This window comes from Paenibacillus sp. A3M_27_13, assembly GCF_024213315.1.
GTDB lineage: Bacteria > Bacillota > Bacilli > Paenibacillales > Paenibacillaceae > Paenibacillus > Paenibacillus polymyxa_B.
In genome coordinates, this window is sequence record NZ_JANAVE010000009.1 from 173,014 (window position 1) to 228,618 (window position 55,605).

51 protein-coding genes, 9 tRNA genes and 1 other RNA gene (1 of these 61 only partly in view) are annotated in these 55,605 nt (G+C 45.7%); 5 read left to right on the plus strand and 56 right to left on the minus strand.

Going from position 1 to position 55,605, the window contains the following annotated elements:
- The 8 genes from NLX82_RS23515 to NLX82_RS23550 all read right to left on the minus strand — a co-directional run.
- Positions 1–697, minus strand: the start of a protein-coding gene (locus NLX82_RS23515; RefSeq protein ID WP_254349143.1) for an alpha-L-arabinofuranosidase C-terminal domain-containing protein. It extends 3,053 nt beyond the left edge of the window; 697 of the gene's 3,750 nt are visible here — the first part of the coding sequence; its start codon is at positions 695–697; the stop codon falls past the left edge of the window.
- Positions 698–955: 258 nt separating this feature from the next.
- Complete coding sequence (locus NLX82_RS23520) at positions 956–1,948, minus strand: SPFH domain-containing protein (protein ID WP_254349144.1); 993 nt, start codon at positions 1,946–1,948, stop codon at positions 956–958.
- A 141-nt stretch (positions 1,949–2,089) separates the two neighbouring features.
- Complete coding sequence (locus tag NLX82_RS23525; protein WP_254349145.1) at positions 2,090–2,884, minus strand: TPM domain-containing protein; 795 nt, start codon at positions 2,882–2,884, stop codon at positions 2,090–2,092.
- On the minus strand, positions 2,881–3,915 hold the full coding sequence (locus NLX82_RS23530) for a TFIIB-type zinc ribbon-containing protein (protein WP_023986506.1): 1,035 nt from the start codon (positions 3,913–3,915) through the stop codon (positions 2,881–2,883). The genes NLX82_RS23525 and NLX82_RS23530 overlap by 4 nt, the downstream gene beginning before the upstream one ends.
- A gap of 26 nt (positions 3,916–3,941) precedes the next feature.
- Positions 3,942–4,601, minus strand: coding sequence for a PspA/IM30 family protein (locus NLX82_RS23535; RefSeq protein ID WP_023986505.1), 660 nt, complete (start codon positions 4,599–4,601; stop codon positions 3,942–3,944).
- A gap of 183 nt (positions 4,602–4,784) precedes the next feature.
- Positions 4,785–5,627, minus strand: a complete 843-nt coding sequence (locus NLX82_RS23540; RefSeq protein ID WP_023986504.1) for an aldo/keto reductase — start codon at positions 5,625–5,627, stop codon at positions 4,785–4,787.
- Between the two features lie 278 nt (positions 5,628–5,905).
- Positions 5,906–8,290: a phosphoketolase family protein gene (locus tag NLX82_RS23545; protein ID WP_053324386.1), complete on the minus strand. Its 2,385-nt coding sequence runs from the start codon at positions 8,288–8,290 to the stop codon at positions 5,906–5,908.
- A 294-nt stretch (positions 8,291–8,584) separates the two neighbouring features.
- A complete protein-coding gene (locus NLX82_RS23550; RefSeq protein ID WP_023986502.1) occupies positions 8,585–9,307 on the minus strand; it encodes a GntR family transcriptional regulator in 723 nt (240 codons plus the stop codon).
- 352 nt (positions 9,308–9,659) lie between these two features.
- On the opposite strand from NLX82_RS23550, the gene NLX82_RS23555 reads away from it, so the two are divergent.
- Positions 9,660–10,811 (plus strand): glycosyltransferase family 2 protein, encoded by a 1,152-nt coding sequence (locus NLX82_RS23555; RefSeq protein WP_071559495.1) that lies wholly within the window; start codon positions 9,660–9,662, stop codon positions 10,809–10,811.
- Between the two features lie 222 nt (positions 10,812–11,033).
- On the opposite strand, the gene NLX82_RS23560 is transcribed toward NLX82_RS23555, so the two are convergent.
- The gene (locus NLX82_RS23560) at positions 11,034–11,591 is read right to left on the minus strand and encodes a PadR family transcriptional regulator (protein WP_023986500.1); all 558 of its coding nucleotides are present in this window, start codon (positions 11,589–11,591) and stop codon (positions 11,034–11,036) included.
- Positions 11,592–11,875: 284 nt separating this feature from the next.
- On the opposite strand from NLX82_RS23560, the gene NLX82_RS23565 reads away from it, so the two are divergent.
- Entirely contained in the window at positions 11,876–12,349 is a 474-nt protein-coding gene (locus tag NLX82_RS23565; protein WP_023986499.1) for a tautomerase family protein, read from the plus strand.
- A gap of 295 nt (positions 12,350–12,644) precedes the next feature.
- On the opposite strand, the gene NLX82_RS23570 is transcribed toward NLX82_RS23565, so the two are convergent.
- Positions 12,645–13,292, minus strand: coding sequence for an NAD(P)H-dependent oxidoreductase (locus NLX82_RS23570; protein WP_023986498.1), 648 nt, complete (start codon positions 13,290–13,292; stop codon positions 12,645–12,647).
- Positions 13,293–13,467: 175 nt separating this feature from the next.
- Between NLX82_RS23570 and NLX82_RS23575 the strand changes: the two genes are divergently transcribed.
- Positions 13,468–13,815, plus strand: a complete 348-nt coding sequence (locus NLX82_RS23575; RefSeq protein WP_034094951.1) for a winged helix-turn-helix transcriptional regulator — start codon at positions 13,468–13,470, stop codon at positions 13,813–13,815.
- A gap of 238 nt (positions 13,816–14,053) precedes the next feature.
- Here NLX82_RS23575 and NLX82_RS23580 read toward each other — a convergent pair whose 3' ends face one another.
- From NLX82_RS23580 to NLX82_RS23640, 13 genes are all read right to left on the minus strand, one after another.
- The gene (locus NLX82_RS23580; protein ID WP_254349146.1) at positions 14,054–15,004 is read right to left on the minus strand and encodes a ring-cleaving dioxygenase; all 951 of its coding nucleotides are present in this window, start codon (positions 15,002–15,004) and stop codon (positions 14,054–14,056) included.
- 73 nt (positions 15,005–15,077) lie between these two features.
- Positions 15,078–15,476, minus strand: a complete 399-nt coding sequence (locus NLX82_RS23585; protein WP_068938381.1) for a DoxX family protein — start codon at positions 15,474–15,476, stop codon at positions 15,078–15,080.
- Positions 15,477–15,543: 67 nt separating this feature from the next.
- Positions 15,544–15,771, minus strand: a complete 228-nt coding sequence (locus NLX82_RS23590) for a DUF896 domain-containing protein (protein ID WP_068938382.1) — start codon at positions 15,769–15,771, stop codon at positions 15,544–15,546.
- A gap of 266 nt (positions 15,772–16,037) precedes the next feature.
- Positions 16,038–16,402, minus strand: a transfer-messenger RNA (tmRNA) gene (gene ssrA, locus NLX82_RS23595).
- Between the two features lie 248 nt (positions 16,403–16,650).
- Complete coding sequence (gene smpB / locus NLX82_RS23600) at positions 16,651–17,130, minus strand: SsrA-binding protein SmpB (protein ID WP_013308270.1); 480 nt, start codon at positions 17,128–17,130, stop codon at positions 16,651–16,653.
- A 279-nt stretch (positions 17,131–17,409) separates the two neighbouring features.
- Positions 17,410–20,031, minus strand: a complete 2,622-nt coding sequence (gene rnr, locus NLX82_RS23605; protein ID WP_023986492.1) for a ribonuclease R — start codon at positions 20,029–20,031, stop codon at positions 17,410–17,412.
- Between the two features lie 188 nt (positions 20,032–20,219).
- On the minus strand, positions 20,220–20,453 hold the full coding sequence (gene secG / locus NLX82_RS23610; RefSeq protein ID WP_013308268.1) for a preprotein translocase subunit SecG: 234 nt from the start codon (positions 20,451–20,453) through the stop codon (positions 20,220–20,222).
- Between the two features lie 339 nt (positions 20,454–20,792).
- Positions 20,793–22,079, minus strand: coding sequence for a phosphopyruvate hydratase (gene eno / locus NLX82_RS23615; RefSeq protein ID WP_013308266.1), 1,287 nt, complete (start codon positions 22,077–22,079; stop codon positions 20,793–20,795).
- 63 nt (positions 22,080–22,142) lie between these two features.
- Positions 22,143–23,687 (minus strand): 2,3-bisphosphoglycerate-independent phosphoglycerate mutase, encoded by a 1,545-nt coding sequence (gene gpmI / locus NLX82_RS23620; protein ID WP_028541876.1) that lies wholly within the window; start codon positions 23,685–23,687, stop codon positions 22,143–22,145.
- A gap of 1 nt (position 23,688) precedes the next feature.
- Positions 23,689–24,441: a triose-phosphate isomerase gene (gene tpiA, locus NLX82_RS23625; RefSeq protein ID WP_023986490.1), complete on the minus strand. Its 753-nt coding sequence runs from the start codon at positions 24,439–24,441 to the stop codon at positions 23,689–23,691.
- A gap of 59 nt (positions 24,442–24,500) precedes the next feature.
- On the minus strand, positions 24,501–25,682 hold the full coding sequence (locus NLX82_RS23630) for a phosphoglycerate kinase (RefSeq protein WP_023986489.1): 1,182 nt from the start codon (positions 25,680–25,682) through the stop codon (positions 24,501–24,503).
- A 120-nt stretch (positions 25,683–25,802) separates the two neighbouring features.
- Positions 25,803–26,813, minus strand: coding sequence for a type I glyceraldehyde-3-phosphate dehydrogenase (gene gap, locus NLX82_RS23635; protein WP_023986488.1), 1,011 nt, complete (start codon positions 26,811–26,813; stop codon positions 25,803–25,805).
- Positions 26,814–26,907: 94 nt separating this feature from the next.
- Positions 26,908–27,945, minus strand: a complete 1,038-nt coding sequence (locus NLX82_RS23640; protein ID WP_023986487.1) for a sugar-binding transcriptional regulator — start codon at positions 27,943–27,945, stop codon at positions 26,908–26,910.
- A gap of 269 nt (positions 27,946–28,214) precedes the next feature.
- Between NLX82_RS23640 and NLX82_RS23645 the strand changes: the two genes are divergently transcribed.
- Together NLX82_RS23645 and clpP are read left to right on the plus strand one after the other, a co-directional pair.
- A tRNA-Arg gene (locus tag NLX82_RS23645) sits at positions 28,215–28,289 on the plus strand.
- 210 nt (positions 28,290–28,499) lie between these two features.
- Positions 28,500–29,096 (plus strand): ATP-dependent Clp endopeptidase proteolytic subunit ClpP, encoded by a 597-nt coding sequence (gene clpP, locus NLX82_RS23650; RefSeq protein WP_013368815.1) that lies wholly within the window; start codon positions 28,500–28,502, stop codon positions 29,094–29,096.
- A gap of 126 nt (positions 29,097–29,222) precedes the next feature.
- On the opposite strand, the gene NLX82_RS23655 is transcribed toward clpP, so the two are convergent.
- From NLX82_RS23655 to NLX82_RS23815, 33 genes are all read right to left on the minus strand, one after another.
- Positions 29,223–30,332 (minus strand): PdaC/SigV domain-containing protein, encoded by a 1,110-nt coding sequence (locus tag NLX82_RS23655; protein ID WP_254349147.1) that lies wholly within the window; start codon positions 30,330–30,332, stop codon positions 29,223–29,225.
- Between the two features lie 239 nt (positions 30,333–30,571).
- Complete coding sequence (locus NLX82_RS23660) at positions 30,572–31,333, minus strand: SIMPL domain-containing protein (protein ID WP_013308258.1); 762 nt, start codon at positions 31,331–31,333, stop codon at positions 30,572–30,574.
- A 273-nt stretch (positions 31,334–31,606) separates the two neighbouring features.
- A complete protein-coding gene (locus NLX82_RS23665; protein WP_013368811.1) occupies positions 31,607–31,876 on the minus strand; it encodes an HPr family phosphocarrier protein in 270 nt (89 codons plus the stop codon).
- Positions 31,877–32,012: 136 nt separating this feature from the next.
- Entirely contained in the window at positions 32,013–32,957 is a 945-nt protein-coding gene (gene whiA / locus NLX82_RS23670; RefSeq protein ID WP_013308256.1) for a DNA-binding protein WhiA, read from the minus strand.
- Positions 32,958–32,962: 5 nt separating this feature from the next.
- Positions 32,963–33,949 (minus strand): gluconeogenesis factor YvcK family protein, encoded by a 987-nt coding sequence (locus NLX82_RS23675; RefSeq protein WP_023986485.1) that lies wholly within the window; start codon positions 33,947–33,949, stop codon positions 32,963–32,965.
- A gap of 12 nt (positions 33,950–33,961) precedes the next feature.
- Positions 33,962–34,861, minus strand: coding sequence for an RNase adapter RapZ (rapZ, locus tag NLX82_RS23680; protein ID WP_013308254.1), 900 nt, complete (start codon positions 34,859–34,861; stop codon positions 33,962–33,964).
- A 72-nt stretch (positions 34,862–34,933) separates the two neighbouring features.
- Positions 34,934–35,884, minus strand: coding sequence for an ROK family glucokinase (locus tag NLX82_RS23685; RefSeq protein WP_023986484.1), 951 nt, complete (start codon positions 35,882–35,884; stop codon positions 34,934–34,936).
- 406 nt (positions 35,885–36,290) lie between these two features.
- On the minus strand, positions 36,291–37,244 hold the full coding sequence (trxB, locus tag NLX82_RS23690) for a thioredoxin-disulfide reductase (protein WP_013308252.1): 954 nt from the start codon (positions 37,242–37,244) through the stop codon (positions 36,291–36,293).
- Positions 37,245–37,283: 39 nt separating this feature from the next.
- Complete coding sequence (locus tag NLX82_RS23695) at positions 37,284–39,053, minus strand: tetratricopeptide repeat protein (protein WP_053324372.1); 1,770 nt, start codon at positions 39,051–39,053, stop codon at positions 37,284–37,286.
- A 237-nt stretch (positions 39,054–39,290) separates the two neighbouring features.
- A complete protein-coding gene (gene hisJ, locus NLX82_RS23700; protein WP_053324371.1) occupies positions 39,291–40,115 on the minus strand; it encodes a histidinol-phosphatase HisJ in 825 nt (274 codons plus the stop codon).
- A gap of 36 nt (positions 40,116–40,151) precedes the next feature.
- A complete protein-coding gene (hisIE, locus tag NLX82_RS23705; RefSeq protein WP_028541874.1) occupies positions 40,152–40,883 on the minus strand; it encodes a bifunctional phosphoribosyl-AMP cyclohydrolase/phosphoribosyl-ATP diphosphatase HisIE in 732 nt (243 codons plus the stop codon).
- Positions 40,880–41,638 carry an imidazole glycerol phosphate synthase subunit HisF gene (gene hisF / locus NLX82_RS23710; protein ID WP_053324370.1) on the minus strand — a complete coding sequence of 253 codons (759 nt, stop codon included), beginning with the start codon at positions 41,636–41,638 and terminating at the stop codon, positions 40,880–40,882. The genes hisIE and hisF overlap by 4 nt, the downstream gene beginning before the upstream one ends.
- 11 nt (positions 41,639–41,649) lie before the next feature.
- Positions 41,650–42,381, minus strand: a complete 732-nt coding sequence (hisA, locus tag NLX82_RS23715) for a 1-(5-phosphoribosyl)-5-[(5-phosphoribosylamino)methylideneamino]imidazole-4-carboxamide isomerase (RefSeq protein WP_023986478.1) — start codon at positions 42,379–42,381, stop codon at positions 41,650–41,652.
- A gap of 95 nt (positions 42,382–42,476) precedes the next feature.
- Positions 42,477–43,106, minus strand: a complete 630-nt coding sequence (hisH, locus tag NLX82_RS23720; protein WP_028541873.1) for an imidazole glycerol phosphate synthase subunit HisH — start codon at positions 43,104–43,106, stop codon at positions 42,477–42,479.
- A gap of 3 nt (positions 43,107–43,109) precedes the next feature.
- The gene (gene hisB / locus NLX82_RS23725) at positions 43,110–43,718 is read right to left on the minus strand and encodes an imidazoleglycerol-phosphate dehydratase HisB (RefSeq protein WP_013308245.1); all 609 of its coding nucleotides are present in this window, start codon (positions 43,716–43,718) and stop codon (positions 43,110–43,112) included.
- Positions 43,702–45,015: a histidinol dehydrogenase gene (gene hisD / locus NLX82_RS23730; protein ID WP_053324369.1), complete on the minus strand. Its 1,314-nt coding sequence runs from the start codon at positions 45,013–45,015 to the stop codon at positions 43,702–43,704. The genes hisB and hisD overlap by 17 nt, the downstream gene beginning before the upstream one ends.
- A 68-nt stretch (positions 45,016–45,083) precedes the next feature.
- On the minus strand, positions 45,084–45,728 hold the full coding sequence (gene hisG / locus NLX82_RS23735; RefSeq protein ID WP_023986475.1) for an ATP phosphoribosyltransferase: 645 nt from the start codon (positions 45,726–45,728) through the stop codon (positions 45,084–45,086).
- A complete protein-coding gene (locus NLX82_RS23740) occupies positions 45,725–46,930 on the minus strand; it encodes an ATP phosphoribosyltransferase regulatory subunit (RefSeq protein WP_028541871.1) in 1,206 nt (401 codons plus the stop codon). Before NLX82_RS23740 ends, hisG begins: the two co-directional genes overlap by 4 nt.
- A 347-nt stretch (positions 46,931–47,277) precedes the next feature.
- Positions 47,278–48,420, minus strand: a complete 1,143-nt coding sequence (locus tag NLX82_RS23745; RefSeq protein WP_075153540.1) for an acyltransferase — start codon at positions 48,418–48,420, stop codon at positions 47,278–47,280.
- Between the two features lie 142 nt (positions 48,421–48,562).
- Positions 48,563–49,060 carry an acyltransferase gene (locus NLX82_RS23750; RefSeq protein WP_028541869.1) on the minus strand — a complete coding sequence of 166 codons (498 nt, stop codon included), beginning with the start codon at positions 49,058–49,060 and terminating at the stop codon, positions 48,563–48,565.
- Positions 49,057–49,710, minus strand: coding sequence for a pyrophosphatase PpaX (gene ppaX / locus NLX82_RS23755; protein ID WP_028541868.1), 654 nt, complete (start codon positions 49,708–49,710; stop codon positions 49,057–49,059). Before ppaX ends, NLX82_RS23750 begins: the two co-directional genes overlap by 4 nt.
- Positions 49,707–50,762 (minus strand): prolipoprotein diacylglyceryl transferase, encoded by a 1,056-nt coding sequence (lgt, locus tag NLX82_RS23760; RefSeq protein WP_023986466.1) that lies wholly within the window; start codon positions 50,760–50,762, stop codon positions 49,707–49,709. The genes ppaX and lgt overlap by 4 nt, the downstream gene beginning before the upstream one ends.
- A 43-nt stretch (positions 50,763–50,805) precedes the next feature.
- On the minus strand, positions 50,806–51,744 hold the full coding sequence (gene hprK, locus NLX82_RS23765) for an HPr(Ser) kinase/phosphatase (protein WP_013308232.1): 939 nt from the start codon (positions 51,742–51,744) through the stop codon (positions 50,806–50,808).
- A 349-nt stretch (positions 51,745–52,093) separates the two neighbouring features.
- A complete protein-coding gene (locus NLX82_RS23770) occupies positions 52,094–53,218 on the minus strand; it encodes an ABC transporter ATP-binding protein (protein ID WP_028541867.1) in 1,125 nt (374 codons plus the stop codon).
- A gap of 102 nt (positions 53,219–53,320) precedes the next feature.
- Positions 53,321–54,463, minus strand: coding sequence for a PucR family transcriptional regulator (locus NLX82_RS23775; protein WP_023986464.1), 1,143 nt, complete (start codon positions 54,461–54,463; stop codon positions 53,321–53,323).
- Between the two features lie 159 nt (positions 54,464–54,622).
- Positions 54,623–54,695 (minus strand) — tRNA-Lys (locus NLX82_RS23780).
- A gap of 7 nt (positions 54,696–54,702) precedes the next feature.
- Positions 54,703–54,788, minus strand: a tRNA-Tyr gene (locus NLX82_RS23785).
- A gap of 9 nt (positions 54,789–54,797) precedes the next feature.
- Positions 54,798–54,870 (minus strand) — tRNA-Phe (locus NLX82_RS23790).
- Positions 54,871–54,948: 78 nt separating this feature from the next.
- Positions 54,949–55,025 (minus strand) — tRNA-Asp (locus tag NLX82_RS23795).
- Positions 55,026–55,048: 23 nt separating this feature from the next.
- A tRNA-Thr gene (locus NLX82_RS23800) sits at positions 55,049–55,124 on the minus strand.
- Positions 55,125–55,128: 4 nt separating this feature from the next.
- Positions 55,129–55,204 (minus strand) — tRNA-Val (locus tag NLX82_RS23805).
- 10 nt (positions 55,205–55,214) lie between these two features.
- Positions 55,215–55,291: transfer RNA gene (locus tag NLX82_RS23810), tRNA-Met, on the minus strand.
- Positions 55,292–55,322: 31 nt separating this feature from the next.
- Positions 55,323–55,414 (minus strand) — tRNA-Ser (locus NLX82_RS23815).
- Between the last annotated feature and the right edge of the window lie 191 nt (positions 55,415–55,605).

Genomic DNA, 55,605 nt, shown 5'->3' on the forward strand with positions numbered 1-55,605 from the left:
CCTCAATGACTTCATCTGCCGACAAGCCTGCTTTATAAATTCTAAAGTCTGAAACGGAGCCGGCAAAGTCTACATCCGCCGCATGCTGGGAGCGACCGATAAAATTGTTGCTGTAGTTGGACGAGTCTGTAAACGTTTCGAACCATTTACGCAGCTTGGCATAGTTACCGCTGGAAGTTTGGCTGATGGAACCATCCGCTACCACTTCACCATTGACATATATCACCGGACCGGCACTGCTTAATGTGCCGCCTTCCGTGCCGATCACAGACAGGGCTATGTGCATCCACTCATCCCTGACAAAGCCTCTTCCCGGGTCTACGGACAAATCCACCTCGGTGAAAAGGGTTCCGCGCAGATTCCGTGTCATGAACATATAGGGTCCTGTATGGGCTTTACCAAAGTCAAAGACACGTTCCCACATATCTGTGAATCTGCCGAAGTTGACCCAAGCAGTAACCGTCACACCGGTGTTATCGCTTACATCTTTGAATAGATCGGAAGGAAGCTGGATATACGATGTACCGTTGGGGCCTCCCTCAAGCGTCAAAGCTGCTCTACCGGTAGCATGGGAAATCGTAGGTGTTACTGTGCCTGAAGCAACCCCATCGTTACCTTGCCCTGAGCTATCTTTGCCGACGTTCTTTGCATCATCAAACTTGTAACGCGCAATGATTTGATCTTGGAATTTGGTCATCTTCGTTGCTCCTATACCCATAGTTTATTAATGTAATAACTAATTAGTTAATATAAATACATACTATATAGCTATAGTACCTTATCCTGAGTACCTTTTTCAATCCAATAAATCGGATTTATGAAGAAAATACTTGAACGAACTACATAAAAAAGCAGCCATCACAGAAGATACTCTGCGATAACTGCCTTTTGGCTTACAGGATTACTTGACCCAGTCGGAACTTTTCTGAAATAAAGAAGTTTGACCGTAGCTATGTTATCCGTTCAATTTTTGTCCACAATTCGGACAGAAGTTAGCTCCTTCGTTTTTTGTACCGCAATTCGGACAAAAATTGGGCTTATTACCGTCTCCAGATGGAGAGGGGGCAGCAGGTGTAGGCTGAGTCTCAGCCGAAGGCTTTGGGTTCGGGTTCAAATTTTTCATCATTTCATTTGCTATATTCATCCCCATCATCATACTCGCCATATCTGAAGCAGCACCGCCGCCTTTTACATTACCCGATGCAATCCCGTCCGTCATCGTCACTTGTTGGTACTTTTGCAGATTACCGATCATTTCATGAGAGGCTGTCTTCGTGATCATATCTTGGATTTCTTGAGGATAATTGAAGCTCATCACATGAAAGCCAGTAATCGTCATACCGTTGTCCATCACTTGCATATCCAGATCTTCTTGAATACCTTTTGAAATGTCAGAAGCATTCGCCTGCAGATTGAACATGTCCTTTCCTTCTCTGCTGATCCACTTCATCAATAACTGATCCAACACCGAAGTAATCCTTATTTTCACATCCTCAACTAGATAACTGTCCTTCACTCCGGCAATCTTATCGATGAGCGTAACATAATCGTTCACTTTAAAATTAAATGTGCCATTGGCACGAATCGGCATACCGCCCGGCAGCTGGGGGGTCGGGATCAGCACTGGATTCTGCGTCCCCCATTTGACCGTAAACTCCTTCGTATTAACGAATAAGACTTCTACCCTCATACCACTGTTAAAACCAAATTTAAACCCTTTTAATGTGGATAGAAATGGAATAATGTCAGAGTCCATGTTATACGACCCTTCATTCTCGAAAATACCCTCTATTTTGCCGTTATTTACAAAAATCGCATCTTGACCGGAGCGGATGATTAATTTACTGCCTTTTTTAATTTCACGGTTGCTCCACTTCCAGAAAATCATATCATCTCTAAATTCTACCCATTCTACAACATTTGCAAATTGATTTCTGAAGAACCCCATACTGTATCCATCCTTTCAGTTTAGGATTTTGCAAAATTCGATTCCAGTCGCTCCAAAGTGCAATATATAGACGAACTAGACCATTTCGATCTATATATTGTTCATTGAAAGTCGCTTATTGGATTTTTACAAAATCCTCAGTTAAAATGATCCTCTGCTGCCGCTATGCGAATGACCGCCGCTGGTAGTTCCGCCACCACCGCCTGAGCTGCTGCTACTGCTGCTCTTTTCAATCTTCCGTTTCGTTGTCGTTGTGTGAAGATACTGATCTCGATACTCCAGAACTCCTGAAGCGTTCGAATCCTCGTAGGTCTGCCGATTTACCGTAACCCGACCGCCAGAATTGGAAACCATCTTGCCCACGATCATCGCCGCCAATCCCAGGGCAACCGCCAAATGAAGCCAGCCTTTAAAAAATATACTGTCTGGATTCACCCCTGGACGGATGGCCAAATATTTGTGCGCACTCAGAATATACTTTTGAAATGCAAGCCCATAGTTGCCGTTCGTCAGGTCCGGGCTAATCTCATGGCGTATTTTAGTAAGCCTGTCGTCATCCAGATACCGTTCTGCCTTATAAAATCCGGCCAAGTACACCTCTCTATTTCTCATATCCATCGTTAAAATGACCGCGTTCCCATGAGATCTGTCATACCCAGGGCCATGGTCATCATAAAAGTCCTGCGTCATTTTCATAACATCCATATTGTCGGGATTGAGAGTAGTATAAATAATAATGTCCGTTTCTCTTTCCGCTCCGTATTGATTAGCCATAGCGTTCAACACATCATACTCTTCCTGATTGAGCAGACCCGCTTCATCATAAATCAATGGCTTCATTTCTGTCGTTGCTGGTTCGCCCTTCATTTCCATAGGAACTGCCAGAAAAGCAGCAAAGAACAACAAGACGGCTATAATCGCTCTATGCTTTTTCAATAAAATCCCCCTCCCATCATCAACCAAGTGATTAACCTCAATGAAAAGAGAGTAATGCCGAAAATGCCTGCAAACCAAGCCGTCACTTTGAACTTGCTAATCGGAGGCTTACCGACTACCTTGCCCGTCTGTCCGTTCATAGCAAACGTATGCTCCAATTGATTATAGTCATAGTGTATGACCCACACCGGGAGCAGGACATAATCCGCTTGTTTTAATGTAGTATCAATTTGCTTTTCCGTATAACTCACGGCCGTATACTCTGACACCGTAGAATGAATATAAGCATCAATATATTCCTTCACTTTTTCTTTAACTCGCGGGAAAAGCTCTTCTTCGTTATAACTGTACTTCTCTGCAATATAACCTGCTAGATATGGCGTTTTAAAGGGTTTTAGCTGATCGTATGGAAAAGGCTCCAATTTATCCATCAGCTCATCGTTCATTTTCTCCGCAGCATCAATTGGAACCTTTACATAATTCAAACGAATTTTCCGATATACATCGAAATGCTTCGTTTCCGTATATTCGTAGTCTCCGCTCGTATAGGTTCTCACTTGGGTACCTTCACCTTGAACCTCAATTTTATTATGTAATTCATATAACCAGAAGGGCACATACATCCCGGTTATTCCCTTGATTCGGTCTGCTATCATGAACCGATTCGGCGTAAGACGGCCATTCTTGCACCATTTTTTGAAAGCAGCTATGGCTTCTTCCTTACTGATTGAAAAAGGAATAACCTGCGCTGGAGCCAGCTTGCCAGTCAGTCGATCCCCGAGAACCACGGCAGAACCACAAAAGCTGCACACCGTTGCACTCGTCTCCACTTCGGTCATAATCACTGCTCCGCAGTTATTACAATGATACTCATGGGCCTCATCTTCTGAAAAAATACGATTTATCAGAGGATCAGGAATAGATTCGATATTGTCCTCTCTTCCGCAACTATGACAGGATAACATCCCTGTCTCACCGTCAAAGACCATGCCGCTGCCGCAGTTTGGGCATTTGTATTCGATAACCGGCATCTGCTCACCTCTTCATGTAGATACTGTTATGATTCCTTATGGTTGATTTTTTCTTTGATCGCAGCCAGTTCATCCTCTGCATTCGTACTCTTCTCGTATTGTGCAAATAAAGCATCCAGGTCGTCCTTCGTTCCTGCCCGAAGCTCGGCTATAGCCATCGCTTCATCATACGCTCTGTTCACCTGTTCTTCCATAACTTCGAAAGCAGAATTCTTGCTGCCCATAGAGTTCAAGGTTTGCTGTGCTTTGGCAACCGCCATCTTCCCTTTAAGTTCAGCGCGCCGCGCTTCTAGTTGTCCCATATCGGACACCAACTTCTCCTGCATTTGTTTCATATTTACGGCGTTTGTCGAAGCTAAATCATAGGACGTTTGTAATTGTTCCAATTTCTCCGCCTGCAAACCTTTTCTCTCCAGAAACTTTCGAGCTTCCTCTTCATTACCAGCTTCCACAGACTTACTGGCATAATGCTGGAGCTTTTTGATTTCGGCTTTGCATTCATCCAGTGCTCTTTTTGCCCTTCTCTCATCAGCCAACACTGAGGCCGTCTCCGCTTTCACCTTGCCTAGATCACTGTTTAAATTCCGCATATAATCGTCAATGGTTCTCTCCGGGTCTCCCACCTTATCCACTAAGGCGTTAACATTCATTTTCATAATATCCCTAAACCTCGACAAAATTCCCATGATGACCTCCTTCGAAAGGACTACATTCCACCATATCATACATCAAATCCGGTAAAAAATGTTCATCATAGCTCTATATACTGGCCCACTGATCACTTTCGGATGTGTGTTCGTTTTATTATAAAAGCAAAGGGTCCAAAAACCCGCGACAGATTTTTGAACCCTTCTATTTATTGTTCCTGATTATAGTTCTTCATAGGACTTGGGGTCCTGACCCCATATCCGCCCATCCTCACTGCTAAATGCCGAAATCACGTTCATTTCCTCTGGAGACAACTCAAAATCAAAAATATCCAAATTCTCCGTTTGGTGTTTTAAAGAAGAGGCCTTAGGGATCGGGATCGCTCCAAGTTGGATATGCCAACGTAAAATCGCTTGTGTAGTCGTTTTACCATGAGCAGCAGCAATTTCCCCAATCTTTTCATTCTCCAGTATGCTGTGACCACGCCCCAAGGGGCTCCACGATTCGGTCACGATGCCCTGTTCAGCATCTTTTGCACGCTGGTGCTCCTGATTAAACAATGGATGCAATTCAACTTGATTGATGCTCGGGGCGACACCTGTTTCCCGAATTAAACGTTCATTATGCTCGGGCAGAAAATTGCAGACCCCGATGGAACGAATATAGCCCCTTTTCTTCGCCTCAATCAACGCCTGCCAGGCTTCAACATATCGATCAATTTGGGGATTCGGCCAATGGATCAGATAAAGATCATAATAGTCCAGACCTCCTCTATATAATGACTCTTCGATCGTTACAATGGCTTCTTGGTAAGCATGTCGGCGACCCGGTAGTTTGGAGCAAATCAACAATTCTTCTCTGGGCACAGAGCTCTGCCGGACCGCTTTCCCGACAGCCCCCTCATTTTCATAGTTGAACGCTGTGTCGATCAGACGGTAACCTGCATCAACTGCGCCGGTAATCGCCTGTACTCCATCTGCACCCTTAAATCCAACAGTCCCAAATCCAATGACGGGCACTTTAGTGCCATCATTCAATACCTTCTCCGGAATTTGATGGTTCATATTAACAGCCTCCTTTACTATTCTCATATACCATAACACCTCTTTAATCGTCAGGCAAAATATAGAAATTCATTTCGTTCCCTATATATGTATATACCCACTAGCTTGTAACTTCTCTACCAAGTTCTCTGTGTGCTAAATCAAAAAGCGCCTGATCCCCATTGAAATCATACTTGAAGTCAAAGGGGTCAGGCACTTGTATACCACTACCAGATCATATATTCCACTTCATGCTTGATGGCTTGGTTGTCCAACATAAAGTTGAAGTGTCTGTGTTTTTATTTCAAGCCTTTCCATACCCAGTTCTCTACCTCTGGTAAATCAATACCCTCTTCGCGAATGAATTGATGATGTTTCTTAACCGTAGCATCCATTTCATCCACAATGTTGGTATACTTCTCAGCGTCAGGTAAGCTTAGAACAGCTTCCTTCACTAGATCGAAGCGATCCATCTGATTCAATACGCGCATATCAAATGGTGTCGTAATATCGCCATTCTCACGGTAACCATGTACATGCAAGTTATGGTTGTGACGATCAAAGAACAGATCTTTGATCAGACCTTCGTAACCATGGAAAGCGAAAACAACTGGCTTGTCTTTTGTGAAAAAATGATCAAACTCGGCGTCGGATAATCCACGCGGGTCTAGTTTTTGACTTCTCAGTTTCAGCAAATCTACCACGTTGATGTACCGAATCTTCAAGTCAGGCAGTTTTTCATGCAAAATGGAAATCGCAGCTAAACTTTCAATAGTTGGCTCTGTACCAGCAGAAGCAATGACAAGGTCAGGTTCCCCACCTTGATCTGTACTTGCCCAATCAATAATCTTCAACCCTTTGTCCACCAATTCTTTCGCTTCATCAGCACTAAACCATTGTGGACGTGGGTGTTTAGACGAAACAATCAAATTGATCTTTTGACGGTCATTTAAAATGGTGTCGAAAACAGCCAACAATGAATTGGCATCCGCTGGCAGATACTCCCGAATAAATTCTGGTTTTTTATCAGCCAAATGACCTAACAAGCCTGGATCTTGGTGTGTATACCCATTATGATCCTGTTGGAACACTGTTGAGGTTGCTACGACATTCAATGATGGGATATCTGCACGCCATCCTTGATCCGTTGCTTTACGCAGCCACTTAAAGTGTTGGGTGATCATCGAGTCAACCACACGCAGGAAGGCTTCGTAACTTGCAAAGAAACCATGACGACCTGTTAATACATAACCTTCCAGCAATCCTTCAGCTTGGTGTTCGGATAATTGAGAATCAATTACGCGGCCATAGGATGATAAGAATTCATCATTAGGTTCAATAATTTGGTCCATCCATTGGCGTTTGGTTACTTCAAAAACAGGAGCCAAGCGGTTAGACATCGTTTCATCCGGTCCGAAGATTCTGAAATTACGATTTTCTTCATTTAAAAGAACCACATCTTTAACGTATTTCCCTAAAACCGACATATCTTGCGCAATCACTTTACCAGGTACGGAATTATCCAGCGCATAGTTACGGAAATCCGGTAATTTCAAGTCTTTAATGAGGTTACCCGCATTCGCAACAGGGTTCATTCCCATACGTTTATCGCCTGTAGGCAGAATTTCAGCAAGCTCAGAGTTTAAACGACCGTTTTCGTCGAACAATTCCTCTGGTCTATAGCTATTCAGCCATTCTAACAAAGCAGGTGCGTGTTGCATATTCTTTTGATCAACCGGAATTGGAACCTGATGGGCACGGAATGAATTTTCATTCGGCACGTTGTCCCATTCCTTTGGACCCGTCCAGCCTTTAGGTGAACGGAAGACAATCATCGGCCACGCCGGACGAGTAAGGTCATTATTTTCACGCGCATTCTTTTGAATAGCTTCAATCTTCTCGATGGCCGTATCCAATACTTTCGCCATTTCTGGATGCATGTGATCCGGATTTTCACCTTCAACAAAGAACGGTTCCCAACCCAAACCTTTAAAGTATGAGGTCAATTCTTCTTTCGATTGACGAGACATAATCGTTGGGTTACTAATCTTAAAGCCATTCAAGTGCAAGATTGGTAGCACTGCACCATCTGTGATGGGATTGATAAATCTGTTAGAGAACCACGAAGCGGCTAATGGACCCGTTTCAGCTTCGCCATCACCAATAACAACAGCCGAAATTAGATCAGGATTATCCAAAATGGCACCTACACCATGAGAAAGGGAGTAGCCTAATTCTCCACCTTCATGGATAGATCCAGGTGTTTCAGGAGCAGCGTGTGAAGCAATACCGCCAGGGAAAGAGAATTGTTTGAACAATTTCTTCATACCTGGGATATCTTGCGTAATTTGTGGATAGATTTCAGTGTAACTACCATCCAGATAAGAATTTGAAACCATAACCTGGCCGCCGTGACCAGGACCTTCAATGTAAAGCATGCTCAAATCATATTTATTAATAACACGATTTAGATGTGCATAAATAAAGTTTTGACCCGGAATTGTGCCCCAGTGTCCAATAGGCTTAACTTTCACATCTGAATCTTTTAAAGGTTCTCTCAACAAAGGATTATCTTTTAAATAAAGCTGACCTACCGAAATGTAGTTCGTTGCACGCCAATATGCATCAAGTTTTTCCAAATATGTTTTAGATGAATAATCTGCTAACACGGGTGATAATGACATTGTGTCCACTCCCTAAGTAGTTTTGTTTGTAATTTATTTCCGGAAATTTCATCTACATGTCCATCATAACGCTACGCCAATTTAATTCAACCTTTTTCACAAGTGATACGGTCCAATTTTGTGAAATTTTGAACATACTATGAAATATAAATTAAAAAGACAGTAAAAAAGCTCTTACATTAAAATATATAGAAGTATAAACCAATAAAATTTGTAATAAACGAGGTAATTGCAGGCTTCAATCCTTTTTTCAAAACCATAAAAAAAAGACCGGAGAATTCTCCAGTCTTATCATTAGTGAACCGATACAAAGGTATTAAATTTCAAATATTTGTAATGAAATCGCATATGAGAAAACTCAAATGGCGTACCGTTATCTAAAAAGAACACACCTTCCATAATACCTACAGGCTCATTTTCATTTAAATGTAGCAGCTTTTGATCATTCTCTTGAGACGGTTCTGCAAAAATGGATAAAAAAGATTTGGTGACGGCCAAGTTCCGGGAGTCTTCCAAATAATTAAAAATGGACCCCTCGATAATTGTCTGATTTAAATTCTGGACAATTTTAATGGGGATATAGCCCGTTTCAATCATAAAAGGATCATCATCAAACAGACGTAAGCGAACAATTTTGTAAACAAAATCATGAGTCTCCAAGAACAAATCGCGCTGTAATTCTTCTGTTGGCGGAATGACCTCAAAACTCAATACTTTGATCTTAGGCTTTTTACCATGCATTTGAAAATTATCAGTGACCCCTAGATTAGAGCCTTCGTAGTTAAAGATAGATTCATTTCTTATGTATAATGGATTAATAAATGTCCCGGAACCTTGTTTTTTGAAAATAATTCCGACATTCTCCATTTTAGTCAGAGCACGTTTAATTGAACTACGACTAACCTGGTAAGTCTCACTAAGACTACGTTCATCTGGCAATCTCATATCTGCAAACTTTCCCGCAAAGATTTTCATCTTGAGATCGTCAATAATTTGCTTATAGACAAATTGTGTCATATAGTACTCCTCTTTCAGGTCTTCTATAACTCTATATAGTTTACCATAACTTGCCCATTTCATCTCATGTTTGTTTCTGTTTGCTGAGCGGGCTTTCAGCGGATAGGAAGCGCCGTCGCTTTTACTTTACATCTCTATGCATAATACCATGATTACACATATATAACACCACTGAACGCACCTGCAAAACAGCAGAAAATACAGAACCCCCACCTTAGCATCAGTAATAAGACCAAGCCTGTTTCGAACCTTGAGGGATGTTTGACTAGACCAGGCTAAAATCCTTGAATACATTGTTATTATTCATCTTGTTCAAACGTTTTCTAATAAGAATGGTGGGGGGGAGATCATATTGGCTATCCGCTACAGCGTCATCATTCCAACCTATAATCGAGCCCAGCAATTGTTGCTCACACTCGCTTCATTTGAGACACAAACCTATCCAAAGCAACTATTTGAAGTCATTGTAGCTGATGACGGTTCTACAGACGGAACGAAAGAAATGGTCGAAGGCTTCAAAGCATCCTATCCTCTTATCTATGTGTCACATCAGGAACAACGCGGTCGATCTGCCGTTCGAAATTTGGGACTGCGCCGTGCAAAAGGGCTATACATCATCTTCTGCGACGCTGACTTTGTAGTATTACCGGAATTCATTAGGATCGTGAGCCGTTATCACCGTAAATATCCCAAGTCTGTGCTCTCAGGCATTCCTCACTCATGGGACGATGCTTTTACCCATTATTACCCTGACTTTTCTCCTGAAGAAAAAGAACAATGTCGCAACATACTTACGCAGTCCAACTTATGGAATGCTGACTATGAAGCAGCGAACGAAATTACTCCAATCATAACCCCTGAAGATATCCTTCACCAAACGGGTGCACTGTCTAAAGTAGTTAGTCCCACAAGAGTCCCCCCCAATACGCAGAAACAATTTGCCACAACGGATGTCGCCCCCTGGATGCTGCTGGTTACTCGTTGTGTAGCCATCAGACGCAGTCACTTGATTCGTATTGGAGGTTTTAATGAACGGTTTGTGCTGTATGGACTCGAAGACTGGGACCTTGGCTATAGACTGCATCGCTTGAAGATCCCTTTTTATTGCATCAAAGAGGTGGTCGGATATCATCAGGAACATCCAACCTATCTCAGAGGTAACGTTTTAAATACAGAAAATCTGAGAATCATGTATGAAACCTACGGATTCAATGACTCCTCGTTAAATTTATTTGCCCTTATCCCTCCATCCGAGGATTTTGAGACCTACAAAAATACGTTGCGGGTATTGCGCAGGGGATTCCGCTCTAGGTTAACACGCTCATCAGCACTGTTATTAAGAAGAACATTACGCATTGCAGCCAAACAGTTCTACGATCAAAGCCATACTCATGCATACAAAAAATCATTACACTTGATAAAAAAGAAAGCAGAGAACCGGAAAAGTCGAGTCGCTCACGTGTTACGAGACATGCTGGTGAAGTCTGAAAAGCTGGTGGAATAATAGTTACTCATTTACAGCGTACAAAATCGTGTGTATTGCATCCTCCTTACGGGATAAAAAAACTCCTCCATAAAGGTGCGAGCCCAACTTGGCAAGCAGCTTTATGAAGGAGGAGTCGCCATGTCCGGAGATAACGACAAGAATTGTCGTTACTAGTTTACTATTCCTCTGATAGTCCAGCATGCTTTCTGATTATTCATTACATATGAATTTTACCAACTGCTAAGAACTCAATATTTTAATGCTATCATCGCACCAGCTAATTAAACTGCTAAACTGACTTTTACCATAGCTCATTGTGATCATCCAATATTTGTGATTATGGTCTTTATGCTCTACGTTGATAAGCCAACGTTCAAGTTCTTCAAAAATATGCAAGCTTTCCACTAGCTTTTCTTTATACTCCTGTATGTGCTTTATAATCGTTTCAGGCGAAGAATTCCCGCCAAAAAACACCCTCAACAGCAGCTCATTTTTTTTAAGCATCACCACATGCTCCATGGGCTGAGAAAGCCAGTCTGACAACGTCTGCCTTCCCTGATCGGTAATGCTGTAGAGTTTCTTGTCAGGCTTTCCTTTCTGTCGAATAACCTCGACTGCAATATCTTTTCGATCCAGTAGCTCTGCCAGGCTGGGATAGATCTGACCATAGTTCTCATTCCAAAAGTAACTAGTGCTTTGCTCCATATGTTGCTTTATATCATAACCGGTATGAGGACCCAGACTCAGAATGCCTAATACCGCAAACATTGTATTGGTTTTTCCTGACTGTCTCGCCATTATATATTGTGCCTCCTGTTACCTCTAGCAAATCTCCGTAGTATGTCATGCTTTCATTAGACTAGACATAATTATAGCCCATTTAAACTAGCTTCACATCTCTCTATATATTATTTAAATATATATTATTATAATAATTAGTGTTGACAGGGGTTTATCATCGTTTTATATTAACGATATCAACAAAATACCAATGAGCTTGCCAAGCTGAAGCCTTGGATACAGATATCATAAAGAATTCCAAGACATCGCTTGGTTAAATCTTAATAAGGAGATATCAGACCATGACCATGATCAGTGTAAATTATCCCGCAGGCCGCATAACGCTTGAACAGCGCCGTCTTTTGGCAGAAGGTTTGACGGATGCAGTTCTCGTTCCAGAGGTAGGTCAATATTGTCCGCCAGCAAGAGAAGGGTTTCAGGTCCATTTCAACGAACGTCCAATAGATTACATGGCAATTGGTGGGCAATTGCTGTCGGATCAGCCAGAACGTGATGTAATTACTGTCAATGTTCTGGTGATGGATGGTGACTGGCCTAACGACGTTCGCAAAAAAGTGCTTGAGAATATTCTTGGCAGTTTGACTAAAGTACTTGGTGTACCGGAACCATCCCCAACTTGGTGGGTATCCTTCCAGGTCATTGAAGAAGGCAGCTGGGGTTCTCGCGGCAGCGTGCTCTCCATTCTAGACCTGCTGGATTCAGGAGTCTTTACTGAGGAGAAAATTAAGGCTATCAAGCAAAATATTACACGGTAATGCGTGGAATTTGGCATTTCTAAAGATTGGAGGAGCATTCATATCTTGTCGGCTAGAGGATACGGGAAACACCGGGAAATCTCCTGACGTGGTGGCTAAGGCAAGTTACAAACCGGCAACTGACGTCTTAAACCTTCTGCGGTATCCAGTAGGAGAACCATCCAAAAGGTTATATCTTTAGCAGTAACAAGCTTATAACTTAGCACAGTGTAATATGTCCATATGTCCAAACGAAAGAACACCCATAAGGGTGTTCTTCATTTTTCCAAAGAAACATCCTGCAGTTTACGTAATCTTAATGGCTAGCCAAATCATGCTCCAAAGCTTGAAGAGAAAGGCTATCCCTCGTACTGCCTCCCTCTCCCGGTCTCATATCAAAAATACGATCGACAAATCGATTGACATCCAGCAGCATTGCTTTTCGTTCCTCCAAGGTTACACGCGGCACCGAGTAAAGAAGCTTAATCTCGGCATCCGAAAACTTGGCGAACCCAAACAAATTATCGTTAGCCGCGTAGAGCATATCTTTCTGACGTGATATGCGAATATAATCTTCTGAAGATCCTGTTGTAAAAATCGAGTAGGCTCTCTTGCCCTCAAGCCCATATACACCATCAGAAGAGCGTATGAGTCCTGTTGTGAACACTCTATCTATATATCCTTTAATAACAGCGGGAAATCCGCCCCACCATACCGGTGAAATAATAATCAAGGCATCTGCCCACAATAAATCCTCCTGTTCTTTTACTATCTCCTCTGGCAATACGTTAGTGACCTTAGCCTCTAAATCCTTTAAGCCTGCCGTCGGATTAAATGACATTTGAATTAAGTCTTTTACCTTAACATTCGCCCCTCGTACGTTTAAATGAGCGATCACCTGCTCCAAAATCGCTTTGTTAAAGCTCTTAGCATAAGGGTGACCGTATAAAATATTAATGTTCATCTTCTTCGCCCCCAGAATATTTTCAGATGGCTTGTCAAAGCTTTAATGCTAATGTAATGTTAAGCCAATGGTATCGAAACAACAAGTAGGCATATTTATAGTATATACTATCAAAAATCATACTAATTGATTTCATAGGACTTTCTGGAATACAAACGATGAGGAGATGGCACAAATGAGTGAAAATCTGAATTATTTTACAGATTGCCCCTTAACAAAGGTTCAGAAAATCATTGGCGGCAAATGGAAAATAGTGATTTTATGGTTTCTGTCCCGTGGTACCCGAAGATTCGGTGAAATTAAACGCGCCTTTCCTGATATCACACAAGCGATGTTAACCAAGCAGCTAAGAGAATTAGAAGAAGACGGGTTTGTGCATCGCGAAATATTCAGAGAAATCCCTCCCCGGGTTGAATACTCGCTAACAGCTCACGGAGCAAATTTCGTCCCCATATTGCGCAGTATGTATGATTGGGGGGAGGTTCATCTGGAGCACTCGAAAATTAGATGCGTTGAAAAATAGCGATTAAATATACATCCCTTCCTGCCTAGCGTGATCAGACTTTCATCCCTATGTTATAAGTCCATACCAAGTGCATAATGAAAACCCACTATGACCAATTTTGTCAAAGTGGGTTTAATCCTGTTGATATTCATCTTGTCATGTTTATATTCAGTCATGTACCGTTTTTCTAAACCTGGCAGTTCCCATCAACGTGGCTTCACCTTTTCCTCTGGAGGTAAAACAGCTGCCGTTTCGTTTACTGTTGTTTTCCAGTTAATGTTCTCACTTCAATAGGATGCAGATTCGCCTCAATTTGAGCCCGCTGCGGTTCATACCACTCTGGCAGCATTAATTTCTGCCCCAAAGATTCAGCAGGTTCATTATTAGCAAATCCCGGTGGATCTGTAGCAATTTCAAATAGGATGCCGCCCGCTTCTCTGAAATATATCGCATTAAAATATTGGCGGTCTATGATTGGAGTCGGCTGATAGCCATAATGCTGGACTGCGCTTCTCCATTCTTCATGTTGTTCGAAATCTTTTGCACGCCATGCAATGTGATGTACCGTGCCTGCTCCACCAAAGCCTAGACCCATTTTGGCGAGCGGAACATCTACGATGTTGCCGATTTCTCCTACGGACTGATAACGGGCATATTCGGCGTCTTCAGCGATTTTCGTAAATCCGAGTATGCTCTCCAATGCATCCATCGTTCTCTGTGGATTGACGCTAAATAGCACAGCACCTCCAAACCCCTTAATTGCTTTATCAGCCGAAATGCCACCGTAAGACCAAGTACTATTCGCTCCCGCTTCACGTTCAACAAGCTCAAGTCGTAAGCCCTCATTATCCTCGAATTGAAGATATTGTTCAGAAAAACGGCTCGTTTTCGTAACTTGGATATCAAAGCTTTCCAAACGATGTTGCCAAAAATCAAGTGAACCTGGGGGTACCACATACGAGGTTATGCCCACCTGGCCTCCTCCGATTCGTCCTTTGGGAGTTCCTGGTGCAGGGAAAAATGTAATGATCGTTCCAGGACCTCCTGCCTCGTTACCAAAGTACAAGTGGTAAACCTCAGGAGCATCGAAGTTGATTGTTTTCTTCACTAACCGAAGTCCCAGGACGCCGGCATAGAAGTCGACATTTTCCTGCGGATTACCGGCAAAAGCTGTAATATGATGGATACCTGTAGTTTGCAGTGACATATGAAACCCTCCTTTAATCGTAAGAACCTTTATTTTTTGTTGTTGATGACTTTAATGACCTAAACATCATGTTTTATCTAAGTAATGCGTCGATAGAATATGAACCTGCTCCTGTCAACGCAATACCAATTGCGACTGCAATAAGAACTAGTGGATATTCATAGCCGTTAGCCGTTGCCCAGATCCCGTTTGGGCCATGTACTTTGAAAATCGCTCCGAGCATAGTCACCGTAATCAACAATGCAGCCAGTGGAGTGAGCAGTCCTAAAGCAAATAGAGCTCCTCCCAACAATTCCATCAACCCAGCAGACACTGCCATGAACACTCCGGGCTTAATGCCAATCGATTCCATCCAACCGCCCGTACCCTTTGGACCATAGCCACCAAACCAACCAAAAAGCTTCTGAGCTCCGTGCCCCACCAATAACAATCCAACCACCAAACGTATCAGTAACAATCCACTTGCCAACATAAAAATCATCCTCCATATTATACTTATTTAAAGATTATTAAATTAGAGATATTAGATAAAATTAAATTCATTGTTTAGCGATTTGAGCCTGTTCTTTTTTTAGTTTTTCAGGCGTAACATCGTCTCCATTCGGATCATAAATCGTAGCGTTCAAGAGAATGCTTTGTACAGAACCCCGAAAGATTTGAAGGTATTCTTTGCGAAGATCCGTTTGTTCCGTTTTTTCGATTTCAGTCAACCCAACTTCTTTTGTTTTTTTTGCAAGCTGATTAATTCTTTCTAAAATGGTGATCACGTGTATACCTCCCTATTCAAAATTTTCTGGTTGTTTTATCTTTAATTTATTTATCTTGATATAAAGATATAATATTTTTTTATCCATGTCAATACTTTTTCGAAAAGAAAATCAATGCTTGGGTTGCTTACGGAGAAAAAGCAGCAGGAACACTTAGAGATACCTTTAAGCTACAAGTTGTGTAAAACCTCTTCAAGTCAATTACTAGAGCCATAATAAAAAGCCACCAACCAGAATCACTGGCTGATGGCTTTCTTGTCTTACTTAAATGGAGGCGAGGGGAGTCGAACCCCTGTCCGAAGATAACGACACATAAGCTTCTACGGGTGTAGTGACAGTTTTGATGTCACCCTAGAAACTCCCTGTCACCGGATTCCCTTCGGGTCAGCCTGATTATCTTCTTCAGCTCACCCCAGGCGGAGATGAGACAGCGTATTCCACTATTTGTTAGCCCCTATCCCAGTCACATGGACGATGCTGGGTAGAAGCACGCACACAGTTTCTTAGGCTGCGAAAGCGTAGTTGTTTTGTTGTTTGCCGTTTAATAGGCTTTAGCGTTGATGAAGCGGACGCGTCCCCACTACCCGCTACCCATGCTCGAACTATCCCCGTCGAATCCATAAACGCCCCCTTATTATAAAAGGGCTCCACGGATAAATCCGGAAATACCGGAGCATAAGCATGCATAATATCAAAAGCTGAATTCTAAGATTCAACACTCGAACAAAGTTAAAAGCTTTAAAACTGACTACTTCGTTAGTATAGCATATTACAGGTCATTACGAAACGAAATGAAGCCATTTAAGCCTTATAAAATAGCACCATTACAGGAACAAGTAACTTCTCCACGTAATTTGTACCATACAATAATACAGCAACTTATCTCGCAATTTTCTGTTTCTCACGCAAAGCGCGCTGGATATCACGCTGTGCATCACGTTTAGCGGCAGCATCACGTTTATCATACTGCTTTTTACCTCTACCCAGTCCGAGCAAAAGCTTGGCATAACCATTGCGAACATAAATCTTTAACGGAACAATCGTGTAGCCTTCCTGTTTGGACAATCCGATAAGTTTGCGAATCTGCTCTTTATGCAACAGCAGCTTACGCGTACGGGTCGGATCAGTAGGATTATTACGATTGCCTTGCTCAAAGGGACTGATATGCATATTGTGAATATGAATTTCGCCGTTACGGATCGTAGCAAATGCGTCACTTATATTAGAGCGACCATTCCGTAGAGACTTAATTTCTGTTCCCGTTAGCACCATGCCCGCCTCGTAAGTGTCCTCAATAAAATAGTCATGGGAAGCTTTTTTGTTCTGGGCGAGCACTTTCCCGTCTGCCTTCTTACCCATGAATACCACTCCTTATGAATAACGTAATTCACTCTTGAAATCCAGGCATCAAAATCCGGCTACAAAGAGCCACCTAGAAATATATTGTAACAAATTTCAGATGGTAAAAGCAAGAAAGGTCAAGCCTTCTACATTTCTAACTGCACTTATATCACACTTAAAACCAAGCGGCTTCCATCCAATACAGCAGACAGAAACCGCACGTATACCTATGCTTCAAATCAGCTTCATACACTGCAATGAAAGCTCCAGCCTTCAAAGTAAGTAAGCTCTAGCTACCTACTTCTTCTTTTTCCGCACAAAGCCCGCGGTGCTATTGCCGCCACTTCCGCCCTTATTCTTCCGCTTGCGACGTGCTGCGCCTTCACCGTTTGGTCTGGCATCACTACCTGGTGTAGCTGCTCCGCCGATGAAAATACCGCTGGCAGACGTCTTCTTCCGTCGCTTGCTTGCCCCGGATGCTGGCGAGTTATACCCGCCCTTGCCACTGCCAAAGCCGAAGCTGCTAGCTGAGCCGGCTCCAGCTCCGTTTCCACCGCCGCGCCCTGAACGACCTGCGGTGCTAATACCTCCACCTACGCCTGAACCGGCTTCTTTAGGCTTCCCGGCAGCATCACGACCGCCTTTACGCTCCCTGCCAGCCTTGTCTTTACCACCCTTACGTTCGCGCCCTTCATGGGGTTTGCCTTTACCTCGGCCCTCACCGCCACGCGCAAAACCTCCGCCCTGTCCTGAACCGCCCGTCCGTTCACGGCGTTGCCGTTGCTTCATATCGACAAGTTCAAAGTCAATTGTGTAATCTTCCATGTTCACACGCGCGACGCGAACCTTAACCTCATCCCCAATGCGGAACACCTTGGAGGTGCGTTCGCCAATCAAAGCCATATGCTGCTCGTCAAAGTGGTAATAGTCGTCCGTAAGCGCACTCAGACGCGTCAGACCCTCCACTGTATTGTCCAGCTCAATGAACATCCCAAAGCTGGTTACACTGCTGATGATCCCCTCGAATTCCTCGCCGACCTTGTCCAGCATGTATTCAGCCTTTTTCATCTGCTCTGTATCACGTTCTGCATCCACAGCCACACGTTCACGCTCAGAAGATTGCTGCGCAATATCAGGCATACGTGCAGTCAAATATTCCTGACGCTCGGCTGTTAAAGCCCCGCCGTTCTCCAATACCTCACGAATGACACGGTGAATCACCAAGTCAGGGTAACGACGAATCGGCGATGTAAAATGAGAGTAATACTCCGCTGCTAGCCCAAAATGTCCTGTCGTTTCCGCATCATACTTTGCCTGCTTCATCGAACGCAGCATCATCGTGCTAAGCACGGTTTGCTCCTTCGTACCCTGAATATCTTCCAGCAACGTTTGCAGTGCACGCGGATGAATGGAATTTCCTCTACCTTTGATCTGATGCCCAAAATTAGCCGCGAAAGCCATAAAGTTTTGCAGCTTCTCCGGATCTGGGTCCTCATGAATCCGGTACAAGAAAGGTACTTTGAGCCAATGGAAATGTTCGGCTACCGTTTCATTGGCCGCCAACATAAACTCTTCAATAATTTGTTCAGCTATCGTACGTTCTCTCTTCACAATATCTACAGCTTTTCCTTCATTATCCACAATCACTTTAGCTTCATCAAAGTCAAAATCAACCGCACCTCGGCGCATTCGATTAGCACGCAGCTTCAATGCCAATTCCTTCATCGTGCCGAATACATCAACGAGATCCTTGTACCGTTCCATCAGTTCAGCATCTTCCTCTTCGAGGATTTTGCGAACGTTAGTGTACGTCATCCGTTCCTTCGTTTTAATCACACTGGTGAAAATATCATGCTTTACAACCTTCATATGCTCATTGAATTCCATCTCACAGGATAAAGTCAGTCGATCCACCTGTGGATTCAAAGAACATATTCCGTTCGAAAGTCGATGTGGAAGCATAGGAATGACACGGTCAACCAAATACACGCTACAACCGCGGTTATATGCCTCCTGATCCAGCTTAGAGTTCTCACGCACATAATACCCTACGTCGGCAATATGAACGCCCAGACGGTAGTTCCCGTTCGGCAAGCGCTCTACATTTACAGCATCATCCAGGTCTTTAGCATCCTCACCATCAATGGTAACAATGATCTTATCACGCAAATCGCGCCGTCCCTGACGTACAATCTCTTCTTCCGTAATCGCGTCGGGAGCATTCTCCGCTTCCTCTGTAACTTCATCTGGAAAAGCTTCCGGAAGCTGATGCTTGCGAATAACTGACAAAATGTCGACGCCCGGATCATCCTTATGACCCAAAACTTCCAACACTTCGCCTTCCGCCGCTGCTCGTCCTTCTGGATAGCTCACAATACGCACAACGACCTTTTGACCGTTTACGGCTCCATTGAAGCTTGTTTTTGGAATGAAAATATCCCGGTTAATACGCTTATCATCCGGCAGAACGAAACCATATGCTTCGTGGCTCTGAAACACGCCTACTACTTGAAGCACTGCACGCTTCACGATCCGTACAACTTCACCTTCTAATCGACCGCCCGCAGGTCCCTTCGAGGACACTCTTACCAGTACCGTATCTCCATTCATCGCACTTTTTAAGTCGTTCGCATGAATATATACATCCGGGTGCTCCCGGTCCTCTGGAATCAGAAAGGCAAATCCCTTGGCATGAGCCTGCAAACGCCCACGCTGCAAATCCATCCGTTCCGGCACGCCATAACGGTTTGTGCTGGTCAGCAGGATTTTCCCCTCTTCCTCCAAGGAATTCAAGAGCTTAAGAAATTCACGGAAATCCTCCGCATCCTTAATATCAAAGTGCTGCTCCAGCTCCTGGTAAGTCATGGGTTTGTATGCAGTCTCGCGCATAAAATCGAGTAGTTGTTGCTCTGTTATCATAATATTGTCCACCTCGGGTGACCTTTAATTTTCAGTAATAAATCCGCATGTCCTTGTTCCTGATACAAGGCTCTTAATATACTCATACCCTAGTATACACGAATTTAATCGACGGCATCCCTGCCTGTCCAAAATCTAAAAAAAGCCCCCGTTTCCCGCGAAACGAAGGCTTAAGGTACATATTTATCTTATTTTGCAAAAAATGCAACTAAAACAGAAACGATCATAAAACCCGCACCCAAAACAGCAGTTGCACGTTGTAAAATCAAATCCATACCGCGAGCTTTTGTTTTGCCGAACAGATGCTCAGCACCGCCAGAGATGGCACCGGACAAACCTGCGCTTTTCCCCTTTTGCAGTAAAACAACCGCAATAACAGCAATCGAGAACACAACGAGCAGCACTTTCAAAAAGATTTCCATGAAAAATCCCACCTCCTGAGCTTATACATCTGTTTTGCAAAACAACACAGCCTCTTTTATGAAAACATGTACATATCATGTTATAAATAGCCGGAAATTAACGCAAAACACTATTTTTATTCTACCACAGCTTCCAGTAGATAACAACAGTTATACAAGTCACTCAGCCATTAAGCCTTTGCAAAGTTATGTATTCTCATACACATCCATAATAACAAAAAAACAGACCTGCCCGCGGTGGCGAGTAGGTCTGTTTTTTAATGCGTAAAAGCTTTGAGCGTTGAGACTTCGTGATCATGAACCATGAGTCAGAGGCGCCATCAGCATTTTTGCGCAATATTATTTTTTCAGGTTGTAGAAAGATTTCAGGCCGTGGTATTGAGCCAGTTCACCCAGTTGATCCTCAATGCGGAGCAATTGGTTGTACTTCGCAATACGGTCAGTACGGGAAGGAGCACCTGTTTTAATTTGGCCTGCATTTGTTGCAACAGCGATATCAGCGATTGTGCTGTCTTCGGATTCACCGGAACGGTGAGAGATGACAGCTGTGTATCCTGCGCGTTTAGCCAATTCGATAGCATCGAAAGTTTCAGTCAGCGTACCGATTTGGTTTACTTTGATCAGGATGGAGTTACCGATGTTTTCATCGATACCTTTAGCCAGACGCTCTGTGTTTGTTACGAACAGGTCGTCACCAACCAATTGGATTTTGTTGCCCAATTTTTCAGTGAGCAATTTCCAACCTTCCCAGTCATCTTCGGAGCAACCATCTTCAATAGTGATGATTGGGTATTTATCAACCCAAGAAGCAAGCAGGTCAACGAACTCAGCAGAAGTGAAGGATTTGCCTTCGCCTTCCAAAGTGTATTTTCCATCTTTGAAGAACTCAGTGGAGGCAACGTCCATACCGAGGAATACGTCAACACCTGGTTTGTAACCAGCTTTTTCGATCGCTTCGATAATAGTGGACAGAGCTTCTTCGTTAGATTTGAAGTTAGGAGCAAAACCACCTTCATCACCAACAGCTGTGTTCAAACCTTTGGAGTTCAGTACGGATTTCAGGTTGTGGAAGATTTCTGCGCCTACACGCAGAGCTTCTTTGAATGTAGGAGCGCCTACAGGCAGAACCATGAACTCTTGTACGTCAACGTTATTGTCGGCATGAGCGCCACCGTTAACGATGTTCATCATTGGCACTGGCAATTGTTTAGCATTGAATCCGCCCAGGTAAGTGTACAGTGGCAAGCCCAGAGCTTCAGCAGCAGCGCGAGCTACAGCCATGGATACAGCCAGAATTGCGTTTGCACCCAATTTACCTTTGTTATGTGTACCATCCAATTTGATCATCAGCGTGTCGATTTCTACTTGGTTCACAGCATCCAAGCCGATTACTTCAGGAGCAATAATTTCGTTCACGTTTTTAACAGCTTGCAGAACGCCTTTACCCAGGTAACGGGATTTATCGTTATCACGAAGCTCTACAGCTTCGTGAGCGCCTGTGGAGGCACCGGAAGGAACGATAGCACTACCGATAGCACCGGATTCCAGATATACTTCAACTTCAACCGTTGGGTTACCACGGGAGTCGAGGACTTCGCGAGCGTACACGTCAGAAATAATAGTCATTTGTACTTAATCTCCTTTGTGAATCATGATTTATTGGTCAAGCCTATACTTATTAAATCAAGCTTACTTGCGGGATGCAATCATAGATTTTCCTGTCATTTCCGCAGGTTGCGGAAGTTGCATCAAATCCAGAAGCGTTGGAGCTACGTCAGCCAGTATTCCATGCTCACGCAAAACGATATTTTCGTCAGTCAAAATGAACGGAACCGGATTAGTTGTGTGAGCTGTGAACGGACGTCCCTGCTCATCAATTTCCATATCCGCGTTACCATGGTCAGCAATGATAATAACCACGCCGCCTTTGGCTTTAACCGCATCTACAACACGTCCAACACATTCATCCGTCGTCTCTACCGCCTTAATCGTTGGCTCCAGCATACCGGAGTGTCCAACCATATCCGGATTGGCAAAGTTCAGGATAATCGCATCATGCTTGTCGGCTTCGATTTCCTTAACAGCAGCATCCGCTACTTCATACGCACTCATTTCCGGCTGCAAGTCATATGTAGCCACTTTAGGCGAGTTGATCAAAATACGAGTTTCGCCAGGAAGCTCCACATCACGTCCGCCACTGAAAAAGAAAGTAACGTGCGGATATTTTTCAGTCTCAGCAATACGCAATTGCTTTTTGTTGTTTTGAACCAACACTTCACCAAACGTGTTATCCAGGTTTTTCGGTTCGTAAGCTACAAAGCCTTCAACCGTTTCGCTGAACAACGTCAGGCAAACAAAGTGCAAATCTTTAGGCAATTTCGGGCCACGGTCAAAACCACGGAAGTCCGCGTTTGTAAATACCTGAGACAGTTGAATCGCACGGTCAGGACGGAAATTGAGGAAGATAACAGAGTCATTGCTTTCGACCAGCCCTACAGGACTTCCGTCAGCCTTCACAATAACCGTTGGCTCCACAAATTCGTCGAACACTGATTTTTCATACGATTCTTTCAATGCTTCCATTGGATCTGTGTATTGAGGGCCTTCTCCGTAGACGATTGCACGGTAAGATTTCTCTACACGTTCCCAACGTTTGTCGCGGTCCATAGCATAATAGCGTCCTTGTACAGTCGCAATTTTGCCTACGCCCACTTCTTGAATTTTGGCGATCAGTTGCTGCATGAAGCCTACGCCGCTGTCAGGCATAACGTCGCGTCCATCCATGAAAGCATGAATGTACACTTCAGTTAAGCCTTCTTTTTTCGCCAAGTCCAGCATAGCGAACAGATGGCTGATATGGCTATGCACGCCGCCGTCAGACAACAGTCCGTACAGGTGAAGTTTCGTGTTGTTCTTCTTAGCATGTTGCACTGCTTTAACCAGTGTTTCATTGTCGTAGAACTCACCGTCACGAATGGACTTCGAAATACGAGTCAAGTCTTGATATACAATTCGGCCTGCGCCGATGTTCAAGTGACCTACTTCGGAGTTACCCATTTGTCCTTCAGGCAGACCCACTGCTTCGCCAGAAGCCGTCAGCGTTGTATGAGGATACTGTTGTAAATACCGGTCGTAATTCGGTTTGTTGGCCTGCGCAACCGCATTACCTTCTACGGTGTCACGCAATCCGAACCCGTCCATAATAATTAAAGCTACCGGTTTTGGTGCTGTCATCTTACTTCGCCCCCTCAACAAGCGCGATGTACGACGCCGGTTGAAGACTGGCACCGCCCACAAGCGCGCCGTCGATATCGCTTTGACCCAGGTACTCAGTAACATTTTCAGGTTTTACACTGCCACCATACTGAATACGTACAGCATTTGCTGTATTTTCATCATACAGCTCTTTAATCAGACTACGGATATAGGAAATCACTTCATTCGCATCCTGCGAAGTGGAGGATTTGCCTGTTCCGATGGCCCAGATTGGCTCATAAGCAACAACTACTTGTGCAGCCTGATCCTTAGCCAAACCAGCAAAAGCTGCTACAGTTTGCACTTTTACAACCTCTTTGGTTTGTCCAGCTTCACGATCTTCCAGCTTTTCGCCTACACATACGATTGGAGTCAGGTCATGACGGAATGCTGCATGAACCTTTTTGTTCACCGTTTCGTCTGTTTCATTAAAATATTCACGACGCTCGGAGTGTCCGATCACAACGTAGTCTACGCCCAGATCTTTCAGCATTCCACCGCTAATTTCACCTGTAAATGCGCCATCTTCTGCAAAGTGCAGGTTTTGTGCTCCAATTTTAATAGACGTGCCTTTTACTGCTTCAACCAGAGCAGGAAGATTCGTAAATGGTGCGCAAATCACGCTTTCCACTCCTGCAACCTCTGCTTTGCCTTTGATCTCTTCGATGAAAGTTTTAGCTTCTGGTACGGTTTTAAACATCTTCCAGTTACCCGCGATAATCGGTGTTCTCAATGGTTTCAACTCCTAACTATTAGGTGCCCTAAAGCTTTATTCACGCATATTGTGTTTGATTATTTATCGTTCAGTGCAACGACACCCGGAAGTGCTTTGCCTTCCATAAATTCCAGAGATGCGCCGCCGCCAGTGGAGATATGATCCATTTTGTCAGCCAAGTGGAATTTTTCAGCCGCAGCCGCAGAATCACCGCCACCAATGATGGTGTATGCTTCTGTTGTTGCGCAAGCTTCCGCTACTTCACGAGTACCACCAGCGAAAGGTTCGATTTCAAATACACCCATTGGTCCATTCCAAACAACCAATTTGGAGTTTTTGATAACATCTGCATAGATTTTACGTGTTTTCGGTCCGATGTCCACGCCTTCCCAATCTGAAGGAATGCCGTCGATATCCACAATGTTTGTGTTCGCCGTAGCGCTGAAATCGTCAGATACAACAATATCAACCGGAAGGTAGAAGTTTTTGCCGAGCTTCTTCGCTTTTTCGATAAATCCAAGAGCTACGTCCAGTTTGGATTCATCCAGTAGGGATTGACCCACTTCATGACCTTGAGCTTTGAAGAATGTATAAGCCAAACCGCCGCCAATGATTACGTTATCTGCAATGTTCAGCAGGTTGTCAATCACGTCGATTTTGTCTTTTACTTTGGAACCGCCGATAATGGCTGTAAAAGGACGATCTGGGTTTGAAAGAGCTTTACCGATTACAGACAATTCTTTCTCCATCAGCAGGCCGGAAACAGCCGGAAGAAGATGCGCGATACCTTCTGTGGAAGCATGAGCACGGTGTGCTGCACCAAATGCGTCATTCACGAAAACGTCTGCCAATTCAGCAAATTGCTTCGCCAATTCAGGATCATTCTTTTCTTCTCCTGCATAGAAACGTACATTTTCAAGCAACAGCACGTCGCCGTTTTGCAGTTCAGCCACTTTCGCTTTAACAGCTTCGCCTACCGATTCGTCCACTTTAACTACTGGTTTTTTCAGCAACTCAGACAAACGTACGCCAACAGGAGTCAGACGCATGGATTCAACAACCTGACCTTTTGGACGTCCAAAGTGACTCGCCAAAATAACTTTTGCACCTTTTTCAATCAGGTAGTTAATGGTTGGCAAGGTTTCACGAATACGCTTGTCATCCGTAATTTTACCGTCCTCAACCGGAACGTTAAAATCTACACGAACAAACACCCGTTTTCCATTCAGTTCTATATCACGTACGCTCTTTTTGTTCATCTCCATATTCCTCCGCACCCTTATAATTTTACGAATCAGGAATTCAAGGCACATTTGATATATAAAGAGCGGAAACAATAACCTGTTTCCGCTCTATGATGTTGCTCAATAAGACTGTTCTTATTTAGCCAGTTTTGCGAAGTATTCCAACGTGCGGATCAATTGTGCAGTGTAAGACATTTCATTGTCATACCAAGCTACAGTTTTCACCAGTTGTTTGTCGCCAACAGTCAGAACTTTAGTTTGAGTTGCATCAAACAAAGAACCGAAAGTAAGACCTTTGATGTCGGAAGAAACGATTTGATCTTCAGTGTATCCATAAGTTTCAGGATCGGATGCTTCTTTCATCGCAGCGTTGATTTCTTCAGCAGTTACGTTTTTCTCCAGAACTGTTACCAGCTCAGTCAGGGAACCTGTAGGTACTGGAACACGTTGAGCCGCGCCATCCAATTTACCTTTCAACTCAGGGATAACCAAACCGATTGCTTTAGCAGCACCAGTTGTGTTAGGAATGATGTTTTCAGCTGCTGCACGAGCACGACGGAAGTCACCTTTAGCATGTGGAGCATCCAAAGTGTTTTGGTCGCCAGTGTAAGCATGAATTGTAGTCATCAAACCTTCAACGATACCAAATTTATCTTGCAGTGTTTTAGCCATAGGAGCCAGGCAGTTTGTTGTGCAAGAAGCACCGGAGATTACAGTTTCAGTTCCGTCCAGAATTTCATGGTTTACGTTGTAAACGACAGTTTTCATGTCGCCAGTAGCTGGAGCGGAGATAACAACTTTTTTAGCGCCGCCTTTCAAATGTTTCTCAGCAGCTTCTTTAGTTGTGAAGAAACCTGTACATTCCAGAACGATGTCTACACCCAGGTCTCCCCAAGGCAGTTCTTCAGGGTTGCGGTTAGCCAAAACTTTAACTTCTTTACCGTTTACTTTGAAGAAGCCGTCATGTACTTCTACTTGTCCTTGGAAATTACCTTGTGTTGTATCATATTTCAACAAATGTGCCAACATTTTGGAATCTGTCAAGTCATTGATTGCTACTACTTCAATACCTTCCACATTTTGAATCCGGCGGAAAGCAAGGCGTCCAATACGTCCGAAACCGTTAATACCAACTTTAACTGTCATGAGTGAGTTCCTCCCAAAGTTCGTTTAGTTTAGTTTTATATATTCAAGACAGACCCGAAAGCCCGTCAAGACAACACTATTCATAAATCCTATATTAATCATTTAAATAACGACTTACAATCTCAACAGCAGCGCCTTCGTCAGTGACTAGAATGTCCTCTTGCCCGAAACGCAGTACCGCATGAATAGCGGCCGCCTTGTTTTTGCCTCCAGCTACACCTAGAACCGTATCGGTACGCCTAATGTCCTCCAATCGGAGTCCAAGCGTCAGCATTCTGTGAACAACGACGCCATCTTCGTTAAAGTAATAACCAAACGATTCGGCTACCGCTCCTTCACTGCTGATCTGGGCAAAGGTTTCGGGATCAAGTTTACGTCTATGTGCCATCGCTATGGCGTTGCCTATCCCGTGAATGATGATACGACTCTCGCGAATCAGGTTCAATATATCCTGAATGTTCGTATCTTCAAGCAAGGAGTTGTAAGCATGATTGCTGAGCAAATCCGGTACATGGAGCAGACGGTATTGAGCGCCTACCTTGCGAGCCATTGTGGAAGCAATTGTGTTGGCCTGCATTTCCATGCTTTCTCCCAAACCTCCGCGTGCCGGTACAAACCACCCACCCTTAAGTGGGCCATTAGAAGGTAGTGCCAGTTGTTCCGCCACGTCGGCAATCGTCGTGCCACCTGTTACAGCGACCACATCCTCGTCGTCCATAACACTCAGCAACGCTTTTGCTCCAGCGCGCCCCAGCTCCTGCTTTGTTAACGGAGAAGCATCCGAATCCCCTGGAACGACAACCACCTTCCTCAAACCATAGGCTTGACGAATCTGGTCCTCCAATTGGGACAGGCCGAACAAGTTGTTCGCAATCGGCTCCAGCTGTTCCAGCAGATCCAGTCCTGCTTTGCTCACCTTCATGCCTACACTCTCAATCTCAATTAGCCCCTGAGCTTTAAGAAGATCGGTTTCGGCGCGCAACACGCGCTCAGTCATGTTCAGTGAAGCTGCCAGTGTTCTGCGTCCAACAACATCGGACAGCATAATCTGATGCAGGATCGTGTACCTTTTTTTCAAAACATCCATGAGGTCGGGCAGAAGCTGCTTCTGTATTTCTAATATCTTTCGCATGCTTTCCACTCCCGCACACTTCTAAGTTCTGTCTCTAATGCTCTATCTCTAACTGGTCTCAAAACGTCCCGGGATAACTTTTTAAGTCCCACGTATATCTTAACCAATATTTGCTCCATATGCAAGTCTATCTGAACCTATATTTCTCAACCATTTATCTGAATATGCGCATTTAATAAAAGCTTGCAATTCACTGCTGTATATCATATAATCATCTTTGTTTCCAATTAGCTGTTTAATTAGTTAGTTGTTTGCATTGAATCAACTATGCGCCCGTGGTCCAACGGATATGACGTAGGCCTCCGGAGCCTGAGATCGAGGTTCGATTCCTCGCGGGCGCGCCATTTTAAATGAACGCTTAGATGCTTCTATATAATGTTTTAACCAATAAGAGCGCTGAGGGCTCTTTTTTTTAATCATTAGTTTGACTTTCTTTGACTTTTTGTTTGAAATTGTTTATCATGTGGTTATTACGGTAACAGTTTATAAATAAGGGACGTGTAATCGGCATGTCCACCAAATCCACTAACGATATTTAAGGGAGGTTTTTTGACGTGAGCTATGTTCCTATGGTAGTAGAACAAAGTAACCGCGGCGAACGCGCCTATGACATTTATTCCAGACTGTTAAAGGATCGCATTATTTTGTTAGGCTCGGACGTCAATGACGTTGTAGCCAACTCTATAATTGCGCAAATGCTGTTTTTGGCTGCCGAAGATCCTGAAAAAGATATTCACTTGTATATTAACAGCCCTGGCGGTTCCATTACAGCTGGTATGGCCATTTTCGATACGATGCAATACATTAAACCTGACGTATCTACGATTTGCGTAGGTATGGCGGCTTCCATGGGCGCGTTTTTGCTGAATGCAGGCGCCAAAGGTAAACGTTTCGCTTTGCCAAACAGTGAAATTATGATTCACCAACCCCTGGGTGGTGCACAAGGCCAGGCAACGGATATCGAAATCCGCGCACGCCGCATTCTGAAAATGCGTGATAAACTGAACCGCATTCTCGCAGATCGCACAGGCCAACCACTGGAGCGCATTGAAAAAGATACAGACCGTGACTACTTCATGTCTGCTGATGATGCCAAGGAATACGGTATTATTGATAAAGTGCTAACTAGCTCCTCTCCAGAAGGTGTATAAGAGAAGAAATTTACCTCTTTCGATAACTGGTAAATGAAAAAGCTGCTCCGGACTTTCTTATCCGGTAGGCAGCTTTTTTGCTTTATTGTTTTTTAGGTTATAGACAATTGGACTTATTTATTTCTACTATTCATTCTGTCCCGCAAAAGGCTTTCCGCCTTGAGGCAGCAATTGACCGAACGAGTAGGTAAACTCCGGAATTCCATACGCGTATGGCGCATAATCATACAAATCAAACACGATTGTTACTCCACTGTTCGTCACATAAAAATTCTGATCTGCCGCCAGCTCTTTAAATTTGCCGAATCCTTCGCCAGCCTGAAGTGCATCGATTTTTTTCTTCAAATCAGCATTGAGGAACTTTTTGTAGTTCGGATTTGCCTTCAATACGTCAGACAATTGCAGCAGTTTACCATCAGCGAGCGAGAACGTATATCCTTTACGTGCCGTCATGCCATGCGCGCCACCCGTATACGAGTAGTCCTGCATAATCACACTCAGAATACCATCTTTGTTATAGGCAATCACAAAATCATTTCCGAACTCATACGGTCTTTCTGTTGTAGCCTCTCCCTCAGCCATCATCTTTTTGCCTGCTGCCAATATACCTTCTGCATGCTTTTTAAGCACATTGTTAATGGCCTGTTGAGCCTCAGAATTCAGCTGGCTACCGCTGATTTGCGGGTACTTAATCTTGTAGGACACCTTCGCACTACTCGAAGCTGGAAGTGTTTGAGACGCAATTGTAATCGGATTTAGCTGGCTTTTACTCAGCGTTACTGTTTTCTGAGCTGCATTCCATTGAGCATCTATGCCCAGATAGTCTTTCAGCAAACTCATAGGAATGTATAGCTTCCCAGCGATCTGTTTGGCATCCATACTACGTGTATTGATTCCATTGACGTTGACGTAGGCATCCGAGGAAGAAGCCATAATGTAAAGTTTATTGTACCCGCTACCTACGGTATATGTCGCTGTTTTCGCATCATAGCTTACTGGAATCCCCAAGCTGTCGCGCAGTGCGGCCACCGGAATCATTGTACTCCCGTTCACTTGGACACCTTTAGCGGGCAACGTTTTACCATTCCATTGGATGGTGATTCCTGGTTGCTGTGTTGTCGCTTGCTGCTGTTTCGTCGATGCTGCCTGGATATAGGAAACGGGAACAGCTGTGACTCCTGCGAAAATCCCTGCCGCCAGCAGTGCTGAACCCCATTTTTTTGCATGCTTACTCATATTAAATATTCCTCCTGTTAATGATCTGTATTGTCTATGTGTGATAACTACTTTTATTATTATATCTATACCCTATTGTATGTAGTTTACAATCTGTACACTCTCCGATTTCAATATGTACACCTAATAACCCTTAGCTATGACAGACTCATTACAAAAAGGTTTCGGTATACAAAAAAAGCCAGCAAGCCAGCCTGCACATGATGCTGGCCGCTTGTGGCTTCGTTTGATGATCTATATTAGTTCATTTCGTATTGAGCCGACACCTGAACTTTCACTGTTACTTGCCCCGATTGTATCTCTGTCCCGCCACCTGCTACGTCCAAGAGCGATTTTGACATGGCATTTTCACGTTGTGTAAAGATTTGTGCTTCTCCGCCATCTACCGTCACACTCACAAGAGCACCTAACCCGCGTTTGGCTGCCTTAGCTACAGCACTGGCTTTAGATTGTGCGCTTCCCAATGCCTTAGTAATGGCTTCTTCTTCATAAGTCGAAGGATTTTCCACGGAAAAACGTACATTATCTACGTTATTGGCTCCGGACTTGGTCGCCTCATCCAACAACTGACCGATTTTATCCAAATCGCGGTATTTGACGGAAAGTGTATGGTTGGCAGTGTAGCCTTTGAGCTTCTGCCCTTCTTTTTCGTTATAGGTGTAGTTAGGCTGTACATAAAACTGGCTGGTCTGAATGTCATCTGCACTAATGCTCCACTTTTCTTTCAGCAGTTGTGTAACCTTGTTCAATTTTGTAGCATTGGCTTTTTGAGCAGCGGCTGCCGTATTCCCTTCCGATTGTACACCGATAGAGAGATAAGCAATATCGGGCTTCGCCAATACTTCCCCGCTTCCAGTCACATTAATTACACCGTTTACCGTCGAAGCTGTTGACGCAGCATAAGCACGATCTGCCCCCGTCCATAATCCTCCTGCTACTCCCCCTGCCATTAATGCTCCTGCGAGAACTGCCGTGGCTACTGTTTTTGTCCAAAGTCTCATTGAATTCAACCTCTTTCTTGAAAATGTTTGTACCTTCCAGACGGAAAAGACGGAAAAAGGTTGCAGCCAAGCGTACAAATTTCCGAAACAGAGCATGACCACGGGGATTTTAATTATTTATAGTTTGAACTTAATACGGTATCTATATTCAACAAATCCATCCATAAAACAGTTAACGGAGAAGTTTTCGAAGACTTTTTTCTGGATACAAAAAAAGCCCCAAAAGGGGCTTTTCACTAAGAGTATATACCATATTACAAAGCAAATCTTTGTTTATTGATTTTCCAGCTCTACCTTACTAACCAGACTTACTAAAGCGTTTACAGCCTGTTCGGCGTCCGCACCTTCAGCACTAATATTGATTTCAGTACCTGTACTGATGGCAAGACTCATAATACCCATGATGCTCTTGGCATTAACCTTTTTGTCTTCTTTTTCCACAAAAATCTCAGATGAATATTTATTCGCTTCCTGTACGAACAACGCAGCAGGTCTGGCGTGCAGTCCTGTTTTCAAGCGTACGACTACCGGATGTTTTGACATGTCAGCTTACCCCCTCATCAAATAAATCTGGACACTACTTACTCCATTTTATTTATCACATTATAACATTAACCCGGGACAGACACTAGAAAAAAAACTAAAAAAACCGGGGCTGAAAGCCCCACGGACATTCTTTTTACGGAATCAGGCCATTTTCGCCCCTGATTTTGTCAGCCATCTCATCAATTTTGCGAAGCCGATGATTTACACCCGATTTACTCACGACCCCTTTGAGCATTTCCCCGACTTCTTTTAAATTCAAATCGGGATGAGCGAGACGAATTTCTGCCACTTCACGCAGTTTATCCGGCAAGGTCTCCAAACCAACTTCCCTCTCCAGCAACTTAATATTCTCAATTTGCCGGACAGCAGCTCCGATCGTCTTGTTCAAATTAGCCGTTTCACAATTGACAATGCGATTTACGGAATTGCGCATATCGCGCATAATGCGTACATCTTCAAATTTGAACAAGGCTTGATGCGCCCCAATGATGCTAAGCAGCTCAATGATCTTCTCGCCTTCCTTGATGTAGAGAATAAAACCTTTTTTTCGCTCAATACAGCGAGCATTTAGGTGAAACTCATTCGCAAGATCAACGAGTGCCTGACAATGTTCCTCATACATCGAAGAAATTTCAAGGTGGTAAGACGATCCTTCAGGATTGTTGACAGAGCCACCTGCCATAAAGGCGCCCCGCAAATAAGCCCTCTTACAACAGTTTTTCCGAACGATATCCCGATTAATCCCGTCAGTGAACAAGAAACCTTCTGAGACGATATAAAGATCCTTTAACAGCTGTTGCACACCATTGGGAATACGGACAATGTACACATTATTTTTTTTCAAGCGCATTTTTTTCCGTACAAGCAGTTCGATATGAAGTTGAAAATGCTTCTTGATCAAGGAGTAAATCCGCCTTGCAATCGCGGCATTTTCTGTGGACACGTCCAATATCACCCTTTTATTCGACAGTTGTACGGATCCGAGCATACGTATGAGCGCAGATAGTTCCGCTTTCTCACAGCAGGACTGGCTTTCAATCATCGTAAGCTCTTTTTTCGTTTGTGCCGCAAAGGACAAGGGACTCACCTCCTTCTTAATATCCAGTTTTGTACCAATTGGTAAATATGCTGGCTTAATTTGTCGGCATCATGCCGTAGATACGTACGGAACAAAACTAAAGTATCTGCCACCACTTTATATCCCCGATCGGTCAGCTCGCCCATGTCTACTTGAACTGGCTTAGCGCCCTGCTCGGCATACATTTCCTGTACTTGGGGTGGAATTTCTCCGTTATTTACAATGACATAGTCGAAGAGATGATGCCCTACATGCTCAAAAATAGCTTGCAGGTGATCTCCTACCGTATAGCCATCGGTTTCTCCAGGCTGGGTCATAACGTTACAGACAAATATTTTGATAGCGTCTGATTTTACTACAGCTTCAGCGAGTTTAGGTACAAGCAGATTCGGTAATATGCTGGTATATAGACTGCCGGGGCCAATCAAAATCGCATCAGCCTCATTAATGGCCTCTACAGCCTCAGGCAACGGCTCCACGTGAGTCGGTTCAAGAAAGACGCGTTTGATTCGTCCGCCCGCTTCCGGGATCTTGGACTCTCCGGTAATCACCGTGCCATCCTCCATTTCGGCACTTAGCACAACGCCTTCCTCAGCTGCCGGCAGCACGCGTCCCCGGACAGCAAATACACGGCTAAGCTCACGCACCGCCGTTACAAAATCTCCCGATATATCGGTCATCGCTGCTAAAATCAGATTACCCAGGCTGTGGCCTGACAATCCTGATCCCGCACCGAAACGGTATTTCAGCATATCTGACATCACTGGTTCCACGTCAGCCAAGGCAGTCAGCACATTGCGAATATCCCCTGGAGGGGGCATCTGCAGCTCACTGCGCAAAATCCCGGAGCTTCCGCCATCGTCAGCGACTGTAACAATAGCCGTAATATCTAGCGGCTTTTGCTTTAAGCCCCGCAGCATGACGGACAAGCCGGTTCCGCCGCCCATAACAACAATACGTGGGCGCTCCCGTTGTGATCCGGTCTCTTTCATGATTTCACCTCATTAATGCCGGTCCCGATCAGCATCCCGATGCGAAACAGAAACAGATTCTGTCTCGCTGGCACCCAGCATTTTTCCTAAATACTCCGATATTGCAACAGAACGATGCTTACCGCCAGTACAGCCAATGCCGATAATGACCTGGCTTTTGCCTTCTTTGCGATATTGCGGAATCAAAAAGTGTAACATATCCAGCAACTTGGTCAAGAATGCCTGAGTCTCGGGCCATTTCATGACATAATCATATACATCGCTATCCTGTCCCGTGTGGGGACGTAGTTGGTCCACATAGTGGGGATTAGGCAGGAAGCGCACATCGAATATAAGATCGGCATCAATGGGAATACCATACTTGAAGCCAAAAGAAGTAATGTTCACGGAAAGCATACTGCTCTCCAGATGAGAAAATCGTGAAATAATCCTCGCCTTTAAGGTTGCAGGCTTCATCACACTTGTATCAATAACCTGTGTAGCCGAGCTTTTTAATTCTTCCAACATCTTGCGCTCCAACCGAATCCCATCCAAAGGCATGCCGTCTGGAGCCAGCGGATGACGTCTACGGCTTTCCTTATACCGCTGTACGAGAACGCCATCATTCGCATTTAAGAATAAAATTTCACAATGAATCGTAAAATGATCTTTAATATAATTCAACGATTCAGACAAGGCGGTGAAAAATTCTCGTCCGCGTAAATCAATTACGAGTGCCACCTTGCCTATTTTACCGTTAGACTGCTCAATCAACTCGGCAAATTTGGGAATCAGTACAGGAGGCAAATTATCAACGCAGAAGAAGCCCAAGTCTTCCAGGCTCTGAACCGCAATGGTCTTCCCTGCGCCTGACATCCCCGTAATAATAATGAGCGTTGCCCACGGCGCAGCATTTTTTAGGTTATCTGTCATATGGACTTCCCTCTCCTTTTGCTTCTTCGCTCTATGCCAGTACCCGTATTATCAGTAACCTGTGGATCAGGATCAGGAACGTAGCAACAAACCAGCTGCCCCTACGATACCTGCGTCATTGCCCAGCACAGCTGGAACAATCGATACCCCTTTTTGAAGGGGCTCAGGTGCCAGTTTGGTGTACACGCGACGCATCTCTTCAAACAAAAAGTCGCCTGCTTTGGAAACACCGCCACCTATGATAAACAACTCTGGATTAAGCACAGCGGCAACTGCTGCCATAGATTTCCCCAAATAGAAAGCAGCACGGTTCACGATACGCAGAGCGACTTCATCCCCGGCTTTAGCAGCATCAAATACTTCCTTGGCAGCAATTTGATCTTCCAGCGCCAGAGAGGTCCGGTCGCCACGTTCCACAGCGTCCTTGGCCATACGAATGATGCCTGTTGCGGAAGATACAGTTTCCAAGCAACCCATTTTGCCGCATCCACACTGAATAGCCTCCAGATCAGGTACGACACTGATATGGCCAATTTCTCCGGCCATGCCCGAAGAACCTTGGTATATTTTACCGTTTATAATAATGCCGCCACCTACTCCTGTTCCCAGGGTATAGCATACGCAGTTTTCTATGCCTTTGCCTGCACCAGCCCAAGCCTCACCCAGCGCAGCAACATTCGCATCGTTGTCTATTTTCACAGGCTTGCCAATCCGGTTCTCTAGGAGCGCACGGATCGGTACGTCACGAAAGCCAATATTAGGAGCGAGGACAATAATACCATCACGAACATTCGTAAAACCTGCAACGCCTGCACCGACACCCTTTAGTTGATCCCACTCATAAGGAGATTGCTCAACAATATGCCGCACATATTTTTCGATATTACCGATGACAACGTCTACACCTTTATCGGTTTCGGTTGGTCCCTCATATGTGTGCAAAAGCTGTCCGTTTTCATTACAAATGCCGACTTTAATCGCGGTACCGCCCAAATCGACACCTACATAGATACTTTCAGACATGTTCCAAGCCACCTTTATGTTTACTTAAAAACCTGGTATGAAATATATGCTTACAATTCCTACTTCATAATAGTAATCCTACGTTCCAACTATAATTGAAGCCCCCGTTACGGTCAAGGACACTTCCTTGTTGAAAAGTGTACGATTAGCGGAATTTTTAACCTCATGCACCCATAAGAAAAACGTCTATTGACGTACTTTCAAGGAAGCCAGACCACGCTTAACGGAAATTTTTCTTGCGATTATAGATTGTTCAGCTCCGCTGAAAACTTATAAATTCTATAATCATAAAAAGGAGAAAGCCTGTGCAAACGCAGCAGGCTTTCTCTTCCTGAACAAAAGATGCGGCATAACAGAGGTTTCCTTCGCTCTCCCGTTAGCCTTTTTGTATACCATAGACACGCTTTTATTGATCCAGTGTTTCGCTCCAGTCGTGAACAGCACTGCCTTCGAGATACTTCTCGCAGTCCATAGCCGCCATACAGCCCGTTCCCGCAGCCGTAATAGCTTGACGGTAACGGTTATCCTGTACGTCCCCACAGGCAAAAACTCCGGGGATGTTCGTTTCCGTTGTGCCTGGCTTTACTACAATATAGCCGTGTTCATCGGTATGAATTTGTCCGTTCAGGAAACCTGTGTTCGGTGTATGCCCGATGGCTACGAACACGCCATCTACCTCAATCAGCTCATCCTGATTGGTCTCATTATTGTGTACCTTCAAACCTTTTAAGCCAGCTTCTCCCGTCACAACTTCCAGAGGAGTCCGGTTTAATGCCCAATGTACTTTTTCGTTCTCACGCGCACGATCTTGCATAATTTTGGATGCCCGCAACTCATCGCGACGATGGACCAAGGTTACACTGGAAGCAAAACGGGTCAAGAAGCTCGCTTCCTCCATGGCTGAATCGCCACCGCCAACCACGACAATCTTTTTCCCGCGGAAAAAGAATCCATCGCAAGTTGCGCACGTGCTGACTCCGCGACCTACATTGTCCTGCTCACCCGGAATGCCTAGATATTTGGCGGACGCACCTGTAGCAATAATGACCGACTCCGCCTCAATGATACCTTTACCCTCTACCTTCACTTTAAAAGGGCGTTTGCTGAAATCTACTTCCTCTACCCATCCGGAAGTAAATTCAGCGCCAAAACGTTCAGCCTGCTTGCGCATATTATCCATCAGTTCAGGCCCGAGGATACCTTGCTCAAAACCCGGGAAATTTTCAATTTCGGTCGTTGTAGTAAGCTGCCCACCGGGCTGCATCCCTTCAATGATCAGCGGATTCATGTTAGCGCGTGCCAAATAAATAGCGGCTGTGTAGCCTGCAGGACCTGTACCAATAATTATGGATTTATACATACGTTTGTTGCCTCCTTTAAGTGATGTTTGGAGCAGGTCTCAGACCTGCTTTTTAAACGTGGAGAGCGGTTGCTTCAACTTCTGTTTGATACCACACACGCTGTCAATCTGGCGTGCATAGCGGCTTACGGTCGATACGGAAATACCATAACGATCGGCTACTTCCTGATAGGTGACTGAATGATGATGCATTTTAGCTGTCAAATATTCCAGCGCCGCTGCCCATCCCTCAGTATGCTGAACCATCGGAACTTCCGGGGCAAGCCGATCCAAATACTCCAGCCAAAGCGATCTCAAATCGTGCTGCATGGCCGGATCTGATGGCTTGCTCATGACGGTCAGTACCTTATCCAGCACTGCCTGCCATTGTGGATCGACCGGGGAAGCAGATACATCACCTTCAATTGTATGCGGATCGTTCTCAACCTCCAACTGATCAGAATGTTCCGTTTCCGGGTACGTTTTCTGCTCACCCTGCTCCGCCAGCTCTTGCAATACTTGCAAGGCACGGCGTTTCAGTTCATCCTCCTGGTCCGGGTCTTCTACGAAGGACTCCAGTGCCTGACGCACCTCATCATCACCGATTAGGCTTAACGCCTGAATGACCTGAAGCTGAGTCGCCCGGTCCCCGTGGCGCAAGGCCCAGAAGAAGGATGACCGGATTAGCGGGTCCTTCTTCATACTGTCAGGCACCTGGTCAGCACCAAACTTCTCCCACATGCGGAATTGCTCCTCAAACGGGAGATGATAATGATAGCTGAGCACTTGCAGCGGTGTACCCTCCTGCTGGAGTTCCTCCAATCGGGACAGGAAAAACCGCGGAACTTCCGAGGAAGCATCCTGCTTTTGCAAATGACTCCACAACCGCCGAGCTTCCGCATATCTTCCCGTATTGCTGGCAGCTACCGCCGTGTAATGGTACAAAGAAGCGTCCGCATTGTTCTCTCCATCGCCATGAAGCAACCTGCGGAAATGTCTGTAGGCCTCCTCATGGCGTCCGAGAATCCCCATAGTGGTCGCCAGCTTGAATACCTGCTCCTCCTGAAACGGTATAGTAACCGCCAAAGTCTGCACCAGACGATCCAATTCCGGGCCGCCGCCCTCGTGCTGATAAAAGATCGCCAAGTTGCACAATGCGTGTAAATTACCCGGCTCATCTTCCAGCACTTGAATAATGGTAGCCTTAGCATTTTGGAACAATCCCATGTAGTAATACGCCAGCGCCAGATTATTCCGCGCAGCGAACATATCCGGTTGTTCCTCTGAAATTTGCTTGAGCAACTGGGCTGCCTGAGCAAATTTCCCCTCCTCCAGCAGGACACGAGCCTGATCATGCTCTACTACTCCCTGCCGGGCCTTAATGCGGTTCAGCTTCGTTGGACGGTCCAGCTCATAATAGAGCAGCTCCATCATTTCCTCCGCTTCATCAAGAAACTGGCCTTCTTCGTCCTCCTCCAGGTACGTGACCAATGCTTTCTCCGCTTCTTCAAACTGCTCCATATTAGCGTAATTATTCGCCATATAGAAATAACACTCTGTCATCGACGAGTCTACGTCACTCAGAACAGAGGACAGGATCTCATTCGAACCTGCATAATCCCCCATCTCTGATAATATACCCGCCATATTGCAATGATTCACCGGATTATCCGGTTCATATTCAACGGCTTTGCGAAAATATTTCAATGCCTTGTCATAATGATTGCGATCAAGCGAGCGCACAGCTTTCTCAAAAAAGAAAGATGCGTCGAAACGCAAAGCAATAATTTTAGGGCTAGGTTCCGATACTCGCAGATGTTTCCCTTTCATAAATAACCAAGGCACCTCCTTTAAAAGTAACTGGCATGTTCATACCCTTCAGTATACCACAACTTCAAAACGACTTGACAGTCGATCCTACCTCATTCCAAAAAACGGATACATGCTCGTATACCGATAGATATATATACAAGAATACGCTAAATAGCCGAGCGCTTTTTCCCTGTATAAATAGGGAGCGTTCGGCTAGCCACTGGATATGATACTTAGACCCAATAAACGTAATAATTAAAGCGTCAGCGGCACCAGCGAGCGCTCGCGATGCTGAAATACGGCAAGCTCGCGATAACCGACTTCATATAGAAGCGCGCGTGCCTTCTCCAAGTGCTCGGACAGCTTCGCCGGATCATGAGCATCCGATCCTACGGTCAGCGGGATGCCTAGCGAAAAAGCTTCTTCCAGCATGCGGCGGCTCGGGAACATCTCGGCACAGGGCTTCGAAAGCCCTGATGCATTCAGTTCCATCACCCGACCGCTACGGGCAACAACTGAGAGTGCGGAGCGCTCCAGTTCACGCAGCTCCTCCATTTCCTCCGACTTCGGATGATAGCCGAAGCGCTTAATGACATCCAGATGACCCATGATGTCATACAAACCGGTAGCTGCCGCCTTGGAAACTGCATCATAATACGTGCGGTACACCTCAAGCACATTTTTGCCTTCCCAATGGTGTACCTGACGGAAGTCCGTGACATCCCATTCACCGAGAAAGTGGACGGAACCAATCACATAATCCCAGGGATACGCGGTGATGATGTCCTCGATTTCTCGTTCCCAGCCCTCGATGTAGTCGCCTTCCAAGCCAACACGAATATCAATTTGCCCTTTAAAACGTTCCTTCAGTTCCAAACATTCTTCCACGTATCGGGGAAGCTCCTCCATAGGCATCGCCATTTCCGGATAATAGTCAGCCGGTTTTACATGCAGTAGTGGCATGTGATCGGACAAGCCGAGCTGATCCAGACCCAGCCGAATTCCCTGCTGTACATACTCTTCCAGACTCCCTATGGCATGCCCGCAGCGGGCGTGATGCGTATGATAGTCGATTTTCATGCGACCCTCCCCCTTTCAACACTACAACAAACCGTACTAATCACGACGAGGACGTTCATGACGGCGATTCAGCTCAGCCAGCACGTCATCGAGCGGTAGCTTGCGCTCCTGCAACAGCACCAGCAGGTGATAAATCAAATCGCTGACCTCCAGGCGCAGTTCGTCATTATCTTTATTTTTGGCGGCAATGATTGTCTCGGATGCTTCCTCGCCAACCTTTTTCAAGATTTTGTCTACACCTTTATCAAAAAGATAAGTCGTATAGGCCCCTTCAGGACGTGTCTCTTCGCGCTCCTTAATAATCGCCTCCAGCTGGGCAAGCACCTCAAAGCGGTCTGCTGAAGCATTGGAAACATCATTTACCAGCGTGTGGTCTCCTGCATTTCCTGCAACAGGTGCTACAGCCGTTCCTGGCGCGGAAATATCACGAAAAAAGCAGCTCGTTGCTCCTGTATGACAGGCAGGACCACTCGGAATGACACGTACCAACAGGGCATCACCGTCACAATCCAGCTGGATGGAGGTGATTTTTTGCGTATTCCCCGAAGTAGCCCCCTTATGCCACAGCTCCTGTCTGGAACGAGACCAGAACCAGGTCTCTCCCGACTCCAAAGATAGTTTCAGCGACTCGCGGTTCATATAGGCCAGCGTCAGCACCTGAAGCGTAGCATCATCCTGCACAATCGCCGAGACAAGACCTGCCTCATTCCAGCGGACATTATCCAATATCTGCTCCAGAGATAGCTGTTGGTTCAATTCGTTGCTCATCGTATCTCCACTCCTCTGCGCTTCAAATCCCGTTTTAGCTCAGGGATTCCTATTTCTTTATAGTGAAAAATCGTTGCTGCTAATCCAGCATCCGCTTTGCCCGCCGTAAACACGTCATAGAAATGCTCCTGTTTGCCTGCTCCGCCAGAAGCGATAACTGGAATCCCGACGGTATCCGACACCGCGGAAGTCAGTGGCAGGTCAAAGCCGTCCTTGGTTCCGTCCGCATTCATGCTGGTCAGCAGAATCTCACCGGCTCCCAACTGCTCAGCTTCCTTGGCCCAGGCCAAGGCGCGGATACCAGATGGCGTGCGGCCTCCGTGCGTATACACTTCCCACTCGTCCCACGCCTTGTTGTACTTGGCATCAATGGCAACAACGATACATTGTGAGCCAAAGCTGCGCGCACCCTCCGCAATCAGCTGAGGGTTACGGACAGCTGCCGTATTTACGCCGATTTTATCAGCTCCGGCACGCAAAATGCGTTTCATATCATCGACATGAGATATCCCGCCACCTACGGTGAAAGGAATGGCAATTTCCCCGGCTGTCTGACGAACTACTTCTTCCATGGTGGCACGCCCTTCAACTGAAGCAGAAATATCCAGAAATACGATTTCGTCTGCCCCTTCCCGGTCATAAAGCGCCGCCAATTCCACCGGATCGCCTGCATCGCGTAAGTTCACAAAATTAACGCCCTTAACCACCCTGCCATCCTTTACATCCAAGCAGGGAATAATACGTTTAGCCAGCATGCCTACTCCCCCTATGCCTTTGCTACAGCTTGTACGGCGACCTGTAAATCAATGCTGCCTGTATACAATGCCTTACCCACAATAGCACCGCCCACACCCTCTTTCGCATAGGTGCTCAGCGTGATTAGATCGTCCATCTTGCTGACACCGCCGGAAGCGATCACGGTTCGTCCACTGCTTTTCGCAAGGGCTACGATAGCCTCAACATTCGGGCCTTGCATCATTCCGTCGCGGGAAATGTCTGTGAAAATGAACGTTTCCGCTCCCTTGGAGGCCAACTCAGCAGCCAATTCGTCCGCTCGAACCTCCGAGGTTTCAAGCCATCCGCGCGTGGCCACATAGCCATTCCGTGCATCCAGACCAATGGCGATCCGATCACCGTAGGTACCCAATACCGCTTCCGTAAAAGCACGATCCTCAATCGCCGCCGTACCCAAGATCACACGGCTCACGCCCAGCGACAACAGCCGCTCGACATGTTCACGTGTACGCAGGCCGCCACCCACTTGTACAGGCACTTGCACCGCAGAAGCGATGCGCCCAATGAGCTCATCGTTCACCGGTTGACCTGCTTTAGCACCATCCAAATCAACCAAGTGAATGTAGGAGCCGCCCAAACGCTCCCATTCTTGGGCAACCTCCACCGGGTTTTCGTTGTATATCGTCTCCTGGTTATAATCTCCTTGTACCAGTCGTACACATTTGCCATCGCGAATATCAATCGCCGGGTATATCGTGAACAAAGTATGACCCCCTTGTGAGCTATTCAACATCTATATGCCTTTACATCAATCAACGACCAAAGTTGGCGTACCTCCAACTGCAGACTCACGAATCGTTACGCTCGCTTTTCCGCTTCCGCTAGTTCCAAAAACTGACGAAGCAGTTGCATCCCCATTTCCCCGCTTTTCTCTGGGTGGAACTGCATGCCATATACATGGCCTCTGCCCACGATAGCCGTTACGGGCCCACCGTAGTCGGTCACCGCCAGCAGGTCACTTTCGACCTCCGGCTTCGCATGATAGGAATGCACAAAATACACATGTCCTTCCTCCAAGCCCTGTAACATCGGGTGATCCGGCTGAGTCATACGCAGACGATTCCAGCCCATATGCGGCACTTTAACCCCCAGATCAGGAGCAAACCGAATAACCTCGCCTGGTAAAATATTAAGCCCTTCGTGACTGCCGTATTCTTCACCACGAGTGAATAACAGTTGCATTCCTAGACAAACACCGAGCAGCGGTTGTCCAGCGCTTGCAACCTCCTGAATCACCCGATCCAATCCGCTGGAACGCAAATGCTCCATAGCGTCCCCGAATGCCCCTACACCCGGCAAAATCACACCGCTGGAGGAACGAATCACTTGGGCATCTCCCGTTACTACAGCCTCATAGCCAAGACGCTCAACCGCCTTGCTCACACTATGCAGATTGCCTCTGCCGTAATCCACAATGGCAATGGACATGGACTACAGCACTCCCTTCGTTGAAGGCACTCCCGTCACTCGCGGATCAATGGAGGTCGCTTCATCCAGTGCACGTCCCAGTGCTTTGAACACCGCCTCAATCATATGGTGGGTATTTTGCCCGTAGTGAACGATGACGTGTAGCGTCATGCGAGCCTCCAACGCAAATTTCCACAGAAATTCATGCACCAGCTCTGTCGAAAAGCTCCCTACCTGCTGTGATGGATACTCCGCACGATACTCAAAATGGGGTCGGTTACTCAGATCAATGACAACTTGCGCGAGCGCCTCATCCATCGGTACAAAGACGCTGGCATAGCGCTTAATTCCTTTTTTATCACCCAACGCTTCCAGCAAGGTTTGCCCCAAACAAATACCAATGTCCTCCACGGTATGATGATCGTCGATATCAACATCCCCTCTGGCCTGTACATTAAGATCAAATTGTCCGTGCTTGGTGAACAAATCCAGCATGTGATTCAGAAAAGGAACATCCGTTTCAATCTCAGCTTGCCCTGTGCCGTCTACTGCAAAAGATAGCTGAATATCCGTTTCGTTCGTCTTTCGGCTGACGCTGCCTGTACGTCCTGTTACGTTATTTTCGTTCCCCATCGCCATCCACCGCCTTCTTTTCATTGTCCAATCGAACTTGTATCGCCCGTGCGTGACCTTCCAGTCCTTCATGGCGGGCAAGCTGCATAATCGTCTCTCCATTGCGCAGCAGTGCTTCCTTGCTGTAATAGATCATACTCGACTTCTTGATAAAATCATCAATATCCACTGGCGAAGAAAACCGCGCCGTTCCATTCGTCGGGATAATGTGGTTAGGTCCAGCAAAATAATCGCCTACCGGCTCCGAGCTGTACGCTCCCAGGAAAATAGCTCCCGCGTTTTCGATCAGACCCACATGCTCCATCGGCTGCTCTGTCATAATTTCCAAATGTTCTGGTGCCAGTTGGTTTACAATATGGATACCCTCTTCCAAAGTGTCGACGACAATGATAGCCCCGTATGCCTCCACCGATGCAGCAGCAATATCTCTACGCGGCAACTCTGCCAATTGGCGCTGTACTTCAGCTGATACTTCTTTGGCCAAGCGTTGCGAGGGCGTAACCAGTATGGCTGAGGCCATTTCGTCATGTTCCGCCTGTGAAAGCAGGTCAGCCGCTACATAAGAGGCATTCGCCGTGTCGTCAGCCAACACGACAATTTCACTTGGTCCCGCTATACTGTCGATATCCACCGCGCCGTACACCTCGCGCTTCGCCAGCGCTACATAAATGTTGCCAGGACCGCAAATTTTATCGACTGGTTCAATGCTATGTGTTCCGTAAGCGAGAGAGGCAATCGCCTGCGCTCCGCCAACCCTATATATTTCCGTTACACCAGCCTCTGCCGCAGCTACCAGTGTATATGGATCTATCCCTGGCTTGCCGCCTGTCGCCGGGGGTGTCACCATGACAATCTCCGGTACACCAGCCACCTGAGCGGGAATGACATTCATCAGCACCGAGGATGGATAGGCTGCTTTACCGCCCGGAACATACACGCCTACACGTTTCAACGGTCGGATAATTTGGCCGAGCAAGCTACCATCCGGCTGTAAATCCATCCACGAATTACGTTTTTGCTTCATGTGAAAAGCACGGATATTATCCGCCGCCTCTCGAATCGCCTGTAAAAAAGAAGGCTCTACCTTGTCATATGCCGCCTTCAATTCTTCCTCCGTCACACGAAGTTGCTCTGCTACCAGCGATACACCATCAAACGATTGCGTATACCGCAGGACAGCCTCATCCCCCTCTTGGCGTACCGAATGAATAATGGTACGCACAGCCTCATTTTGCTCAGGTGTGCCGTAATCCACCTCCCGTTGGAGGCTGAAATCACGGGCTGATACGATCTTCATTTGTCCATTCCCCCTTACTTGCAGCTTGCAGAATGCCCTGTAACCATTGGCTTATTCCTTTAGTTCATTTATTCACGGGGTGCCACCGCATTTGGAATCACCTGATGCAATCGGTCACACAACGCCTGAATCGGGCCGTTTTTCATCCGGTAGCTGACCCGATTGGCAATCAGACGACTGGTAATATCCAGTATGCTGATCTGCTCGACTAATCCGTTCTCCCGCAAGGTTTGCCCCGTTTCCACCATATCAACAATACGGTCTGCCAGACCAATTAACGGCGCCAGTTCAATGGAGCCATTCAGCTTAATAACCTCCACCTGTTGACCTTGCTCCCGAAAATACTGGGAAGCCACGTTCGGATATTTTGTAGCGACCCGCTGACGAATACCTGGCTGCCAATCTGGTAAAGCAATCACCGACATCCGACAACGGGCAATCCCCAGATCCAGCAGTTCATACACATCCTTGTTTTCTTCCAGCAAAACATCCTTGCCCACGATGCCGATGTCCGCCGCCCCGTACTCTACGTACGTAGGAACATCGACGGGCTTCGCCATAATAAATTCCATGCCTAGCTCAGGCAGTGGAATGACCAGTTTACGCGTTTCGTCCACATCCAGTGGAATCGGAACCCCCGCTTGGCGAAACAGCTCGGAAGCCTGCTTATAAATCCGTCCCTTTGGCATGGCTACCTTCAACGTTTCCGTCATGGCAATTCTCTCCTTTGTACTGGCTGTCTTCCTTCGGCTGTATAGCTGTATACCTCTGCGTACAGGCCATGCTGTTCACGACGTCGATCTTCCGTTCCGCCCGTGAGCCCTGTCACTACCGTAAGGCCTATTGCGCGTAGCTGTGCCGCTGCGGATAACGCCTCTTGGCGTCCCTGTGCGTCATAACGGATAAGTACAGGAAGCTTCGTCTCCATTTGGATACCATCCACACCATCGACGATCCGGTTCGTCTTCAATGCAAATCCCGTTGCAGGTACGGATCGACCAAACTGCTGAAGCAGATTGTCATAGCGGCCTCCGTTGCATACCGGGAACCCAATCTCCGCTGCATAGCCCTCAAAAGTCATTCCTGTATAATATGAGAAATCCCCGATCATGGTAAGGTCGATTAACACATGCTCAGATACGCCGTAAGCCTCCAGCACTTCCCACACCTCGCACAAATGTGCAATGGATTGAATCGTCTGCTGCTCCACACTAAGACGGGTAGCCTGGTCACAAATTTCTTTTCCACCGCGCAACCGAAGAATAGCTTCCAGCTTATCCCGATGTTCGGGAGCCAAGCCCAAAGCTTCAATCGCTGTTCGGTAGCCCACTACATCACGACTGAGCAACAGTTCCTTTAGCGCTTGTTGTTCAGCCTGACGGCCGGGAATGATTTCCTCAAATAAGCCGTTCAGGAATCCCACATGCCCCATGGCAATTTTAAAAGAGGTCACCCCTGCTGCCTGTAATGATGCAATTGCCAATGCTACAACTTCTGCATCAGCCTCAGGCGAATCATCACCCACCAGCTCCACACCCGTCTGAAAAAACTCCGCTTCTCTTCCTGCTTCTTCCTCAATCGCCCGAAATACATTTGCGTGATAGGAAAGTCGGAGTGGTACTTCCTCTTCCTTTAGCAACGAAGATACCACCCGTGCAATCGGAGCGGTCATATCCGATCGCAGCACCAACGTGGTTCCCCGGTTATTGAGCAATTTAAACAGCTTCCGATCGGAAGTAGAACTAGCCACTCCCACCGTATCGTAGTATTCCATCGTAGGCGTCATAATCTGGCGGTAACCCCAACGCTCCATGCATTCGAGTACATTCAGTTCAATGGCCCGCAGCTTCGACACTGCACGCGGAAGATAATCTCGAACCCCTACAGGGATCTCAAATCCTTTTGGCTTAGACATCTCTATCACCTCATGATTTCACAATATCTTTATCATGGTAAAGTGCTAACAAACTAAAGTATATTCGATATATTATCATGTCCTACTTGTGAACGTCAACCGAACAGCGCAGCCCTTTTTTTTACGGATTCGCCAAGTGGCTGCCCCTCTCTATATTTTATCCAATGCAAAATACATGAATCCTATATGAAAAACATCTATCAACGTATTCTCCGGAGCAAGACCGCGCTTACGGTAATTTTTGTGCATATAGAGTTGTTCAGCTCCACTGAAAACTTATAAATTCTGTACTCTAAAAAAAGACTGCCAGCTTTAAGCTAACAGTCCAAATCAAAATATTTAGCTATTTATCTGTTCTCTTTACTCCGGGAAGGAAACTTTGGAACCGTGCCCAAACCGATCCATGCAAATGGTACATATCGAAAACACAACGTCACAATCAGCCATGAGCCAAACAGCGCCAACAACCATCCACCCGCAACAGAGAAGATATATTCTACCGGCGTTCCTTGGAAATCTAACTTGCGATACACCCGCAATAACGCTGGGTGAAGTAAATAAATGCCGAATGAGCATGCCCCCAGCCAACTGATTAACATTCGCAACCTATCGTTAGTATGACGATATAATAAGACCGAGAACTGAAACAGCACCAGCGCAGAGACGAGGGCATATGCATTATGGAGCAGTTCATAGATCAGCGAGTCTGCATAGATGGCTTTGCGGTATGCTACAAACCATATTTGCACATAAGCTATACCCAGGAGTAGCCAAGCCACCCACAAGCCCCACCAACTGATCAACTGACTGCGACTAATTGCCGTACCTGACACCGGTAAAAGCCACTTTTTAAACCCTTCATATCCAATTGCTACAGCTGCACCCAAGGCAAAATAACTGATATACGTAATCGCAAGACTTCCTCTTTCCTCTTGCCAAACGTATTTGTTCAGCAATACAAACCCCCATTGAATGACTAACCCTACTATCAAAATGACAAAGGCTGCTCTCCGTGGACTCGATATCGAATGGCATAAACGCTGCACTCCCCACAGCAACAGCGGAAAGACCAAATAAAATTGGATGATGATGATGACATAATACAAATGCGTGTATGCCTTTCCCGTTAACAGCACGAGCGGAAGATCACTGAGCGGCATCAACCCACGTGTTACCAAGGTCAAATAATACACAAGAGAAAACAAAACGTACGGTAACACAATAAACATCAGTCTTTTTCGGAAAAATATAAGCATATTCTTACCACGAAGCGGCCTATCAACATAATTGTAAAATAAAACAAACCCGCTCACAAAAATAAATACGGGCACTGCAAAGCTACTAAACACATTTAAAAATAAAAAAGGATAAAACAATAGAGAATGACGCGCATCAATTAAAGCCATTGAAGTCGCATGAATGGTAACAACGGCTGCAATTAATATTCCCCGGTAAATATCAAGCTCTGGTATACGTTCTTTTTTGACCAAATCAACACGCTCCCATATCGCCTTGCAAATATGTCTGTTATCAATTTTTAAACATAATTAACATGCATTACCCCACTTATTATACAGAAAAACAATGCAAGAAAGACCCCTTAATACATAAGGGGCCTTTCTATTGTGCTATTTACTGCTCATTCACACCAGAGCGTCTTAAATCACGTAACGGATTGCCACCCACAAATGCACCTGCGGGCACGTCTTTATGCACGACCGCTCCGGCCGCTACGATAGCTCCGTCACCGATGGTCACACCCGGCAAAATGGTTGTGTTGGCGCCGATCAACACATGATCACCAATCACCACTTTACCGATACGATACTCCTCTATGAGGTATTCGTGAGCCAGTATCGTCGTGTTATATCCAATGACCGAATTGTTCCCTATCGTAATATGCTCCGGAAAAAAAACATCTACCATCACCATCAGGCCGAAGGCCGCATGTTGCCCCACCTTCATCCCCAGCATTCTGCGGTAAATGACGTTTTTCAGAGAAAGCACAGGACAATACCGGGCAATCTGTATAAAAATAAAGTTCTTAATGCCTTTCCAGCGGCTCACCGTCCGATAAATCTGCCACAACGCATTGGGACCTTCTACAGGATAGCGGTTCACCTTTCTCACGATACATTGACACCTTGAAGCTCCAGCTTCAGCAAATCCCGCATATCATGCAACATGTAGTCTGGCCCATATCCGCGCAGAGTTTCCTCACCCTTGAGCGACCAAGCTACACCAGCCGATTTCACACCTGCTGCCTGAGCTGACAAAATATCAAAAGAACTGTCTCCGACCATCAATGTATGCTCTGCTTCAGCATTCAAACCTGCCAATGCCTTGAGCACTGGCTCAGCGTGTGGCTTTGGATGCTCCACATCGTCTACCGTCACAATATAGTCCATAGAGGAGGTCAGATTGAACAGGTTAAGTACACGTAACGTGGATGGTCGTATTTTGGTTGTCACAACCCCCAGCTTAATTCCTCGCGCACGCAACTCCTGAATAACCTCAATGACATATGGAAATGGCTTCACCATTTGATCATGATGAATCTGATTATAAGCACGGTAGTCCTTAACTAACCCAGATACATCCGTTAATCCCGAAAAAGTACGGAGTTGATCGTCCAGCGTTCCACCCATATGAGGAATAATATGCTCCCGCGTCAGCGGATCAGCATCCGGATGATTCAAAATGTGTAGAAATGTGCTGATAATCAACTCATTCGTATCCATGATGGTGCCGTCTAAATCAAACAAAATCGTATTTATCATAGATGCTCCTTCTTGTCCTCGTCCGTGTCTTCCTTAGGTAGCTTATCCGTCGTAGCTGTTGGAGGAACCGCGCCCTGTCCTGGACGGGATACCTGTTCTGGCGTCACGTCAGGTACCTGATCAATCCCCGCTTTGCTGGAGATAATCGGATCGCTATACCGAGCAACAGATGTGCCCTTCCGGCGACGAACCAAAATGAAAATCACAGCGGCTACCACAATGAAAATAGGCAGCAATTGCGAGATCCGTACATTACCGTAACTCGGGTCCAGATGCCCTGGTTCAAACCCTAACCACACCATAGGAGACCACAAAGCATTCACAAAGGAAGCCAGCCAATCTGGTCCCTGAAAAGCCAAACTATCCGTCCGTACACGCTCGATGAAAAAGCGGCCAATCGAGTACCAAATGAAGTAAAACGCAAACATTTCGCCTGCACGTACAAATTTCATACGACGAATGACGAGCAGCAAAATCACACCGACAATACTCCACAGTGATTCATATAAAAATGTAGGGTGATGGAAAACCCCGTTAACGTTCATCTGATTCACAATGAAATCCGGCAGATGGAGCTGATTTCGCAAAAATGTTTCTTCCGTCGGTCCACCGTAGGCTTCCTGATTGACAAAATTACCCCAGCGTCCAATCGCTTGACCGATCAGTAGGCCTGGTGCACAAATATCAGCGATACGCCAGAAGTTATACCCTTTATACCGGAAATAAATGACCGCACATATAATGGCCCCGATCAAGGCACCGTATATCGCAATACCGCCGTTCCAAATTTTGAAAACATCCCATAGATTATCTCGGTAGTCTTCCCATTTGAAGGCTACATAATAAATACGCGCTCCAATAATAGCTGATGGAACACCCAGAAGCAGCATATCCATAAAAAAGTCCTGCGGAATACCGAATCTTTTTCCTTCACGGATGGCGAGATATAAACCCACAAGCGCCGCCAGCCCCAAAATAAGCCCATACCAGTGGACCTTGATTGCCCCGATTGAAAAAGCGATCGGATTCAGCAGTAATGTTGCCGTTGACATATGTTTCTCTCACTCCTCGTTCTTCCTTGCAAACGAACAAACCTTAATCCATCTCTTCCATATCTTCAGAAATCGTAGCAGTCAGCTTGTTTGTAAATTGCAGGGCTGCATTAACGCCCATTTGTTTCAAACGATAGTTCATCGCCGCCACCTCGATAATAACAGCCAAGTTTCGGCCCGGACGAACTGGGATTGTAACCAGTGGAACATCTGTATCAATAATGCGTGTCGTTTCCTCATCGAGACCAAGACGGTCATACTGCTTGTCCTGCTGCCATGCCTCCAGACGAACAACCAATGTAATCCGCTTGTTATTACGAACTGCGCCAGCACCAAACAGCGTCATCACATTAATAATGCCCACGCCACGAATTTCCAAGAGGTGACGGATCAGCTCAGGTGCCGTACCATGCAGCTGAAAATCGGACGTTTGCCGAATTTCTACCGCATCATCTGCTACCAAGCGATGTCCACGTTTAACCAGTTCCAGTGCCGTTTCACTTTTACCAATTCCGCTACTTCCTGTGATAAGCATTCCCACGCCATACACGTCACACAGTACACCATGAATAGTCGCCGTAGGAGCCAGCTTTCTTTCGAGAAAGCCTGTGATGCGGCTTGATAAAATCGTCGTCGCCATATTAGTGCGCAGTACAGGAATATCTCGCTCTGCGCTCGCCTCCACTAGCTCAGCCGGTACCTCCAGACCACGTGTGATAATAATGCATGGAGTCAGCTCTGTACACAGACGCTCCATCCGATCCCGACGCTCCTCAGGAGGAAGCATCCCCAGAAAAGCCAACTCAGACCTTCCCAGAAGCTGTACCCGCTCCTGTGTATGATATTCAAAATACCCGGCCATCTCCAGACCTGGGCGATTCAAATCATCCACTGTGATCAGTCTTCGCAGACCTTTTTCACCAGAAATAACTTCCATTTGAAACTGCTGTACAAGCTCGGATACCTTTACCTGTTTAGCCATTGTATTCTCCCCTTCATCTGCAACACCGGATTCTATACGTCATTTGATTTATGTAGCTTTACCCTATTAACCATACAGCCCAACGCCAGTCTATGCTGCACTGCATCAATCCACACTCCATTTGATTTAACACTATGGTTCCAGGCTAACTCTATTCCGACAGCTGGATTGATCCCATCTAGGACCCTTGCCAACGAACCTTGCCTGCATCTAGACCTGTACCATTGTACCCATCGTATCGGAATTTTCCAATGAATGCAATGCCGAAGCTAGTAGCCGTATGCGATATACAAAAAGAGTCGCAGTTCTCCGCTTGGGGAAAACTGCGACTCTCTTCCAGAGGCAAATTTTATTCGCCAACCAGAATACTCAATTCCGATTCCTTATCAAAAATATGAACCTTGTTCATATCAACAGCCAACTTCGCTTTGACACCATCACGAGTATTGGAGCGTCCGTCTACACGGGCAATAATCGTATCATTTCCGGCACCGCTCAGGTACAACAGCATTTCATGACCGAGATTTTCTGTTACATCCACAGTGGATGTAAAGATTGTATTCGGAGAAGCCTCCAAGAATACAGGCTCTTCATGAATATCCTCAGGACGGATACCCAAGATCACATCTTTGCCGATATAGCCCTTCGCTTTTAAAATCTGTCCTTTACCTTCTGGTACGAACAGATCCAGACCCGGCGCAGTAAAATGCAATGCACCTTCTTTTTCAACCAGCTGACCTGTGATAAAGTTCATCGTAGGAGAGCCGATAAAACCAGCAACGAACAGATTCACTGGACGGTTGTACAGTTCATCCGGGGATGCAGCTTGTTGAATGATACCATCCTTCATAACGACAATCCGATCACCCATCGTCATGGCTTCAATTTGGTCATGTGTTACATAGATACAAGTGGTTTCAAGGCGTTTAACCAGTTTAGTGATTTCAGCACGCATTTGACCACGAAGTTTAGCATCCAAGTTGGAGAGCGGCTCATCCATCAGGAAGACTTGAGGATCGCGGACAATCGCACGGCCCAGAGCGACACGTTGGCGTTGACCACCGGACAGCGCCTTAGGTTTACGTTCCAGCAAGTGCTCGATATCGAGTATTTTGGCAGCTTCGCGTACTTTCTTGTCGATTTCTTCTTTCTTAACTTTGCGCAGTTTCAGACCGAACGCCATGTTCTGGTACACGCTCATGTGCGGATACAGGGCGTAGGATTGGAATACCATCGCGATATCGCGGTCCTTTGGAGCCACGTCGTTCACAACACGATCCCCAATGTACAATTTACCATCTGAAATTTCCTCCAGACCAGCAATCATACGAAGTGTAGTAGACTTCCCGCAACCGGAGGGACCAACCAATACGAGGAATTCTTTATCTCGAATGTCCAAATTGACATCAACAACCGTAGCTTTATCTGCACCCGGATATTGCTTGAAAATATGCTCTAAACGTACACCAGCCATAGCTTTTGCCTCCTAAGATCGAGTTATGAAATCGAATACATTTCTTACTTGTATCTTACCCTAGTCCTTGTAGCGTGGCTATTCGCAAACTGCACAAAGATGCTATTTCCTTTTTGTCACTTTGTACAATAGGAGATAGAGCTTGACCAAAACCGCATCATTAAACGTCCGCACGTCCAATCCGGTCTCCTGTTTGATCTTGTCCAAACGGTAAATCAACGTATTTCGATGCACATACAGACGCTTAGCTGTCTCACTCACATTACAATCCAACTGAAAAAAGATATCTAATGTAGCCATCGTTTCTGAGTCTTCCAGTATGACAGATGATTTCATTACCTGCTCTAAAAATAGTACGCGTTGTTCCTTGGGAATGCGGTTTAACAGCCTTTCTAAATGAAGCTCCCATGAAAAGTGGATGTGCTCTGTTACATGAAAAATCTTGCCCAGATGTATCGTCTCCCATAACAAATTCAGCTCTTGGGGAAGACTTTGCAAAGGGATCGAAGGCTTAGAAACCGCCAAATGGAATACACCCACCCACTCATTCGCAATAAGCTCATATAGGCCCAAGCTAAAAGCCGTAAGAACCTCCTCCAGCGATTCCGTAAAATCTGCATCCCTGGACTCAGTGTCTTTATCCCGTTCATCGTCCGCACCTAATAAAAGCTCCTTTTTAGCCATAATCAGCCAAGACTGTTCGTCCAATGGTGTAAGCAGCACATCCCCTCCAAAATAGCTTGCGAACAATCGATGAAGCTGCGTATAAGTAATAGCCCCCTCCTGTGTTCCCTCGCCATTCAGTAAAATCGGAACCATACACGCTGATAGCGAATCACGAAGCTGCAATTCATCAGGAACCTCTTCTTCCCTGTTTAAATTGGCAGCCTGCTGTATGAGCCATTGTCCAAAACGATTCATCCGCTCTTCCTCGCTATAAATCGGGTTGTCCGACAATTGTGGACCGTTCTGCCAGACCTGCTCCATGTTCCCCAATAGCGCTTCTACCAGTTTCCGTTCTCGATCCGTCAAATATCTGGCCTCTACCACAAAGGCAGCCAGTTCACCTGCCGACGCACGAAACGGAAAATATAACTTGTTGTCACGGACAAACGATCTATCCGGAATAACTGAATCGGCTGTCTCTCCCTCTGCCATCATTTCCGGGCACCAAGGCACTATGGTAAAAGGCGCTTGAATAATATTCTGAAGCTGTTGCTGAATCCATTCTGTATCCAGAGTCACGCGATCACCACTTCACTTTTTTTAGAATATAGAATAAGCACTGAGCGAACATAATGAACTCATTATAACCTGTCGATACCGTAAAATAAAAAAGCTATATAAAAACATAACTTAAAACAATACAAAAAAAGCCATCAACCTATAGTTGATGACTTCTGATGAGCCATGAAGGACTCGAACCTTCGACACCCTGATTAAAAGTCAGGTGCTCTACCAACTGAGCTAATGGCTCGTAAAACTGGTGGAGGATGATGGATTCGAACCACCGAACCCGTAAGGGAGCAGATTTACAGTCTGATGCGTTTGGCCACTTCGCTAATCCTCCATATAAAGGTGGCTCGGGACGGAATCGAACCGCCGACACGAGGATTTTCAGTCCTCTGCTCTACCGACTGAGCTACCGAGCCATACCCATTAACAAAAAAATAAAGTGCGGAGGGATACCCCTTCCCACTTTAGTACGGAAAAACTATTGAATTGAAAAATGGCGGAACTGACGGGATTCGAACCCGCGATCTCCTGCGTGACAGGCAGGCATGTTAGGCCTCTACACCACAGTTCCCTAGATTTTTCAAAATTCAAAAATGGTGCCGGCGAGAGGACTTGAACCCCCAACCTACTGATTACAAGTCAGTTGCTCTACCAGTTGAGCTACACCGGCACAATGGTGGAGGCTGAGGGGATCGAACCCCCGACCCTCTGCTTGTAAGGCAGATGCTCTCCCAGCTGAGCTAAGCCTCCTGGGTATGTATGGTAGCGGCGGAGGGGATCGAACCCCCGACCTCACGGGTATGAACCGTACGCTCTAGCCAGCTGAGCTACACCGCCATAACATAATATTTCGCTAGCTTGTCCTAAATGGCGGAGAGAGAGGGATTCGAACCCTCGCACCACTTTCGCAGTCTAACCCCTTAGCAGAGGGTCCCCTTATAGCCACTTGGGTATCTCTCCATATAAATGGACTCGCTTAGCAAAATTCCGCAAGTTATTCTTTAAATCAACAAAGTGATTTGGAATATCAAGCGCAATTTCAAGGTTACACCCTGAAAACTGGATCCGAAACTCATTTGCGTTTTATTTAGGATAAGCCCTCGACCGATTAGTATTGGTCAGCTCCATGCATTACTGCACTTCCACCCCCA

Coding starts and splice junctions, on each gene's coding strand:
- hisH (WP_028541873.1), bottom strand. CDS start 43,106: ATGTCCATTGCCATTGTGGATTACGGCAGAGGCAATCTGCATAGTGTG.
- NLX82_RS23535 (WP_023986505.1), bottom strand. CDS start 4,601: ATGGGAATTTTGTCGAGGTTTAGGGATATTATGAAAATGAATGTTAAC.
- gpmI (WP_028541876.1), bottom strand. CDS start 23,687: ATGACAGCACCAAAACCGGTAGCTTTAATTATTATGGACGGGTTCGGA.
- NLX82_RS23655 (WP_254349147.1), bottom strand. CDS start 30,332: ATGAGTAAGCATGCAAAAAAATGGGGTTCAGCACTGCTGGCGGCAGGG.
- ppaX (WP_028541868.1), bottom strand. CDS start 49,710: ATGATAAATACGATTTTGTTTGATTTAGACGGCACCATCATGGATACG.
- NLX82_RS23570 (WP_023986498.1), bottom strand. CDS start 13,292: ATGAACATTAATATTTTATACGGTCACCCTTATGCTAAGAGCTTTAAC.
- hisF (WP_053324370.1), bottom strand. CDS start 41,638: ATGCTGGCTAAACGTATTATTCCCTGCTTGGATGTAAAGGATGGCAGG.
- NLX82_RS23575 (WP_034094951.1), top strand. CDS start 13,468: ATGAGTGAAAATCTGAATTATTTTACAGATTGCCCCTTAACAAAGGTT.
- NLX82_RS23545 (WP_053324386.1), bottom strand. CDS start 8,290: ATGTCATTATCACCCGTGTTAGCAGATTATTCATCTAAAACATATTTG.
- hprK (WP_013308232.1), bottom strand. CDS start 51,744: ATGGCTAAACAGGTAAAGGTATCCGAGCTTGTACAGCAGTTTCAAATG.
- NLX82_RS23695 (WP_053324372.1), bottom strand. CDS start 39,053: ATGAAAGGGAAACATCTGCGAGTATCGGAACCTAGCCCTAAAATTATT.
- hisIE (WP_028541874.1), bottom strand. CDS start 40,883: ATGAGCAACGAATTGAACCAACAGCTATCTCTGGAGCAGATATTGGAT.
- NLX82_RS23770 (WP_028541867.1), bottom strand. CDS start 53,218: ATGGCTGGTGTACGTTTAGAGCATATTTTCAAGCAATATCCGGGTGCA.
- NLX82_RS23565 (WP_023986499.1), top strand. CDS start 11,876: ATGACCATGATCAGTGTAAATTATCCCGCAGGCCGCATAACGCTTGAA.
- NLX82_RS23660 (WP_013308258.1), bottom strand. CDS start 31,333: ATGAGACTTTGGACAAAAACAGTAGCCACGGCAGTTCTCGCAGGAGCA.
- secG (WP_013308268.1), bottom strand. CDS start 20,453: ATGGAAATCTTTTTGAAAGTGCTGCTCGTTGTGTTCTCGATTGCTGTT.
- hisD (WP_053324369.1), bottom strand. CDS start 45,015: ATGAAGATCGTATCAGCCCGTGATTTCAGCCTCCAACGGGAGGTGGAT.
- hisB (WP_013308245.1), bottom strand. CDS start 43,718: ATGGGGAACGAAAATAACGTAACAGGACGTACAGGCAGCGTCAGCCGA.
- trxB (WP_013308252.1), bottom strand. CDS start 37,244: ATGTATAAATCCATAATTATTGGTACAGGTCCTGCAGGCTACACAGCC.
- rapZ (WP_013308254.1), bottom strand. CDS start 34,861: ATGACAGATAACCTAAAAAATGCTGCGCCGTGGGCAACGCTCATTATT.
- gap (WP_023986488.1), bottom strand. CDS start 26,813: ATGACAGTTAAAGTTGGTATTAACGGTTTCGGACGTATTGGACGCCTT.
- NLX82_RS23630 (WP_023986489.1), bottom strand. CDS start 25,682: ATGAACAAAAAGAGCGTACGTGATATAGAACTGAATGGAAAACGGGTG.
- NLX82_RS23740 (WP_028541871.1), bottom strand. CDS start 46,930: ATGTCTAAGCCAAAAGGATTTGAGATCCCTGTAGGGGTTCGAGATTAT.
- NLX82_RS23530 (WP_023986506.1), bottom strand. CDS start 3,915: ATGCCGGTTATCGAATACAAATGCCCAAACTGCGGCAGCGGCATGGTC.
- hisJ (WP_053324371.1), bottom strand. CDS start 40,115: ATGAAAATCGACTATCATACGCATCACGCCCGCTGCGGGCATGCCATA.
- NLX82_RS23640 (WP_023986487.1), bottom strand. CDS start 27,945: ATGCGAAAGATATTAGAAATACAGAAGCAGCTTCTGCCCGACCTCATG.
- smpB (WP_013308270.1), bottom strand. CDS start 17,130: ATGGGTAAGAAGGCAGACGGGAAAGTGCTCGCCCAGAACAAAAAAGCT.
- rnr (WP_023986492.1), bottom strand. CDS start 20,031: ATGATAACAGAGCAACAACTACTCGATTTTATGCGCGAGACTGCATAC.
- NLX82_RS23585 (WP_068938381.1), bottom strand. CDS start 15,476: ATGTTGGCAAGTGGATTGTTACTGATACGTTTGGTGGTTGGATTGTTA.
- NLX82_RS23685 (WP_023986484.1), bottom strand. CDS start 35,884: ATGTCTGAAAGTATCTATGTAGGTGTCGATTTGGGCGGTACCGCGATT.
- NLX82_RS23550 (WP_023986502.1), bottom strand. CDS start 9,307: ATGACACAATTTGTCTATAAGCAAATTATTGACGATCTCAAGATGAAA.
- NLX82_RS23540 (WP_023986504.1), bottom strand. CDS start 5,627: ATGAACCATCAAATTCCGGAGAAGGTATTGAATGATGGCACTAAAGTG.
- NLX82_RS23665 (WP_013368811.1), bottom strand. CDS start 31,876: ATGTCAAAACATCCGGTAGTCGTACGCTTGAAAACAGGACTGCACGCC.
- hisG (WP_023986475.1), bottom strand. CDS start 45,728: ATGACGGAAACGTTGAAGGTAGCCATGCCAAAGGGACGGATTTATAAG.
- lgt (WP_023986466.1), bottom strand. CDS start 50,762: ATGTCAACGGCAACATTACTGCTGAATCCGATCGCTTTTTCAATCGGG.
- NLX82_RS23580 (WP_254349146.1), bottom strand. CDS start 15,004: ATGTCACTGCAAACTACAGGTATCCATCATATTACAGCTTTTGCCGGT.
- NLX82_RS23560 (WP_023986500.1), bottom strand. CDS start 11,591: ATGGCGAGACAGTCAGGAAAAACCAATACAATGTTTGCGGTATTAGGC.
- eno (WP_013308266.1), bottom strand. CDS start 22,079: ATGACTATTATTTCTGACGTGTACGCTCGCGAAGTCCTCGACTCCCGT.
- NLX82_RS23675 (WP_023986485.1), bottom strand. CDS start 33,949: ATGAAAGAGACCGGATCACAACGGGAGCGCCCACGTATTGTTGTTATG.
- NLX82_RS23520 (WP_254349144.1), bottom strand. CDS start 1,948: ATGGGGTTCTTCAGAAATCAATTTGCAAATGTTGTAGAATGGGTAGAA.